Origin of the sequence: Rhizobium sullae (assembly GCF_025200715.1) — a bacterium.
GTDB lineage: Bacteria > Pseudomonadota > Alphaproteobacteria > Rhizobiales > Rhizobiaceae > Rhizobium > Rhizobium sullae.
The window spans coordinates 2707501-2763503 of record NZ_CP104143.1 but is presented as its reverse complement, the minus strand read 5'-3'; the positions used below and the strand labels follow the sequence as shown (position 1 = coordinate 2763503).

The window sequence follows — 56003 nt, the reverse complement described above, 5'->3', positions numbered from 1 at the left end:
GTAGAGACTGACATCGCCATCGACGGTCTACTGCCATTGGTTTGGCCATGGAAGTATGACGAAGATGAAGCAAAGAACTCCGAAACCGTCGCCAAGATTTTCAACTCCTCTCATCTGGCTGTAAGGGTCGGTGATGCTGCGAGGAAGCAGCCGAACAAGGAACAGCCGGTTGCTGAAAGTGCGGAGTAGAAAAGGGCGAGCTGCGTGTCTGGATGTGTGCTGGGGACCGGTTGCAGCGAACGCTGAGTATTTCTCAATTCATTGAAAAAGGCGCCGATTGCGATCAGAAGGAAGGTGGATTATTGTATGTTAGCGCGGCAGTGAAGCCCGGTGGCCTCGATGCCCAATGGAGGGAGCCCGGACAGGCCGGGAAGCGGTCCCTCCCTGCCGCGCCTCACTCCCCAAATGGCCAATCTTTTCCAAGCCGATCGAACTCGGCCTTCAACTCTTTGCGGTTCTTCTGGTGCAGAGAGTTGACGCGTAGATAGCCGTTCTCGGAGACACTGACGAAGGCGCGCCAGAAGACTTTCCCGATCATCCGGTAAAGCGTGCGGCCACGGTCACTGCCCTTCCGATCGGGCATAACAAGAGCCTGATCGAGGATCTCGGGCAGGAATGAAAAATCCTCGATGGACATTTTATGACGCTCGATACGATCGGCGATCGCCGCGCCGGTGATCGACACGACGGGCGATTTGGCGCCGAGATCTTCGGCAAGCTGATCAGAGACGCCGGCGGGAAGCCAAACCTTCGGCTCAAGGCGCGGTGCAAGCTGCAGATAAGGGTCCTTCCAAAGGTCAGTCAGGATCTCGGTGGCACTGGCGGCCGGCGTCGTGGCGAGGCGCTCTTCAAGGTTCTGGATCAGCGTAGTCGCTCGCGATAGGCCGGCATTGGTTTGCCAGCCCGGATCGATGCCAGGCGGCACCATCGTCAGCTCGCCGGTCCGGCGATTCCGATGCTGAACATCGGGGCCGAGATCGGGCGGCGAGCTGCGATAGATGATCCCGCCGTCTTTCGGCGCGCGGCCGAGGAGCCTTTCCGCCTCCCGTGCCGATATCTGCCGCACTTGGCATTTGCAGCCCCAGCCATTCGGCGGCCAGTGCGTCCGCCAGAACGGATCATCGACCGGAAGAATAATTCCGACCCACGCAAGGTGCTCCGGCCGGGGATCGCCAGAGGTGGTCCGGACATACAGAATATATGGCAGTACCTTCTTGGTACGCTGCGCCCTTTCCCATTGCCCGGCCGCACGCGCCGAGTTGATGTTTGACCAGAAGGTCGTCTTCAAACGCCGCGAGCTGGAGAAGTCCGCCATCCGGTCCGGCTGCTCGCCGGTCGGATCACCGACCATGCGGGGTCCCCACCAGCCGAGCTTTCGAAGTTCGACCTGGACATCTTCCTTCCAGCGCTCGAAGCCTTTGCCACTCCGGATCGCGTCGCCGATTGTCTGGTGAAAGACGGAAAGCACCTCCGCTTCCGTGGCCTTGGCAACGGTGAAGGCATAGGCGTGTTCCTCGCCCCAGACGTCGAGCCAGGAGAAGGCCGGCTTCAGCGTCTTACCCTCGAAATAGCCGGTGACTTCTTTCGGCGCCGTAAAGCCTCTGCGGATTTCGGCCATGCATCAATCCGCGATGTCGCCGATGCCGCGCGCGATCGCGGTCAGCCGCGAAAGCCGCTCCGCCATCTTCGATGCGTCCGGTCCAGCGGCTTCGATCAGTTTCAAAGCCTCTTCGAAGCTGCCTGCAGAGGCCAAGATATCGACGATCGGCTGCACGATCGGCCGAGCCATCGTCTCCCAATCGTCCGCAGCCGAGGCGAACAGGGCATCAACCTGGTCGAGCGCATCAGGCTGACCGGCCTCGGCGGCAAGCAATGCGGTGCAGGCGCCGCAACGGCAGGCGCGCTTGTGATCGAGGACGATCGCTGAAAGCGCGGCCGTTTTCGATTTGCGATCATCGTTGGCCGGAGCGGTTTTTGGACCGGCCTTTTTCGTCTCCGCTGGCGCCTCGTTGGTTGCGATCAGCAGCTCGTCACCGTCAACCGGATCCGACAGGCCGATTTTCTCGCGGATCTCGGCCTGCTTCACGCGAAGGCCGAACGGCATCATCTTGGCGACGGCGTCCGTGAGTGCCACGACATCTTCAGGATCCGGGACGAGCAGCTGAACTGTCGGGTAATGCTCCTGCGGTCCGAAGTTCAAGTCGACGAAGGGGCGGATAAGGTCGCGGTTAGCCGTCCGCGCAAGCTGCTTTCCATCGGCCCTCAGGATATCAAGACGTACCTCGTTGTGGATCTTCGCCTGGCCGAGCGAAGAGCCATCGTCGGACGTCATCGTCTGGCCAACGACAAGCTTCGAGATCTGCTTGTCGACATATTCGAGCAGACCACCGAAGACGGCGGCGCCATTGTTGCCGCTGACCTCGTGGAATTCGATGTCCATGCCCTGCGGGATGATCGCGGCGGCGTCATTGGCGATCGAGGCAACCGCCTTCAACAGCGTGCGCTTGTCGCCCGCGCTGGCATTGGCATTGTACTTGCCGACGCGCAGTGGCATGCCATAGACTTCGGAGAAGGCCGCCCAATCCTGCAAGGTGAATTGCTGGATTAGGTAAGCCCAGGCCGCCGGCCGTGCCATGCCTCGGCGAAGCGGCAGCCCCATCTTGGTGCGCGGCATATGCCGGAGGAACTTCGCTTGCGGCAGTTCCTCGCCATCAATAGAGCCGTCGACCGCGAGACGCAGTTCGCGAAGTGCCAGACGATCGAGTTGGAAGAAGCGCGGATCGCGCTCAATATAGGTGACCGGACGCAGAGCCTTGCGCTCATATTCCCACATCATTTCGACGACGGCGTAACCCTTCGAGATGCCATCCGTCAGATTGCCAAGCGCTTCATCAAAACCATCGTCCTGGATCAGCTCCGTAACAGCATCGACGATCCTTGCCGCAGCGCCATTCGCCTCGACCGTCACCTCGATGCCTTCCAGCGCCAGGCGACGGGTCTGCAGCTGCGAGGCGTAGTGCAGATAGCGCTCTTCCATCTCCTCAGCGAGGGTGAGGTAGTTTCGAGCATTGCCCTCGGCCGCCTCGCGCAAGATGGCGCCGAGTCTCTCCGGCGTCAGACCGGATGCCACCCGCTCTTCATGCGTGCGGCGTACGCCGGCGACGGTCGGCGTGGCGACCTCCTCGGAAAGCGTTTGAATGGCGATCGGCCGGCCGTCCGGACCGAGGATGGACGAAGTGCGCGAACTTACCAATGCCGCCTCCCATATTCGCTTTCTGCGTCGTCATCGTCGCCTTTCCCGGCGAGGCTTGCGACAGACTGATAATCGTATTCCGTCCATTGTTGGCGGCTGGCGTAATGGGCGAGCGCGAGCGAGATGGCGAAGTCGCCGTGACGCTTTTTGGCACCTTCGCCGGTACGGACGTCCGGCACTTTTGGGATGCCGGCGACAACCTTCACGGCACGAAGGTCAGTCACGTGCTCATCGTCTTTCGTGATGGCGATCGCGTCATCTTCGAAGGCTGCCTTCAGCGGCGGCATTTGGAAGCGATACCAGTCCTGCGAGAATTTGATCGCCTCGATGAGGCCGCCGGGATAATCCGGTGTGCGGATGCCGAAGATGCGGCCCATGTCTTCGGCGACGGTCCAGCCCATGCCAGTCGCGTCGAAGGCCGCGCCGACCAGACGCGGCGCGTTCTCCAGGATCATTCGGGTGAGCAGCTTCTGCTCGTCACCCGGCACGTTGCGCATCTCCAGCGTCAACGCTTCCTCGCGCTTCAGAAGCCGGTCGATCGACAGCAGGGTGCCAACCGACAAGTCGGCGACACGGGCAAAGTCGAAACCAAAGGCATGGCGACGAGCGCGATCGAGCTGCTTGAGGGCACTTCCGAGATCGCTGATTGCCGAGGCCATATGAATGGCTCGTTCAAGTCGGGACAGATGCAAGTAGTCGCGCGGCAATTCCAGACGGATGATCGGAGACTGCGCTGACATGCGGGCTTCGATCAGCGGCGCGGCAAGCCATGCGCCGCTGCCGGCCGTCGGAATGCAGAACAATTCTTCGTCGGCGCCGTCACCGTAGAAGTCGATGATCTCCTGTCGCCAGCCCGCTTCGCCTTCGGGCGTCCACTCGATCCCATTGACCAGGCAGATGCGCTCGTAAAGGCCTTCCTTAAGCGCCTGGTCAAAGTCGATGCGTAGATGGCTGTATTTCGAGCGGCCGGAAAGGATCGCCTGGATCTGTTTGTTAAACTCGTTTTCGGTGCCGTCATGCGTCGAGCAGACGACGACCTGGCCGCCCCACATCAGGAAGGCGAGTGCCGCCTTCAGCAGCTCCGGCAAGCTGTCAACGAAGGCCGCCTCGTCGATCATGACAACGCCCTGCTTGCCGCGAAGCGTGCGTGGTGCCGAGGAAAGTGCCAGGATTTCGAAGCCGGACGCGAAGCGGATGCGGAACGCCTGGATTGAGCGGGCGCCATCCTTGTCGCTGTCGTCGAATAGGAACTCGCCGACCTCGATCGCAGCGTCGGAATAGGCGCGCGCCCACATGGCGCAGGCGTCGATGAATTCGCGGGTCATCTCCTGCGAATAGGAGATGTACATCACGTCCATGCCGCCGGCGCTCTTGGCGCGGCCGGCGCGCAGGGCGGCATAAGCCGCAAAGCCAAATGTCAGGCCGATACGGCGGGACTTTTCGATGAAGAGCACGCGGCAAGCTGTGCTTTCCAGCAGCGCGATCGCGCGCCCCTGATAAGGGAGAAGTGCCTTCGGAAGGCCGACCTCTTTGACGAGGCCCGGCAGAACCTCGGTGGCGGTTCGCCGGGCCTCGGCCCATTGCTCTTTTGTGATGGGCGCCGTCATTCTGCCTTCACCCCGAGGATTTTCGACAGGATTTCTTCGGCGGCATCAGCCGACAGCCCCTTACTCTTCTGCACCTGTGCCACGGCCTGCTTCGCATTCTCGGCGAACTCGGTTTCAATCTTCTGCCGGCGGGCCGTCGAAATGCCCTGCGCCTGCGCGGCCGAGCGCAGCGCATTGGCAAGCGACATGGCACCTTTCGGATCGATACCGGCCTCGCCTTTGGAGGTCAGCAATTCGAAGACGAGGGTCTTGATCGCCTCGGCGGCGATCAGCGTCAGGTTGTCGGACGCCTCTATGTCCCAGCTCTTCGCCAGGGTGGCGGCGATCTCGCGGGTTTGCTGCATGCGCAACGTGACGGTTGCGAGCTTGATGCTGTAGCGGTTGAAGGCCGAGAAGCTCGGAATACGGAAGTCCAGTTCGCCGCGATACTCCTTCTGCAGCGCCTCCATCCTGGCATGGAATTCCTGATAGATGTCCGTCTGCGTCCGGTCGCGGTCCTGCAACGCCTCGGCCGCCCAGGCGACGATTTCGCCGCACTCTTCAGGCAGTAGCTCGATACCGGAAAGGCGGCTCCGCATATCAGGCTCCAATCGACGGGCGCTTCACGCCTTCGAGCTGAGTGCGGCGCTCGACGTGATCGGCACCCAGACGGGTGATCGCGGCCACCATGACCGGCCCGATGTCGGTGTTTTTCACGGCGCCGAGATCTGCGAGGAAACGGAGCTGCTGCCGGATCCAGTCGCGAGAGCGATGATGGCCGTAAGTGTCGAGGACGTCGGCGAGCAGGCTGTCATTCAGCCGCCCATCGGACTGGTCGTTGAGCGCGCGGAGGATAACCAGCCGAGCATCGAGAGTGAGAAATTCGTTGAAGTCGCTCATGCTACCGCACCCTTCATCAGAAAGTCCTGCACCTGCAGGACAGTCCGAGACATTCCCTTCTGGTTTTCCTCCATCCGGCCGAGTTGACCGGAGAGCTGCTCGATCTTGATCTGAAGCTCCATGACCGCTTTCGCGTCCGGCAGGTGCTTCATGTCGCTCTCAAGCGATTGCGTTCGCTTCTCCAGCGCCTGCAGCACGGAGAGGATCGCGCTCTTCTCGTCCTTGTCCTGCTTCTTGAATTCGCTCAGATCGCTGGCGGTCTTCTTCGAGCCGGACGAGATGATGTGCCAGGCCGATGTCGCGACAGAGATCAGGAGGGCGAAGAAGCCGAACCAAGATTTCAGGGTTTCGAGTTCCATCAGCGGCTCCTTCGCATGCGCTGCTCGAAACGCTGCTGGCAATCAAAACAACGGACGGTCGAGGGCATCGCCCGCCGGCGTTCAGGTGAAATCTCGGCGGGGCAATCCTCGCAATCGACCGATCCGGCCTGCTTGAGCGAGCGGGAGGCCGCAGCGATCTGTGCCTCGCGCTCTTCCTCGGCGCGGATCTCCGCAAGGTCGAAGAGAGCGTTTCCGTTCATGGCTTGCCCGCCGCATCGACGGCGGCGACACATGCGGCCCGGCGCCATTCACCGGTATTGCGCGCGGTGCGGTCAGCGGACCAATTGTCCAGGACCTCCTGCTGCGGCATGTCGCGGTCAGGCTTCGGCGCAAGCGCGGGCGTCGGCTTGCGCGCTTCGGGCGGCAGCGCGACGGCCACGGTTTTGGTAATGACCACCGGCGGCGCAGGATCAGTCTGGGAGCAGCCGGACCCGCTCAGCGCTGAGACCAATATCGTCGCCATGTGGCAGAGCCGCATTTCGTTTCCTCACTTCTTCAAGCTGCTGGGAGGCGGCGTTGACGCGATCGGCCGCGTCCGCCTGGATCTGAATGACCGCCTTGGCCTGGTCGGCGATCTTCTGGTTTGCTTCGGCGTTGGCCTTCTCGATCTTGGCCGTCCAGGTGGCATCCGACAGCTGCTTCGCGGCGCTCGCCGCGTCCTCTGTTATGGCGCCGATTTCACGGACGGTCAGGTAGCCGACGCCTGCAGCTGCGAGCAGCAGTGCGCCGGCGGCAAGCGCGATCGCGAGGGGTTTGGAAAGCAGCTCCATCAGCGCTCCTCGCTTTCGGCCGCCGTCCCCGTTGACATCGCGGATTGATAGTCCATCGCGCCGGTGTAGCGGTGGATGCCGATTAGGGCGGCGATCATCACGCAGAGGCTGGGAACGAAGACCGGCGCCAGAGCGACGGCCTCCTGGGAGCCCTGGATGGCGGCAATGACGATGGTGAGGAGGATCGCCCAGGACAGCACGAAGCTGATCCAGTTCCAGCGCCTGGTCATGCGATAGCTCGGCTTGAAGCCGTTCCGGACGCTAGGCTTCATTACGCGAAACCCCGCCCGCATTGGCGCGCAAACGCCCGCCGATCGGCGCCGGTGCTGTCTTCGGCCATCGGATGCCCACGCAGCGCTCTTTCTCGATCATGGAGAGCTTGACGGTGTTCGATTGGTTGGCGCCGAGGACGCAGTAGAAATCGCCGTCCTCTCCGGCATAGTGACCAACATGCCCTCCACCCGGCCGTTTGAAAACGAGAATGGCGCCAAGGACAGGCGTCGCTAGCGGAATGCCAAACTTGTTCCATTCGAGCGCGCCAAGGGGATTAGCGGGCAGCTTCTCTTCCGGCAGCGTCATGGAGATGCAGTGAGCGAGGAAGAGACCGCACCACGGCGTGTCATCGTTGCGATAAAAGTCTGCTACCCAGCCGCCGAGACGCCGCGCCCAACCGATGATGGTTGGGTTCGAAGCCGAGCCGGGAATTTCCTTGACGCCCATGAGGCGGCGAGCTTCGCGCATCCATACTGGTTCTTCAGGAGTTCTCGGAGCAGGAAGGACATGGAAGGCACGGCCCTGCGGATCGAGGCGCAGTGCGTTGACGGTTGCTTCATCGGCCATGCCGCTTGGGGTCAGCCCGTCGGCTTTCTGAAACCTCTTGAGCGCTGCGATCGTTGCACGACCATGAACATTGTCGACAACGCCGTCATACGCACCGTGAGCACGGAGGCGAGTGTTAAGCCATAGGTCGAATTGCATATGCGAGCGCCCCAAACAGAAGCGGCGGTGTGGCCGCTGATGACGCTCGGACTATGCAATGGGAGGGGTACTTAGGCGGGCTGACACCTGTCAGCCTGCAGGATCAAGGGCTAGAAAAGCTCGCCTTGGTCACTATCAGATGCCTTCATGCGAAATATCGTGCGCTCATGCAAGCCCGATATTTGCGCCGCGTCGCGGGCGCTCTTGCCGGCGCTGAGAGCGTCGGCGGCACGACGGCGGGCCGCTTTCAGGACCGAGGCCGGGCCGAGTGGGATAACTTCCCGCTGTACGCCTTTTAGTTTGCCGTCCGCGTCGAGGATCGCAAGCCCTCTGCAAATGCGATCGGCCAGCTCGATGCCGAGCAGCTCCGTCAGCCAATGATCGGGCTCGGCACGCGGCGGGATCGATACGCGGATACCGCCGTGGCTTTGCGCGATCAACAGGGCGGTTTCCGCGTCGGCGATGTCCGCGATATCAGCAAGGATGCCGGGAAGCGAGCTACTCACTGCTTGCTCCCGCGACCGGCGCGAATACGTTTGCCCAGCGCGTTCATAACCGGGATCCAGTCGTGATCCGTCATGTCCTGCGGAAAAATGCCGGTGATCGATTGGACCGTGGTCACGAAGGCGGAGAACGGACGGCGAAGCTCTTCGCCGCCGAGCTTCTCCCATTGGGCGAGGGCGATCTTAAAGCCCTCCCTTGCCTGCCAGCTAGAACCAATTTCGACGTTGCTCCAGTTCACGCCGGCTTCGCGAGCAATCCACCCTTTGAGGGCTTCGATTGCTCGCCGCGCGTCATCTTGGTAGCTCAGGAACCGCGTATGGTCGATGTTGGTTTGCCGCTTGACGAAGGCGAGCAGGGCATCGTCGTCGCGGTTGCGAACGATCCCGAGATTCCAAGCCGCAATCCAGAGTGCCTGCAGCTTGGGCGCATATTTGCCGCTCAATTTCTGGCGGCCGTTGGATCGTCTTGCGACGACGCTTTGGGAGAAACCTTCATTGCGGAAGACCGTCAAGACCTTCTGCCGCTCGCTCTCGCTCATCTCCTTGGCAGACTGCTTGCCAGTAATGAGTGAGAGCTTGGCGCGGTATGTTTCGTCGTCCAGACCGAGTTGTTTCTTGGCGACGTGAATAGCGGCGATCGATGATGTCACGATCGGCACCTCATGCCTTAGCGAGATCGATGGTGATCGCCTGCATGCGATCGGTAGGCTTTTCGCGCTTGTAGAAGCGGACGTATTCCTTAGAGCCGGTGATGCGCATGGCTTCGCGGATCGCGCGCATCGCATCCTGCCAACGAGGATCGTCGATATCGAGCCGCAACAGCATGAAGATTTCCGAGCGGTTCACCTGACCTTCTTTCTCGGTGTTGAAGGCCTTGGTGATGACGGCACGAATCTCCGGTCGGCTATCTGCCGACCATTCCATCAAGCATTCGTCGAGTAGCTTCTTGGCGATCTGCAGCTGCGGTCCGAAGTCGATGAAATCCGACACCTGCACCTGGACCTTCATCAGGCCGTCGACGGTCTGATATGTGCGGTTGCCTTTGGCGCCGCCGATCTTCGCGTTGTATTCCTGGGCAATCAATGCATCGAACTCGCCGAGATCGGTCATCGTGTGACCGCGAAACCGTCCGATCTGTGCCGAAAGGTCTTCGGCGTAGGCGATGATCTTGCGGACCATTTCATCTTCGAGCTTGTCGGCAGGCTTAACCTGTTCGAGCGGCACGAAGCCGCCCTTGGCGTCAGTCATATAGTCCTTGCCGTTGATGACCGTCACGCCTACGGCCAGGCGCTCTTCAAGAATTACAGCATTCATTTCAAAGTCCTCTTAATGTGGTTCGAAGGCGCTTCGCGGCCTCCTGGCGTGTCATCATTTCCGCCCGAAATCCGGGCGGATGATCTTGCCTTCGGGATCCTTGACCATCTCGACCAAGCTTTCGGTCGACAGTTGTTCGATCGCTTCGCGGCCGAGGCGGCCATTCTCCATCAGCCGGAAGTAGGCCAACTCCATTTCCATGGCGTTGGCGAGTTTGCTGAGCAGTCGCAGGCGCTGGCGCAATTGCTGGACCGTCTCCGGTTCGAGGTAGCCGCCGCGCCGGGCGAAAGGCGAGAACTCGCCCCTGAGTAGTTGGAGTTCGTCACTCAGTTTGAGGACAGCTTTCATGCCATGTCCTCGACGTCGCGGTTTTTCCAGGCGGCCTCGATATGTTGTTTTGCCAAGGGTTCTTGGGCACCCATGGCGAGCATCGAAGCAAGCTTCAGTGTCTTATCGATCTGACGAAGAGCGCCGCCCTTCATGCCGATACCGGTCAGGAGTTTGACGCAATCGAGGTCGGCAACGCCCCAGGCGGCAATGAATGCCTGCAGATCCTCGACCCTCGGCTTGTCGCGCTTCAAACGCTTGCCGAGACGGCTCTTGAGCTGATCGTAGGACGGGCCATCGGAGCGCTTCGTGAAGCGGGTGTAAACCTCGTTGTTCCCTACCAGCGCAACACCGCACTGATAGACATCGACGAAATGCCGGAGCTGGTTAATCGCGTCATCAACAAGGTTCTGGGCCTCGTCGATGATGAGCAGCGACCCGCTGCCGATCCGCTGCAATTTCATGCCGATCTTGCGGGTGAGCTTTGCCGGATTATGCTCCTGGACGTCCAGTTCGGCGGCCAGTTCGACGAGCATGCCGTGGACGGTCTTGGTGTGCGGAGAGATCGTCGCGAGATAGGCATGCGGGCGGGTCGCGCAATAATGACGGCAAGCCGCCGTCTTGCCGTTGCCGGCCGCCAACGTGATCATGACCATGTCGGCGGTCATCTGTGCCCAAGCCAGCGTCTCGGTAATTTCCGCGGATATTCGGGTTTTGATGAAGCCCGGCGATGTCGGAATGGAAGCTGCAAGGCCGGCTTGCTCCTCCATCGCCAACAACCACTGTTCGACCTGTTTGTTGGTGGTATCGAGACGGCCAGCGTACTTGCCGGAGAACCATTGGCTGAAGGTACCTTCCGGCATTTGCATGCGTCGAGCGACTTCTGACTTCGTGAAGCCATTGACCGTCGCGATCTCAATCACGCGATCGACAAGCGACCACCAGGTGGTAACGTCGTCCTTAGTGCGGTTCGCCGACAGTTCGGGCGCCTTGAATGGGCGCTCCCATGTCGGGCTGGCGTTCTTGATTTGGCTTGTGCCAATTCTTTCATTCATGATAGTGGGTTCCTGCTTTTGTAGGCCATTGGCCGATTATCGGGCGGGGTTTTCCCCGCCCTTCTTTTTTCTGGAACCGTACGCTGCACGTTTCGGCTCATTGGCCCCGGACGCAGTACCTGTCGGGGTATTTCCTTGCGGAAATTCGATGATCGAGGCGCCGCCGGAGATCCGTGCGAGTGCCTTCGAGAATGTGTCCTCCACCTCGTCTTCGGAGATCGCCGCTGCTGGTTTGAGCGCGACCGCTGCGGCGGTCGCAAGCCGCGTGACGCGCGGGCGGATTGGTTCGGGTTTCGGGGCCGGTTCGGCAACGTCGCCCTTGTAATAGAGGTCAGACAACTGGCTGGCTGATAGGGCAGCGTGAGCGTCGCGCTCGGCTGTGACGGCCTTCGCATAGTCGCGTCGCTTTCGCGCGTGATGACGTGCTGCCTCTTGATCGTTGAAGCCGGCATCCTCAATGCAATCGGCGTCGCATATCAGGACGTTGCTTAGGTCGTAGACTTTGACGACCTGGTGAAGGTTGTCGGGATCAAAGCGGATCGTCACCTTCTGGCCGGCAAACTGGTTCAGTTCGCGGCTCCAATATCGATTGCCTTGGAAGTGGATCTCGCCGCTGCCCTTCTTGGCTCGAATAACCTCCGAGGCGAGAAGCCAGAGCGATTTTTGTGCAGCGGTCGGCCAGCGGACAATGGTGCTGTCGAGGCCCATGCTGTCAGCAAAGGTTTGGTCGAAGCTTCGACCTTTGCAGTCGCCACCGGTGCGGCCAAGCTGAGCATTGTGGGCCGCAATCTGCGCGGAGACGTGAGCGCGGAAGCCATCGAGTGGAATGGCGCGCGATCCATAGTTCTCCGGTTTCGCGTCCGGCTTGTTGCCGACATAGGCGCCAGCACAAAAGGGATGCTTCGCAATCTTCTCGGCGAGATCGCGCCAGGCGCGTTCGATCGGCTTCGACTGGCCAGAATAGGGCGTTGTCCAATGCAGCTCGACCCCGAGGGTAACCAGCAAGCCCTGCGGATCCTCGTCGCGGACCTTGAAACGGAAGCGGTTGGCAACGCCACCGGAAATCCACTTCGAAGCGAAGGCGCGGCCATTGTCGAGAAACATGGCATCAGGAACGCCGAAGTTCTCGACCATGTCGCCGATCACCAGGCGCACGGTTTCCTTGTTTTCGCTGTCGGAGAGGCGCCAGCCGACAATCTTGCCGGAATAGAGATCCTGAATACCGAGCAGGAACATGCGGACCGGCTTTTCTGACCAGGGCACCTTCACAAAGACGTCCAGCTTGTGCCCGTCCATGTTGACCATCTGCATGGCGTGGAGGTGCTGGCGCAGTCGTCGCTGCGCAGGGTAAAGCTTCTTGGCAGTTTCCCTGCCTTTGCGGGCGAGCGTCTGGACTGCTTTCGAGACCGTTGCGTTCAGGCGGCGGCGCAGGGTGCGCTCGGCGGCGATGGGCGCCCAACCGTGCTTTGCCGCGGTGGCGGCCATGCGGCGGTAGCACTCCGAAAAGGCCGGCGCCTCGGGGCGCAAATAATCCGATTTGAGATAGTCCCAGGCTCGTTCGTCGCAGTCGGCACGAGCGCCCTCGGTGCGGAAGGAAGGCGCCAGCGCAGCGAGCCAATCTTCGCGATTGGTGCCGAGCAACATTTCCCGCCACTCGTAATATGCAGACTTGCTGCAACCAGCCTTCTTCGTAGCGATCGCTATGGCGGCTGACGAAGTGACGCCCACACGCTCAAGGCTCTCGACCTCAACAATGGTATTCAAGCGCCATTCACAAATGGCCTTATGCTCGTGTGAAAGCCCTTCATAGCGCGCCCACAGGGCGGCTTTTCGCACGGCGCTGGCATCATCTCGATCATTGGCTGGCGTGTCATGCACGATCACCAGCCGGGTTTGGGCGGATGGCGGCAACAACGAATAGTGATATTCCCAAACCGGCTTCGTCTTGCCGGGCGCCTTGCGGGCGAGCTGATCATCACCGCGCCATCTGGCACGTGCAAAATTGTCCAAGCTCTTCTCCGCCCTCGGAAGATCGGGCAGATTTGCTGCGGCCAGCTCGGCGACGGTGAAGAACTCTTTCATGATCTGCCCCTGCGCTTGATGTTGACGGGAAGGGAACGCAGTATCTTTAGCTCCGCCGCCACTTTCGCCTGCTCTTGCTGAAGGCGGGCAATTTCGGCGAGGCGCGCTTCATCGCCTTCGAGAACGATGAGACCATCTTCGGAGACGACCATGTCCCAAAGCCAGTTGGCGCCTGTGGCGCGAACGAAGGCCTTGAAGCGGACCAGGCTGACGTCGTGGGTTTCCTTGCTCTCGGCCGTGTATGCGTCGAGCGTCGCGCGCGAGAGGTTTGGCAGGCCGAGATATTGGGCCATGCGGGCGGCAATCACCTCCCGGCCATGTGGGCATTCTCGAATTGCCTGAGCCATCGCCCGTTTCAGCTTTGAACGGAACCGTGAAAGGTCGAGCGTTGCAGATGGCGCGCGGACAGGAAACAGTGGTTCCAGCCAGAAGTCGAGTTGACCAGGGTGCTTGCTCACGCAGCGGCCTCCTCTGCGATCTCGGTCATGAGCGGGTCGCCGGCCAGACCAATGTGCTGCAGGAATTGATCGCGGGTGTCTTCGCTTGCGTCTTCCCAGGCGGCGACAAGCTTGGAGAGCAGCGCCGCCTGCTGGGCCGCCGCGTTCGACGCAGGGCGCGGTGCGGGTTCGACAAGATTAAGCGCCTTCTTAAGGTCACCCTCGGCCTTAAATGCGATCGCCACCTGGCGCTGCTTCTTCGGTTCCATCTTGGCGAGGCCAAGCAGGGCAGATTGGTTATCGGCGACGGAAGTGCCGCGAACTGCGATGCGTAGGTCCGTGTGCAGGTTCTGTGCGATCTTGTTGAGGTATTCGACGGACCTGCGCGACAGGCCGAGGCGATCGGCTACATGGCTCGTAAAACCTGTGCCTCGCTCGCCCTCAAACAATTGCGCAAGGTTTGCGCGATTTCCCGGTCTGCCAGCCTCGATCTTGCCGTGGGCCTTTTCCCAAACATCCCTGTATGTGGCCACGAAGATGGCGCGGTCGATGACGGACAGCTCATTGCGGAAGAGGTTTTCAGTGATCTCGATCAACTGGCCTTCAGCCTGGTCGGCATCGACGACGATTGTATCGATCTCGGCGTCGTCATTGATCTCTGCGGCACGAAGGCGATGAGCGCCTGCGACGACGGTGTATGGCGTGGCGCCCTTACCTTTCGCAGGTGTCCTGCGCACGGTGATGGGATTGATCTGGCCGTGCTCCACCATCGACTGAGCGATGGCAAGCGCATGTTCTTCTTCGACGGCCCGTAGGCGTTCAGGGACAAAGATGTCTGAAATTTTGAGACGCTTAAACTCGGCCATTATGCTGCCGCCCTCTTAATTTCCTGCATGAGCATGTCTTTGGCGCGCGCAGCCATCTGATCGTACGCGCGCTTGAATGGAGGGTCCTGAAGCCGTTCATCGACCGTGCGGACCGCCATGAGGATCTGGGTTCGGCCGCGCATTTGCATCATTGCGACGCGGCGCCTGGGGATATCGAACTCGACGACAAGAATGTAGGTCGCGATCTGACGGGCGAGGGCGGCATCGAACCAGCGGTGAGGCGGGTCGATGACGTCGCGGACTGCCAGATGGGAGAAATGCTGCCGGACAGAGCCAAAAACGGCTGCCATCATGGCTTGGAGGCGTTCTTCTTCGGAGTAGGGATTTACCATGTACTAGACCCTATGAGCTGCTGAGCTACGCGTGCCGAGACCGCGACCAGTGTCATCGAGAGCACGACGAGAACCAGGAGAAGATCGGCAGCAATAGTGAGGCGGGAGTGTGAGGGAATGAACGGATTGCGCGTGTCGATTTTGCCGGCGCGTTTCGTCATTGCGAGACTCGGAAAGTTCGGCGATTGTGGAAAGGTGGAGCGGGCGGGATCGGTCGCTGCCAGCCGGAGCGGACCATCGTCGAAGGGTGTGTTGCCGCTTTGCTGAGCACCTCGTATGAGGTGGCGCAGATGGCAAAGGCTAGAGCAGCTATTCCCGCCCGTCCGCATCTATGCAGCACTCCTAGTTGGAGTGCCGTTGCTGGACGGGGACAGATAATCCGAGGCGAGTATGTGGGAGCGGCGCTTCGGATAACGGTCGGGAAAGAGCTTCTCGACTTCCACACCAAGGAAGTCTGAAATAGCTTGTTCAACGCGAGAATTGGGGCGGGTCCAGATGTTACGGAAGCCGCTCTTACTTAGCTCCTTCATCTCGGCGAGCCCCGCCAGGGTCATTCCCCTGCGACGAAGCTCGGCGAGAATGGAATGACGGTCCCACGTCGGGGCTTTTGTCATTTCTTACTCCTCAAGGAGCGGATGTTGGCGCATCCGCTTTTTGTGTGTCGTTCATGTGCAAATGTCGTCGATCAAATCAGGCGACTTAGATAGGGTTAAATTACGTTTGGATTTTTGTAAAGGCCAGATGTGATTTTATGTGTGACTAATTGGCTAGGCCGGAAGTTGAACCAAAAACGCCAATGGGCCGCCGCTTAAGAGAGCTGCGGAACACGCTGAAAATAGAGGATCGTGATGTCTTGGCCTCGGCCATCGGCGTTAGTAAAAGCGCGCTTGCGCACTATGAGCGCGGTGAAAGAACACCGGACGGCGACGTCCTGGCACTTTATCGTCAGCGCTACGGGGTAAACGTGAACTGGATCGTCACGGGCGAGGGCGAAATGTTCGATGACCCGTCGGCCGCGCCGGCGCCAACCGCATCATTCGATACGAAATTGCTGGACCGTTTGGCGGGTATTGTCACAGCGGTTCATCGTGCCACCGGTATTCGCATAGCGGCGGAAAAGGTCGCGGTGGAGGCCGGAAATCTCTACAACGATCTGATCAAAAAGGCTGATGACATTCGCGATCAGGATGAGGTGTCATCCCTCCTTCCATGGGTCGAAAACAAACTACGAAAGCGGCTCGAAGAGGCAACGAGCAAGCCCGGCACCGGCAAACGCTCGGCTTCATGATTGTCTAGCTGTAGCGCGCAAAGAACCGCTCGCGCTGGAAGCACGGCGACGATTCTTGAGATGTCATTGATCGGCGGCCGCGGAGCCAACCTCCGGAACCGAAAAGCGCCGCTAAAGAGGCGGCGCTTGAGATATTACTAAACTATAGATTACATTATATGCGTCCGTCCCTAACCTTAAGATTGAACTTAAGGCCACACGCACTTTAATTCAACGCGATTTTCGGCTTTCACCAGTAGTTATTGCCGATGCGTTGACGAAATTCACGAACGGCTTGCAGTGTGGGTGCCGCGCTCGCTTTGCTTCCGCCCAACATACCTGCTTTGAAGAAGGGATCCGTGTCCGTGAGACCGTCGATCCGCTTCAACTCAGTTTCAAATGCCTCACCGCTCCTCCTCCAAATAAACCGGCCCGTGGGCGTCCAGAAGTGAATGCCCGACGTCTTCATTGCTTCATTCCGGTCATGGGCGAATCCCAAGCAGATTGAGATTTCGGTTCGGTCAAATAATTCTTCAGCTCGGGATTCCGCGAGGGCAATGTCTCTTGCTTCCACAACGAATTGCCTGGCGAGATAAGCGCTGACGGGTGTCCGGTTTTGTTCCACGCCTGGCAGGATTTTCCAGTCCATGCTGTTGGATAGGAATGGCAAGACGCTCACGAGCTTCGCATTGCGCCCGTCGGCTTTAATTTCAGCGCTTTGCAAGCCGTTAATTGCTTTCCAATCCTCTCGGTCAATGAGACCAGCTAAGTTCCAATAGAAGACGATGCTCGCGCCGAATTCGCGTAGGTTGATGTACCATGTGTATCCGCCCTGAGATTCTGCAGCGAAGCTCAGGGACTGAATTGATCGGACCACCGCTCTGTTAGCTTCAGTGGTTCCCCACCGTCCACAGATCAAACACGCGCGTCGCAACACCTCTGTACGCACCATGAATGTAGCGACGATACTGTTTAGCGTCTCGCTTGTCGGATTGGCGGTCGGATAATCTGGGCCAGAAACGTATTTTCGTACGCTCTCGACCTCGGCATGAAGGAACTCCGCCCATTCCATTGCGAATTGATCGTCTCGGCAGTAGCGCTTAGCCAAGGCGACAGCCATTTCGACACTCTGCGGGTGCGGGCGAGATGCCGCCTTGAGGGCCTCAAGCGTCTCGTTCAGCTTTACGAAGAAGCTATCAGCGTCAGCGATCGGGAAGCTCCGGCCGCCACGCTGATTTAGCATGTCCTGCGCGAGCCCGCGCACATCGCCGCGCGCCGCCCAGTAGAACGGATATCGCCGTGAAGGCGCGCGTAGGATGGCTGATCGCAACGCCGTGTCCCATTCGCCCGACCATCCGACTGCAAGCAGACCGAACTGGTCGAAAACTTGGTCTAAAAGGGCATTCATCGCCGGCGAATAGCCCGCCAACTCCGCGTCCGTATTCTTAATTCGCGCATCGAGATAGTCGCCATGGACCTTGATCACTGTGCATTCCGCGTGGACCAAGGGCGTCGCACCAGCGATCGCGTCATCGCTGGCGATCACTGTGGGCTCGATTCCAGCTTCGCGGAGGGCATTCTCAATCAACCTGTCGAAGTTTGTCGTGACAATCACCCGCACTGCGCCGGAAACTACCAGTTGGGCGATCGCATGATGTGCCTTCGTCGGCCTGCGCGTATCATCTCCTTCCGGAGCATTGATGTAACTATGGAGGATCGCACGGCGCTCAGCAGGTGTTGAAGCCAACGCATCGAGAATCTCCGAATAATTCGGTTCTCTGGTGTATTTGTCGCGATACCACTTCGCCCATTCATCATGCTTGGTTATGCCATCGAGCGCCGCCAAACGCCGGATTAGGTCGAGGGTGATTTCCCAGCCGGTTGGGATTCCAGCTGCGCGCGAAAGTCCAGAGCCGACCAAAATCGCATGAACGCCTGGGCTGTGGTGGAGGGAGAGGGCAAGAGCATCGTATGGAGGCAAGTCGATCACGTGGCACCTAAAAAATGACTTTGACCCACGGTATCATGATTCTTCCTACGTCTTCAGCGTGTGCCGTCCTCGCCTCATAATAACATTATGGAAATCTCAATCGCGGAAAGCGCCAGTCGCCCATCCTCAGGCAACCAACGACCGCGACGGAAACCCATTCTGGAGCCTATTTTGCTGGCTTGTTGTGCGCAATCGCTAGAATATAGCTCGCAGGCCAGAACGAACAAAACGCTAGTAACGACAGCAAGATCGTCAGCCGGATTCCCGCACCAACGTAATTGATCGAAATATAATAAGCCGTGACGGAGATGGCCGAAATGACAGCGCACGTTATAATCAGGTAAGATTGTTGAGAATGCTGGAAATCTCTTCCAAAAACATAGCCGGAAGCCATTGCAACGGCACTCACCAAGTGAAGTGCTTCGTATCCCTCGGGCACATTTAGCCCAAGATAAGACATAGTAGCCGCCGCGAGCGATAGGCATGCTGTGATGCCAAAATCTTTAGTCGTCATGGAGCGAACTTGGTAACTGGCAGTGCAACAAAGGTTGATGCAATAGGCTGTTTTTGGTCGTCGAAAATAACCATTTCTGTAAGACCTGTCGTTCCACTTGATTTGCCAGCACCAAATTCTTGGATAGAGCCTTTGACGATAATCGCTTCAGAACCGATTTTTTCCCAGTCGGCGAAAAATGATCCGGCGTCCCCTTTATCGGCAGCAAATGCAGGCAGTGTCTGAAAGTTGACCTCTCCCTTTTGCTGTTTAGCGGCTCCAGCCAGGCTATCGATGGTTAATTCCGACCAATAGTCGCCGACATTGGCTATAGCTACATATAAATCTTCTGGGGCAGCTAGGCCCATCTTGGTCACCGACGCGCCGTCGGAATCGAAGAAAAATGAAACTTCGAAATGTCTCTTCACCCCGCTCTCGTCGCTATACGATGATGAAATTTTGCTAGTGTATCGCTGCTGCCCCGCAGCTATTCCAGCATCGTTCTTCCCGTAAATCGAAGCTCGCTGCACGGTATTATTGTTTCCGTAGGTGATTGGCGCATCATCGTCGATGTTGTTGAGCTCAGCTACGGGATATTGGGTGCATGCAGTTTCCCCAGGTGGAAGCGGTTTGACAAATTGATGCCTTAAGCCGGCCTTTTTCCAGTTGAAGTTCAACGGGGATGATTGCGGACTATTCTTGATATAATGCCAGACATAGTTCGCTCCGTCCTTCCGGTCGACGTCTGACGCCCATTCGAAATTTAGGTCAGTGTAGGTTACAGTGCCGCGAATTGCCCGAGGTAGCGTCCGATCAAATTCGGATGTTCCACAGTCAGACTGAGCGGCGCTCGTACCCGCAAGAAGCGCCAAAAGCAGCGTACCGCAAGACGTTCGAAGCACTTTATCCCCCATTCGTGCTGAGCGATGTTTATCACTTTTTTCCTAGATACGACGCTTGATATCACTACAACTCAGAAGGGCGCAAGTTCCGACCGCGCCCACTATGTCTGCCTGGTACGCGAATGACGCGCAGCTAACGTGACGGATAGTGGCGCGGGGCATATGGAAATCTCGGACCCTGCGGGTCGCACGCGACGCTGTCAAAACTCGATGTTTTCCGGGCTTTCAGTTTGGTTGCTGAGAATTTCCATGCGGATGTGGAAATCTAAATTGGCTTTTTGTCTCAATCGATCAGATGCTGTGCGCGGTCGATAGCTGCCGACAACCAAGCAGATCGTTATTTTTCAATTATTTAAAGACAGTAAAAGTCGGATGGAGAGTCTTCATGGTTGAATTGAGCCAAGCCGCTCGGATCTGCCGTTGGGCCGGTAGCACATCCGCTCCGTCGCGCGGCGCTGACAAGGATGTGGTAGCTCAAAGTCCCAGTGACCATTCCTCAAAACCACCGCGTTCTAAGGCTTTTCCGCCAGTTCCCGCTTCTTCCCGGTAATTCCCACAAATTCCGGTGTGCGGTGACAAACTACACCTGTTCGATGACACGTGTAATCTGCCCCTGCACGTCCGATAGCACGTTTTCCTTCGCGCCGCGGCTGTTGCGTCGCTCCATGGCGATTCGCTTGCTCTCGGCTTTGTATTCCTCGACGTAGGCGTCAATAATCGAGGTGTCGGCGAACACCTCCCGCAAGCGATCGACGACGTCGCGTTCGATCTTTTCCACATAGTACCGGCCGCCGTTCGAGCAGCTGCCCGATTCCTTGTGAGTGCTGCAACCACGCGCGGCCCGCTGCGATCAGAACCGAAGATCGACAGGCCGCCGCCGCATTGGCCGCACTTCAGCAGGCCGGACAGCAGACGCTTGTTCTTCGGCGCCTGTCGAGCATGGGGACCGCCCGTCGCTTCCTTGCGCTCCTTCGCGGCCTGAAACAATTCTTCGTCAATGCTGCGAAGGTGAGGGGCGTCGACAGTCTCGATCTTGTCGTCGCTGTTGATCCGCGACACTCGGCGGCCGGTCGAGGGGTCTTTGACCATATAGACGCGATTCCAGACGATCTGGCCGGCATAGATCGGGTTGCGCAGGATGCCATTGCCGCGCTGACCGTTGCCGTTGATGGTGGATGCATTCCATTGCTTGCCGCGCGGTGCGGCGATCCCTTCAGCATTGAGCGCAGCTGCGATCGAGCGCGGCGCAATGCCGGTGATATACATTTCGAAGATCCGGTGAATAACGTCAGCTTCCTGCTCGACGATTGCCAACTCTCCCTTTTTTCCCGCAACTGGCGCATAGCCGTAAGCCTTGCCACCTGCATTGCGTCCAGACCGTACGACGCCGGTCATTCCCCGCCTTACTTTCTTCGCGCCTTCTTCGCGCTGCATCTGGCCGACGATGCCGTACATGCCAATCTGGACGGTATCCATATGGCCACCGTTGACGCAGTTCATTTCGATGTCGCGAAATTTCAGTGGTCTTGTGGACGTGGGCGAGGTCAGCGATATCGCGCGAAATGCGATCGGGCGATTCCGATATGACGGCGTCGAACTCCTGACGCTCGGCAGCCTGCATCAGATTGGCGAGGCCGGGGCGCCCGAACATCGATGCGCCCGACTTCGCACGGTCGAAGAATTCATTAACAACCTCGAAACCGTGTCGCGTGGCATAGTCCCGGCAAAGGCTGATCTGATCCTCGACCGACTTGTCGTTCTGCAAATCGGTCGAGTACCGAGCGTAAATCACCGCGCGTTTCATTGCTTTGTCGCCTGCTTGTCCTCTGGAAGGTTTTCATTAGCTGGCGTTGGCGGGATCGCGTCAAGACGTGCCGAGGACGATCCTGGCGTACTGCGCGCGGTTCTTGCCCAAGGACAAAAGTGCGATCGCTTCAAAAATATTGGATAAGGTTTGGGACGATAAGCCGGAATTTGATTTTCGAGCAGCTTCCGAGAGCATTGTGAAGGTGACGCCTTGCGATGGGCGGTACAGGCGTCGACGATAGGCGAAGCCGACGCTGATTGTCGATATGCTTCCGGTTCATCGATCCTGCTGATCGACCTCGGCGTTTCAACAACTACCACTGGGTTCTCCCGCTTCGTTATCATGCGCGTGGCGCTTTGCGGCCGGCATGAACATCGCCAATCGTCAAGTTAATTTCGGGTACTGAGCGTTTAACTGTGTTAGATTACTTCAGGGGCGAAATATTGCCGATCTCTAAAGATCAACCTTCGAGATACGTGGATTTGTCGCCTATGGTCCATAGGCCCGTTGAGCGGATTCGCGATAACACAAATGAGGAGGAAAATAATGGCCGATTTTAGAGACCGCAAAAAGGCAATGGAAGACCAATACTTCCAGGACGCCGAGAGGACCCTCAAGCTCAAATCTCGTCATGACAGGCTTTTGGCGAAGTGGATCGCAGGCCTCATTGGTCGGGATGACGTTGCAGGTTACGCTGATGAAATCACTGATGCCCGCTTCAAAGGTGGTGGGGACGCTGGAGTTCTCTCGAAAGCTCTAGCTGATCTTCAAGCGGCAGGTCACAGTATCAGCGAGCAGGACGTCGCAGCGAAGATGCGCGAATTTATGGTCGAGGCCGCTGAACAGCTTTGAGCACGGCCATACGTCATCCTCTCCTCGTTTGAGGTCAAACGCCCTGCAATGATTATGGAAAGCTCCCGCCCGAGCCACATATGACATGGCGCAACTGCAGCGCAGGGTCAAGCCGGTCCATGTCCAAGCCTCCCCAGTCAAAGCCTCTCCTTAGCGATGCCGATGCGCCGGTTCGATCCCGGCCGCGCAAGCGCCGTGATCCAGCGCAGCCGAACCTGCCCCTTGATCCCATGCCTGTACGCATCGAGCCTTGTCTGGCGCTCACAAAAGCGAAGCCGCCAAAGGGACCTGACTGGGTCTTCGAAATTAAATGGGACGGGTATCGCCTCGCGGTGCACATAGAACCGAAGCGCGTCCGGATCATGACCAGGGGCGGGCATGACTGGACACATCGCTTTCCTGCGATCGCTGAGGCCGCCAAGCAGCTCGGCGTGGCGACGGCAATCCTTGATGGCGAGGCAGTCGTTCTCGATGAACAGGGAAGGCCGAATTTTGGACTGCTGCAGCAAGCACTCGGTGGCCGGGGCGGCAAGCGCAACTCAGGTGAAGCACTCTTCATGGCGTTCGATCTGCTTTATTTCGATGGTCGTGACCTGACCGAAATGGAGCTGTCGGCGCGACGCCATCTGCTCGAAGGGCTGATCACCGGCCAGGAGCGCGATGTTCGACTTTCCGAACAGGTCGAGGCCGACGGCGCGCAGCTGCTCGCCGCTGCCTGCGAGCATGGCCTGGAAGGCATCATTGCGAAGAATCGGCACAGCACCTATCGCTCCGGGCGCCTCGGCGACTGGGTGAAGGTGAAATGCCTCCAGAGCGACAGCTTTGTGATCGTCGGCTATGAGCTCTCCACGGTTGCACGCGCCGGCATTCGCTCGCTCATGCTGGGGGCGCGAAAAGGTAACGACCTAGTCTATGTCGGCTCGGTCGGGACCGGCTTCAACGAGCGCACCGCGCGAGAGCTGCGCGAAAAGCTGGATCGCATAAAGGTGAAAAGACCGACGGTCGAATACGAAGGCCGGCGGAAGGATATCGTTTGGGTGAGGCCGACGCTGATTGCCGAGATCGAGTACCGGGCGTGGACGCACGATGGAAACCTGCGGCATTCGTCATACAAGGGCCTGCGCGAGGTGCAGGACAATGCGGCAATTTACGAGATTGAATGATCGTCCTCCCACTCGTGATAGACAATTCAGGGCCGTGCCTTGTGACTAACTGGCATGTGATTTGCGGCCGCCACCCGGAAAAGCCACAGGAAACACTGTGGGGCTACAAGACGTCGCCAACCCATATTCAGCTTCATCTAACAAAAAAAGGCAATGACTTGCACTTCATGCCAGGTGAGTATTTGCCGCTCTATGATCGAGAAGGGCAACCGGTTTGGCTAGAGAGTCCGCTAAAATCTAAACTGGTAGATATTGCCGTAATCCCGATTATTTTTCCGGATGATTCTCTGATTCACCCCGCGAATGAGATCGCGCCATCTACCGGAACCGCACTTGAGCCGGGGATACCGGCACCGGCTCCAGGCAAACCATCGCGGTGAAGCAGATTGAGGCTTTAATCAATCGGCGCGGCCCAAAGGTTGCTCGTGAGATACTGGATGTTCTGGCAAATGCCGAACGTGGGCCGCTGACAGCAACTCAGATCAAGGCCGTCGAACTGCTGATGACCGACCCGGAATATGCCAATCTCATAACGCCAGATGATCTGACGAACGCCATTGTGGATCTGCTCTTCACGGCAGAAGACGAAGCAAAGATTTTCGCGGCTAGCCATAAGCTCACGTTCTGGAGAGCGCTGGCGATTACCTGGTTCAGGAAGTGCAGGAAGCGGAAGCATCCAATCGCTAAGGCGGCGTGAGCTTTTTGGCTGCCATCTTCGGGCCGTTGTTGTCCGCGGCCCGATTTTCCTTCCGTTTGTTTCGGTAGCGGTCTATCGCTTGTTTAAGCGCAATCTGCCATGTTCCCAGGCTGATCTCGGTCCGTTCATGCTGTCGGCTGTCGTGACCATTACGGTCCTCCGCTACCACACGTCCTTTGTCCGACCCGGAGACATCGGTAACAGGTCGTAGCCTGTAGCCGGTCGCGAAATTCCGGAAATCTGACACTGGGTTCTGGAATTTTCGAAAAGCATTTCCCGCCAGCGGTACAAGGCAGGCGCTTAATCTAGGGGCCGGTTGTACTGCTCGATCCGCATACAACGGCCAAGAGCCTCCGACAGCGCTTCAGGCGAGCGTTCGCCTGAGATCACCAGACCCACTGCTGTCGTCATGGCTACGCGGCCGCGGCCGCTCTCTATCAGGACACGATGATCTTCGCACCACTGGCGAACCACTGTTGTGACCAGCTCGATTTCATTTTCATTGAGCGGAAGAAGGTCTAGAAGAGACATCTATAGCCCCTCCAATAATGGCAAGAGCGCAACGAGTCTCTCAACCGGTCTCAGCCGTTAAACTCGGGGCCGGCAAGGCAGCATACGCCCGCCATGTCGTGATGCAATACGTTCATAGCGCACAGGAACCTTTTGATGCGCTTTGCATTTACCATGTGTCGCGCGACGAGCTCGCCCGTTAATCGCGGCTGGCGTGCGTCCCCGTTCGCCCAGCGAAGTCGCGTGATGCCTGTACTGTAGGATCCAGACAACCGCAGCCAGGATGCGGCAGGGCTCGTCTCAAACCCCTCAATGGCGAGCCCGGTCGTTGTCCCGCGGCAGACAAATTCGTCATCTTTGTGAATGCCCTGGCAGAGCGGTCAGCTCTCCATCACATAACTCGTGGCGTCGTCCTGCTTATCGCGCAGTCCCTTCTAAGAGGGACGCCGTCCGATGCGCGGGAAGCCTTCAGTTCGCATGCGCAAATAACGAACGGAATGCCGCAGAGGTGTCGAGCGCGGGCTACAATGGTGAGGCGATCTTTGCATCGTGGCTTTCGTGTCGGTTGATGAAATTAAGTCATCGGACGACTGGGAACTTTCAACCGCCTCAAATGTTGAGCAGAATGGATCGTGCGGCCAAGCTCTCCTGTAACCGTGCTTCCCTCTTGCACGTGGCTGTGCGGTCCGCCTCAATCTCCGAGCATCGGTATGATAGGGTACGGAAACCGTGGTCCGTATGATGCGTTGATCTTGTGAACGTCTCCCGGCGTTCCTCTTTGTCAACAAATAGCCCCGATGCGTTGGGGCTCTTTGTGGTGAAGGAGCGAAGTGATTACGCTCACCGAGACTCACGCGAGATATAAACTTCTGGCTCGATGGACACTACTCGGATGGCATCACCTATCGAGTTGAGCAGGATTGCCCCAGTGGTAGATGAGCTCGCATCGATCTCTGCCAACATGAGTAATTTTCAATCGGTTGCCATCATGATTGATGACGTCCGGTGCTTCCTTCCTGAGAACTGGGAAACCTATCGTTATCCCGATATTTCACAGTTGATCGACTGGGCGAAGCAAAGGGAATTCTATTGGCGAATAGAGCACGATATTTTCATTATGAAAAATCGTGTTTGACCCCTTTCGCGCGTCGCGCGGGCGCCAGGGAGCTCTCTTCTTCTCCCGCGCCGCCCGCGCTTGATGAGCGCCATTGTCACCCGTTATCATCAGTTCTCTTGTTATTTCTTGCTTCCCCGGGTTGGTAGGTGCTGGAACCAAGCGGGTGGCATTTTCGTTTTCCTTTCGGCGTTCAAAGAAAGGAAATCCAATGCAGGTCGTCGGAACACAGGTTATCCCCCTTGGGGGCGGGAAGGCTGGCTTTACGGTCGAATTCGTCGGCGACGGCGGCGAGGTCGTTTCCGTCCAGTTGAGGAACGATGCTGAACGCTCGCTCAATCGCCAGAATGCCATAGAAAAGGCGAAAGCACTGATGAGCCAGATCGCATCAGTCAAGACGCCGGAGGGCGGGACGATGAGCGTCAAGCTGAGCGCGCGCGCGTCTCACGATCGTTTGACGCTCGAGGAGCAGCTTGACGAGGGGCTCGAGGATACGTTTCCGGCCAGCGATCCAGTGTCGGTGACGGGCACGACTATCAAGCACTAAAATGAATGTCCTGGTAGTTCTGAATTCCCGTTCGATAGAGATTTAAAGAAAAGGCGAGCAGTTTGACGACTGCTCGCCTTTTTTGCCTATGTCATCAGCAACGGAACGCTGATGACAAGGCCGACGAGAATAACGGCGGTCGCGATCCGCAAAAGACGCATGCGCCGTGTACGCTCCCCGCTCCAATCATAGGTCATGGCCTGTCTCCTCGGGGCAAGGACTTAGCGCCCGGTAAACCGGGTTCAATAGCTATGACGCAACTTGCTTGCGTAAGGCTGATCTAATTTAATGCTTGAAAAATTAGCGAAATAACGACTTCAGCCGCCGAAGCGAAGTGCCCAGCGGCTGCCATTATGGGTCATGCGGATGACGGATAAGGGTTCGATATCCACAAGCCAGAAAGAGGAGAGCGGGGCCCGCAGCACGTTCAGGATAGCAGTGCGTATGAGCGCGGCATGACTGACGGCGACGACATGGCCGCCGAGCGTTGCTTGCATTTCCATCCATTCGGCCGGCCGCTCTGCGAGTTTTCTGATGCTTTCGCCGCCATGCGGTGCCGATTCCGGGTCGCTCATCCAGGCGAGCAGGTTGTCGGGCTCCTGCGTCTGCAGGTCGGCGATTGCCACTCCCCTCCACCGGCCGTAATCGCAGTCGGCAAGCAGCGAATCGGGAAGAGAGCTGAGCGAGAGCGCTTCTGCGGTTTGGCGCGTGCGCAGCGCCGGACTTGTGAGGACGCGATCGGCCCGCTGTAGCTGACCGGCAATCGCCCGCGTCTTCGCGACGGCGTTTTCCTCAAGCGGTTCGTCTAGCGGAAAGCGGCCGCTACGGCCGGCGCTCGTCAGGTCGTGGCAGATCCAGGTGAGCCGGGTATGCACGTTCCTTCGTTCTCCGGAAATGCGATGGGGAGCCAGATGAAGTCTCGTTGACAGTTCTCCGCGCGTAGATATAACGGTCATGTTGCGGGTTTGGAAGCCGGTGAAAATCCGGCGCGGTCGCGCCACTGTGACCAGTCTGCGAAAGCAGGCTGGAAGTCAGACCCTACCGTACAACGCTCTTTCTACTGAACGCGTCTTCCAGGAGGAAAACATGTCTGACACCACTTTCGCGCCCGTCGCAGCACCAGCGCCGATCCCGGTAGGGGAAATCCTGCCTTGGGCGATCTTCGGCGGTCTGCTGATGATCATCGCCATCTATTTCGTCGGCACGGAAGAGGGCGCCATGGCGCTGTTTTCCGGCGGCTACGTCCACGAGTTCGTGCATGACGGCCGCCACCTTCTCGGCTTCCCCTGCCACTAAAGGACGACAGACATGGTTGGAACTCTTTTGCTCCGTGGCATGCTCGCGGGGGCGGTCGCTGGCATTCTGGTGTTTGCCTTTGCCTATACATTCGGCGAGCCGCTGGTCGATCAGGCAATTGCCTTCGAGGAAGCCGCTGCCCAGGCCGCCGGCGAAGGAGCCGAGCCTGAACTCGTCAGCCGTGCCACACAGGCCGGTCTCGGCCTCTTCACCGGCGTGATGACTTATGCGATTGCTGTCGGCGGCCTCTTCTCGCTCGCCTTCGCCTTCGTTCACGGCCGTTTCAGCCAGCTCAGCGCCCGTGGCACAGCCGCGGTGATCGCGCTTGCCGCTTTCGTTGCAATCGTCCTCGTTCCTGCGGTCAAATACCCGGCCAACCCGCCGGCGGTCGGCAGTCCGGATACGATCGGCGTGCGCACCGAGCTTTTCTTCCTGATGATCGTCGTTTCCGTTGCCTCGCTCATCGCCGCGGTGGCGCTGGCGCGCAATCTTTCGGCACGTTTCGGCATTTGGAACGCTGCGATCCTCGCGGGTGCCGTCTATCTCGTCTTCATTGGCTTCGTTCAGTACATGCTGCCGCCGATCAACGAGATACCGGAGTATTATTCGGCGATGGTGCTCTGGCGCTTCCGCACGACATCGCTCGGCATGCACGTCATCCTGTGGGCGGCTCTCGGGATCGTCTTCGGAGCGCTAGCCGAACGCCGTCTGGCGCTGCGGGCGGGTATGCGTCCGGCGTTCCGGTGATCCGGACTTAGTGCGTTGCCTCTTAGTGGGCTCGTCAAAAGAGAACTCCTCATTCCTGTGACGAACACAGGGATGAGGAAACAATTGGCAACATTGCCGCGATCTCGTCAACCGATGAGGGCGAAGCGATGGGTGGCAAGACTAAGCCTGGCGGCACTTTTTTTGTCCGCCACCGGCAGCGCAATCGCTCACAGCAGCAACTCCGCTGGCAGCCATACCGGCATCCCGATCCCGGAAATCTCGCATGGCGAGATGGCGGTGATGGCGGAATACCGGGATCGGATCATCGATCTTGCCTCGCAGGCGACCGATACCAACGAGCCGTTCCGGCGGGTGCTGAACTATGCGCGGATCCAGTATTCTTACTGCTTCTGGGGCCGAATGCCCGGAAGTGTGACGGACGAGCGCAGCCCATTCAACGAATGCGCCCATGCTTATCTCGCGGCAACCAAGGCCGTTCTGATCGCCATGGGCGACATGCCGCGGGAAGCCGATGCCGCATCGGCGATCATCACAGATGCCGATGCCGAGATGGTACGGCGCGGACTTTCGCTGATCACCTGCCGCTTCAGTGGCGAGACATTCAACACGGCGAATGTCGTGCGCCCGCGCTGGAGCGAGATTCCGATGCACGCGGCAAGCATGGCGTCGCTATCGGCGCTTATGGGCATTCTCTTAGGCGTGTTCATTGCGGCCAAGCGCCTGCTTAGCGGTCAGTCGTCCGAATAGCGCTGCTCGCGCCACGGGTCGCCATACATGTGGTAGCCGTTCTTTTCCCAGAAGCCGGCGTGGTCGGCGGGGATGAGGTCGATGCGGCGAAGCCACTTGGCGCTTTTCCAGAAGTAGAGATGCGGCACGACCAAGCGCATTGGGCCGCCGTGATCGCGCGTCAGCGGCCGGCCTTCCCACGACGTTGCAAGGATCGCGTCTTCGGCTGCGAAATCGGCGAGCGGCAGATTGGTCGTATGGCCGTCATGGCTCGTCAGCATCACGTAATTGGCTTCCGGCTTCGGCATTGCGAGATCGAGAAGGTCGCGTGTCGAGACGCCCTTCCATTCGTTGTCATAGCGCGACCATGTGGTGACGCAATGAATGTCGCTGACCTTCGTGCTTTGTTCGAGCGTCTGAAAGGCGGTCCAGCTGAAGTCGAGCGGCGTTTCGACGAGCCCGCGCACCTCCAGCCGCCATGTGTCCAGTGAAATAACCGGCTGCTGGCCGAGGTCGAGAACCGGCCAGTTCTTGACGAGATGCTGGCCGGGCGGCAGACGCTCGGTTTCCGGACGGCTGATGCGGCCGGTGAGAAACTTGCCTTCGGCGGCCCAGCGGCGCTTCGAGGTGGTGAGTTTGCTGTCGGCGGGGTTCTGCTCGTCGCTCATGCAGGGTATCCTCATCGCGTTGGCGCAATAGGATATCCAGGCCCCGTGCGAGTCAAGACAATCCGCCTCTTGGAAATCCGGTATCCGGTCATTAGACTTGAAGTGTCGGGTATGCCTCTCGGGGGAGGAGGCGCAAAGGGGAGGAGCCGGACCTGTCGTCCAGACTCAGGCTGATATTCGCGCTGTTTTCGGTGCCGTTTGTCGTCTTCGCGTTCTTCTATTATGGCGGGGCGGTGGCGACGCGCGCCTATATGGGCGAGGCGTCATCCCAAGGCGGAACGGCGCTCAGGTTGGCGGTTTCCGCGCTCAGCGGCCACCTCAACCGCTATGAGGCGCTGCCAGCGTTGATTGCCGATCACGACAACATCAAGGAACTGGTCAGCCGCCCGGACGACCAAGCGTTGCGCGATGCGGCGAATCTCTATCTCAAGGAGATCAACGGGCTTCTGAAATCCTCCGATATCTATGTGATCAAGCCGGATGGCGAGACGATCGCGGCAAGCAACTTCGACCTGCCGGGCAGCTTCATCGGCGAGAATTTCAGCTACCGGCCCTATTTCCAGGATGCGCTTGCCGGGCGCCAGTCCCGGTTCTATGCGTTGGGAACCACCTCACTGAAACGCGGATATTACTTCGCCTCGCCGATCCATGCGGATGCCGAAATCCGCGGCGTTATCGTCTTCAAGGTCGATATCGACATGATCGAGGCTTCGTGGGGCGACGGCGAATACCGCATCTTCGTGTCGGATCCCGAAGGCATCATCTTCATGTCGGGCAAGCCGGGTTGGCTCTATAACGGCATTTTGCCGCTGACGGCAGACCGCATCGCGCGCACCGGAGCGTCCCGCCGCTACGCGAACGCGCGGTTGACGGCGTTGCCGATCACGCGCAGCCATTTCGAAGAGCATGAGCTGATGTCGCTTGTCGAAGAAGGCGTGCAAAAGGAATACCTCGTGCTCTCGCACTATATGCCGGCCGAGGACTGGACCGTGAACGTACTGATGGATACCGGTTCCATCCGCACGCAGGCGCGTACCGCGCTTGGCGCCGTCTTCCTCATTCTCTGCATCGCCGGGCTGGCGATCGCAATCTTCCGGCAGCGGCGGATGCGGCTCAACGAGCGCATGCATCTGCAGGCGGAAGCGCGCAACGAGCTGGAGCGGCGCGTCGAGGAGCGCACGGCCGACCTTGCCCGCGTCAACAGCCGTATCGAAGAGGAGATCGCCGAGCGGCGGCTGACCGAGCAGCAGCTTCGCCAGACTCAGGCCGATCTCATCCAGGCAGGCAAGCTCGCCGGGCTTGGCCAGATGTCGGCGGCGCTCTCGCACGAGTTCAACCAGCCGCTTGCCGCAGCAAAGACCTATACGGACAGCGCGGCCGTGCTCCTGGATCGCGGGCGGACGGCGGAGGCACAGGACAATATCCAGCGTATCGGCGGGCTCATTGACCGCATGGCATCCATCAGCAAGCATCTGCGCAACTTCGCCCGTAAGCCGAACGAGAAGCTCGGCCCGGTGCCGCTTGATGAAGCGATCCGCGATACGCTGGAGATCATCGCCTGGCGGCTGAAGGCGGCAGATGCCGACTTGCGGGTCGATCTCGGCCCCCGTCCGCCCGTCGTCCGTGCCGGGTCCGTGCGCCTGCAACAGGTTCTGGTGAATGTGATTTCGAACGCGGCCGATGCCGTTGAAGGTCTCGAAGACCGGCGGATCGAGGTGACGGCCCTGGAGGAGAAGGGCAAAGTGGTGCTGACGGTACGCGATCATGGACCGGGCGTGCCGGCGGCGATCGCCGAGCGCATCTTCGATCCCTTCTTTACAACCAAGGGCGTTGGCAAGGGACTGGGGCTCGGGCTTTCGATTTCCTACAATATCATCAAGGATTTCGGCGGCAGCCTGATGGCTGCCAGTCATCCGGAAGGAGGTGCCGTGTTCCGCATCGATCTGCAATCGGCGGCCGGTATGATGCCAGAGGCGGCGGAATGAGCGAGCAGAAGATCTTGCTGGTGGACGACGAGGAGGAGCTGCGCCGGTCGACGGCGCAGGCACTGGAGCTTTCGGGCTTCAGCGTCGAGACGTTTTCCACCGCCGACCATGTGCTGGAGCTGATCGGCTATAGTTTTGCAGGGGTCGTCGTCAGTGATATCCGGATGCCCGGCACCGACGGCATGACGCTGATGCAGAAGATCCGCGAGATCGACGTGGAAGTGCCGGTTATCCTCGTCACGGGCCATGGCGATGTGCAGCTGGCGGTAAAGGCGATGCGCGAGGGCGCCTATGATTTCATCGAAAAGCCGTTCACGCCGCAGATGCTGGCGGGAGTGATAAGGCGGGCCATGGAGCGCCGCAGCCTCGTGCTGGAAAACCGCGTGCTCAGGGCCGTTGCCGGGAAACGCGACGATATCGAAGCGCGTCTGCCGGGCCGCACGCAGGTGATGGTGGATTTGCGCTATCGCATCCGCGCGATCGGGGCGAGTGATGCCGATACGTTGATTGTCGGCGAGACGGGAGCGGGTAAGGAGGTCGTCGCGCGGGCGCTGCATGACATCAGTGCCCGGGCGAGCCGGCCGTTCATAGCCATCAACTGCGCGGCGCTGCCCGCAAACCTGATCGAGAGCGAACTTTTCGGCCACGAAGCCGGTGCGTTTCCCGGTGCAGTGCGGCCTCGCTATGGCAAGTTCGAGCACGGGCGCGGGGGCACGATCCTGCTCGATGAAATCGGGTCGATGCCGTTTGATTTGCAAGCGAAATTCCTGCGGGTGCTGCAGGAGCGGGTCATCTCCCGCCTCGGCTCGAACGACATCGTGCCGCTCGACGTGCGCTTCATCGCGACCAGCAAGGTCGATCTCGAAGTCGAAGTCGCTGCGGGACGCTTCCGCGCCGACCTTCTCTACAGACTGAATGTCGCGACGCTGCACGTACCGGCACTGGCGCAACGGCGGCCGGATATCCCGCTGCTGTTCCTCCAACTCGTCCGCGAGGCGGCCGCACGCTACGGCCGTGACGAGATGGCGGTACCACCCGAGGTGATTTCCGACATCGCCCAGCGGGATTGGCCTGGCAATGTGCGCGAGTTGCGCAATGCCGCGGACCGCTTCGTGCTCGGCCTCGACGGAGAGCGGCAGTTGGGCGAGGTCAGCGGCCTTGCCGATCGAGTCGCGGAGTTCGAGCGCAGCGTCATCGCCAGTGCGCTTGTAGCGCATGGCGGCAGCCTCAAACCGGTCTACGAGTCGCTGCAGATCTCCCGGAAGACACTGTACGAAAAGATGCAGAAATACGGGCTGGACAAGAAGCTACTCGTCTCCGAGTAGGCGAATGGGTGGATTTCCACACATCATCAAACCCGTTTGTTTCCGAATCGACCCATGCTGCGCCGCACACGTGAGGAATTCGCGCGAAGGGGAGGGCAGGGCTGATTGCGGTAGCAGGTTCAGGACGTGCTAATGGCCCTATTCGCATTGGCGCGTGGGAAGCGTCGGTGGTATTTTGTTTTCATCAGGGAGGAAAAAGATGAAAATCCTGAAAGCCATGCTTGGCATGACGGCGGCCGTTGCCGTCTCGCTTCTCGCAAACGGCGCATCCGCGCAGACCTATCCAGAGCGCACTATCACGATGGTCGTGCCCTTCTCGGCCGGCGGCCCGACCGATACGGTTGCCCGCCTCGTTGCCGAATCCATGTCCAAGGATCTCGGCCAGCAGATCGTCGTCGAGAACGTCGGCGGCGCGGGCGGTACGCTCGGCGCGGGACGGGTGGCCGCAGCCAGCCCGGATGGTTACACCATCCTCCTGCACCACATCGGCATGGCGACCAGCGCCACGCTCTACCGCAAGCTTGCCTATGACACGCTCGGCTCCTTCGATTATGTCGGCCTCGTCACCGAGGTTCCGATGACGATCGTTGCCCGCAAGGATCTGGAGCCGAAGGACCTGAAAAGTCTGATCGATTATGTGAAGGCGAACAAGGACACGGTGACCTACGCCAATGCCGGCATCGGTGCCGCCTCGCATCTTTGCGGCATGATGTTCATGAGCGCGATCCAGACGCCGTTGACGACTGTCCCTTACAAGGGCACTGGCCCGGCGATGACCGATCTTCTCGGCGGCCAGGTCGACTTCATGTGCGACCAGACGACCAACACGACGAAGCAGATCAAGGGCGGCACGATCAAGGCTTACGCCGTCACCTCGCCGAAGCGTCTCGACGTCCTGAAGGATATCCCGACGGCCGTCGAAGCCGGTCTGCCCGGTTTTGAAGTCGGCATCTGGCACGGCATCTACACACCGAAGGGTACGCCGGCAGAGGTCAACGAGCGTCTGTCGAAGTCGCTGCAAGTGGCGTTGAAGGACCAGAACGTTGCAGCTCGCTTCGCGGAACTAGGCACTGCGCCGTCGGCGGAAGCCGACGCTACGCCTGCCGCCCTGAAGGCGAAGCTTGAAGGCGAAATCGCTCGCTGGAAGCCGGTGATCGACGCTGCCGGCGAGTATGCCGACTGAGGCGTAGTGCCATTTGGCCCCCTCACCCTAACCCTCTCCCCGCTGGGGAGAGGAGACTCTGGTAAGCATTCGGCATGACTTCCGTGAGCGGGAACAGTGCCACACGTCCCTTCTCCCCGGCGGGGAGAAGGTGGCGGCAGCCGGATGAGTGAGAACCACTTGCGCTGAGGGAAACCATCTCCAACCTACGGAGACACCATGAAATCGGTTAGTTTCGATGCCACCAATGTCATCTGCGGCGCACTACTCGTCGCGACGGGCGCATTTTTTGCGATCCAATCCTACAGTCTCGATTTGGGGACGACGCTCCGCATGGGCCCGGGCTACTTCCCGCTGCTGCTTTCAGCGGTGCTGATCATTCTCGGCGCGGCCGTCTTTGTTCAAGCGATCCGCGCGCAGGGCGAGCCGATGGGGCCGCTTGCCTGGCGCGGCATGCTGTTCATCCTGCCTGCGCCGATCTTTTTCGGGCTGACGGTCCGGGGGCTGGGATTCGTGCCTTCGATCTTCCTGACCGCTTTCATTGCCTGCTTCGCCTCGCATCGGATGACGGTGCTCCGCGCGATTTTGCTCTCGGCTCTGCTGACGGCCTTTTCCGTCGGTGTTTTCAGTTACGGTCTCGGATTGCCGTTCGAGCGTTTTGGCCCCTGGGTCCGGTTCTAGGAGGCCGCGATGGAACTTTTCAGCAATCTGGCACTCGGTTTCGCGACGGCGGCAACGCCGGCCAATCTTCTTTTCTGTCTGATTGGCGTTCTGCTCGGTACGCTGATCGGCGTGCTGCCCGGCATCGGCGCCACGGCGACGATCGCCATGCTTCTGCCGATCACTTTCCAGCTTGAGCCGGTGTCTTCGCTCATCATGCTCGCCGGCATTTATTATGGCGCACAGTATGGCGGTTCGACGACGGCGATCCTGATCAACATGCCAGGCGAATCCTCCTCCGCGGTGACCGCCATCGACGGCTACCAGATGGCGCGGCGCGGCAGGGCGGGGGCGGCGCTTGCGATCGCAGCACTCGGTTCCTTCTTCGCCGGCACGGTTTCGACCTTCCTTGTCGCGATCTTCGCGCCGCCGCTGACCGATATCGCCTTGCGCTTCGGCGCTGCGGAATATTTCTCGCTGATGGTTGTCGGCCTGGTGTCGTCGATCGCGCTCGCCCACGGTTCTGTCATCAAGGCACTGGCGATGGTGGTGCTCGGGCTGCTGCTGGGCCTCGTTGGCACGGATATCTATACCGGCACACCACGCTTCACGCTCGGCATCCGCGAATATGCGGACGGCTTGAATTTCGTGGCACTTGCTGTCGGTGTCTTCGGCATCGCCGAAATTCTGCGCAACCTGGAAGGGGAGAAGAGCCGAACGGTTCTGATAGCAAAGGTCTCCAGCCTGCTGCCTTCACGCGAAGAATTCAAGGAGATGATCGCGCCAGTGCTTCGTGGCACAGCGATCGGCTCGGCTCTCGGCATCCTGCCAGGCGGCGGCGCGATCCTCGCGTCCTTTGCCTCCTATACGGTCGAAAAGCGGATCTCGGACAAGCCGAAGGAATTCGGCCAGGGTGCAGTTGCCGGCGTCGCAGGCCCAGAGTCGGCCAACAATGCCGGCGCGCAGACCTCGTTCATTCCGCTTCTCACACTCGGCATCCCGGCCAATCCGGTGATGGCGCTGATGATTGGTGCGATGATCATTCAGGGGATCGTGCCGGGACCGAACGTCGCGACCGAGCAGCCGGCGCTCTTCTGGGGCATCATCGCCTCGATGTGGATCGGCAATCTGATGCTCGTCGTCCTCAACCTCCCGCTGATCGGGCTCTGGGTGAAGCTCTTGACGGTGCCTTACTACGTGCTCTTCCCGATCATCATGGCCTTCTGCTCGATCGGGGTCTACAGCGTCAATTCCAACGTCTACGACCTCTATGCCGTCGCCTTCTTCGGGTTCATCGGCTACCTCCTCGCCAAGCTCAGATGCGAGCCGGCGCCGTTGCTGCTCGGTTTCGTGCTGGGTCCGCTGCTCGAAGAAAACCTGCGGCGGGCGATGATCCTTTCGCGGGGCGATCCGATGACCTTCGTTTCGCGGCCGATTAGCGCGGTCCTTCTTGCGATCGCCGCGGCAGTCCTCATCGTCGTCTTCCTGCCGAGCGTGAAGAAGAAGCGCGAAGAGGTCTTCGTCGAGGAGGGTTGAAGTTCGCCGCTCTTTGTTGAACAAAGGATAACCCGACGCGGGCGCCGTTTTGGCGCCCGTTTCGCATGACAGGACATCCAGGCCCATGAACATCCCCGCACGGATCAAGGACGATCTGGCCTTTCTCACATCGCTGCGCCGCGATCTGCATGCCCATCCGGAGCTCGGCTTCGAGGAGGAGCGCACGAGTGGCATCGTGGCGAAGCTGCTGGAGGAAGCGGGCATCAAGGTGCATCGCGGGCTTGGCGGCACGGGGGTCGTTGGCACACTGCAAGTGGGAAACGGCACGCGAGTGATCGGCCTTCGCGCGGATATGGATGCGCTCGCGATGCCGGAGATCGCCGAGCGACCGTACAGATCGACCATGCCCGGCAAGATGCATGCCTGCGGACATGATGGACATACCGCGATGCTGCTCGGCGCGGCGCGTCATCTGGCAGCGAGCACGGGCTTTTCGGGCACCGTGCATTTCATTTTCCAGCCGGCAGAGGAAGGCAGAGGTGGTGCAAGGCGGATGGTGGAAGAGGGGCTTTTCGAACTCTTCCCTTGCGATGCCGTCTACGGTCTGCACAACCTGCCGGGGCTTGCCGTCGATGAGATTGCGGTGGTCGAAGGGCCGCAGCTTGCCTCTTCGGATAGCTGGCGCATCACCTTTCGCGGGACGGGCACGCACGGCGCAAAGCCACATCTTGGACGCGACCCGATTACCGCAGCAGGCACATTCCTTGCCTCGCTGCAGACGATCGTCGGCCGTGTCGTCGACCCGCTGCAGCCAGCCGTCGTCAGCGCATGTTCACTGCAGGCGGGTGACCCGAAGGCGCTCAACGTGATCCCGGACGTGGTCGAGATCGGCGGGACCGCGCGGGCCTATTCCGCCAACGTGCGCGACCAACTTGAGCAGGAGATCGGCCGCCTCGCTGAGGGTACGGCGGTGATGTACGGCATTGCCGCTGACTATCAATTCGAGCGGCGCATTCCGCCGGTCGTCAACGATGCCGACGCGACGCAGCGGGCGGTGGCTGCCGCACGGGCGGTGTTTGGAGAGAAGGTGCGCACCAGCTTTCCGCCTTCGACGGCTGGGGACGACTTCGCCTTCTTCGAACAGAATGCGCCGGGCTGTTACGTGTGGCTCGGAAACGGGCCTGCCATTGATGGCGCTCTGCACCACAATACCGCTTATGACTTCAACGATGATGCGCTTGGGTATGGTGCGGCTTATTGGGTGAAGCTGGTGGAGCAGGAACTGGTGGCGTAGACAGTTTTGCGGTAGCCCTTTCTTCTCCCCAGCGGGGTCTGAAGGACAGATCGAGACCGTTGGCCCGACCCTGGTCGGCCCAAAGGGCTGGATGAGGGGGAGCGGCAACTCCCGCGTCAGCTACAAAACTTCCAACACCGGTCCCTCGAGCAGCTTCCCGGTCAAAACATCTGCAATCCCCCGATCCGTCTGATGCGGACCGGCGTTGCAGGCGAGCGTTGCGCCGAAGCAGGCCTTGAAGACGAGGTAGGGTGGCTGCCAGTCGACGATCTTTTCCATTGCCTTGCGGATGTTGCGGAAGGCGGAGGCGGTGTCCTCCAGCGAAATTTCGGTGACGAGGCCGGAAAGCGGCAGGGGGAGCACTGCTTCGATCTGGCCATCCCTGGCGACGGCCATGCCGCCGCCGGCGGCGATGACGGCGTTAGCGGCAGCCGCCATATCCTGCGTATTGCCGCCAAAAACGGTGAGGTTGTGGCTGTCGTGCGAGACCGTGGTGCAGAAAGCGCCCCGCCATTCACCCCAGCCCGTCAGGAACCCAATACGCGGGCGGCCATCCGCCTTGCCATGGCGATGGGCGACCGCGATCATGGTGCTGCCCGTCGGCGGCACGACGAAGCCGTCTTTCACCTCGGCTTCGGCCTCGCCCCATTGCGTGAAGCGCGGTTGGTCGATCGTGGCGACGCGGACGCGGTGGCCTTTCGACGGCATTTTGAAATCGTCTTCGCTCAGCGGTGAGAGTTTCACAGAATTGACGAGCGGCGTCGCGTCGAGCGAATGGACCGGCGTAGTGAGCCTGCCGTTCTGTGCCATCACGCGGCCGTTGGCAATGACCGTGCGAGCCTTGAAATCCTGCAGGTCTTCGAAGAGGACGATATCCGCGCGGCGCCCGGCGGCGATCAGCCCGAGGTCCGTGCGCTTCAGCCGCTGGGCGGCATTGAAGGTCGCGGCACAAAGCGCCCATTCCGGCTTCAGACCGTAGCGCACCAGACGGCGGATGACGTCATCCAGGCCGCCATCCCTTTCGAGCTCATCCGGGAAGACATCGTCGGTGCAGAGCGTCACCGTCGGTGGCATGTGGCCGATGCCGTTCAGCGCTTCGACGAATTCCTCCAGGAGATGATCATGCGAACCGCGAAGCTCGATCGTCATCCCGGCGGCGAGCTTGGAAAGAAGGTCGGCGCCGGAGGTCAGCTCGTGATCGGAGGTGATGCCGGCCGCCATGAAGGCGTTGAGGTCGGCGCCTTCCAGGCCCCGGGCATGGCCGCAGACGAGCTTTCCGGAGGCGAGGCCGGCATTGACAATTGCGCTCATGCGCGGATCGCCATCGATGACGCCGCGCATGTTCATGACTTCGGCGACGCCGCCGAGCGCCGGCGAGCGCAGCATCCCGGCAATCACCGGAGCATCAAAGTCGGCGCCTGCCATTTCCAGATCGGGCACCGAAGGCACGCAAGATGGTGCGAGCAGGATCATGCGCAGCGGCAGAGCGCGGGACGCCTCGATCGCCCAACGTACGCCGTCAAGGCCTTGCACGTTGGCGAATTCGTGCGGATCCCAAAGGATCGTCGCCACACCGCGCGGCAGGACCGCCGCGGTATATTCGGCGGGCGTTACCATCGAGCTTTCGATATGCATATGCGTATCGATCAGGCCGGGTGTAACGAACGTGCCACTGGCATCGATGATTTCGGTCGCGTCGGTGCGGCTGCCCGGCGCATGCACGCTGGCGATCAGCGCACCGACGAGGCCGATGTCCGCATCGCGGAAGCGGCTGGTGACGACGTCGAGCAGTTTGCCGCCGGCGATCAGCACGTCGAATGGAGCCGCACCCCTCGCGGCCGCAACGGCGCGGGCGCGCAGCGAAGGATCATTGATATCTGCGGGTTCCCGGCCAAGTTCAGCGTTCATTTGCGGGCCTCATTGACCAGGGCTGCGAGGATGATGGTGCGCGCCCTATCGGCATCGATATTAGCAGCGAACTGGGTGTTGAACGTGGCATGCGTGGCGCGCGTTTCGACGACCGTGCGGCCGCGGGTCAAAGACCCTGCCAGCTCGACATCGATGCGGGCAGCGCGGAAGCTCACCGCATCCGGTGCCACGAAGGCGACGGCGGCACACGGATCATAAATCGCCATGGCCGGGCGGCCGCGGCTGGTGCCAATGCGGATGTAACCGGCAAGCATGTCGGCGAGCAAGTCGGCGTTGGCGCCACCGGCGGCACGTACAGGCTGGACGTATTCCGGCTCGGCGAGCACCTTTCGGCAGAGGTCGAGATCGACCATCCGCAGCGGCAGGCTGTGGGCAATGACGATCGCGAGTGCTTCGGGATCGGCAAAGGCGTTGAATTCCGCCGAGGCCGTATGATTGCCAGCGGTGACGCCGCCGCCCATCCAGGTGAGTTCGGTGATGCGGGCGGCAAGATCCGGACGTGCGAGTGCTACGGCCGCGATATTCGTCAGCGGGCCAAGGGCCAGTATGCGCCGCGGACCGTCAGCCTCAAGCCAGCGGCAGAGCGCGGTGAAGGCGTCGCTTTGCGGAAGTGCCGGGGCGTACGGCAGGCCTTTGCCAATGGTGGGTATACCGATATCGCCGAGGATTGCCTGTGCAGTTTCGAGCTTTCCAAGAACGGGCTGAGCGCGGCCGGTATGGATGGGGAACGTCCAGCCGAAGGCTTGCGCGGCGCCTGCGGCATTCGCCTGCACCTGCGGCAGCGGCGTATTGCCGAAGACGAGCGAGACGCCGTCGATCTTGAGTTCGGACTGACCGACCACCAGAATGGCGGCGATGTCGTCAAAACCTATGTCAGTATCGATCCAAACACCCATGATCGTCACCCGAAACGCGAGAGGGTTGCCGCCGCTGCAAGCGGCAGGTCGAAGGAAAGTGCTGCGCCCATTTCGTGAGGTGGCCAGCTGGCATCCACTTCGGCCTTGATTGGCCCGAGCGGCGTATCCAGCAGATATTCACGCGTGCCGCCGGCAAAGGAGGTGCCGCGCACGGTGCCCTGGAAAGGACCGGAACCAAGGGCGACCGCGCTCGGCCGCCAGGCGAGCCCTGCTGCCTGTGGGGCAGAAGCGGGGAGTTCAATGGCATCGTTCGGTGTGACAAGCCTGCCGTTTTCCAGCTTGAAGACATTCTCGAAGCCGACGAAATCGGCGACGAAGGCGGAGACCGGCTTGTTGTAGATTTCCTCCGGCGTGCCGATTTGCTCGACGCCGCCGTTCAGCATGACCACGATGCGGTCCGCAAGTGCCAAGGCCTCCACCTGGTCGTGGGTGACGAAGATCATGGTGACGCCGGTTTCCCTCTGCACGCGCTGCAGTTCGGCGCGCATTTCCAGACGCAGGCGGGCGTCGAGGTTGGAGAGCGGCTCGTCGAGCAGCAGCACCTTCGGCTCCATGACCATGGAACGGGCAAGCGCCACACGCTGCTGCTGGCCGCCGGAGAGTTCTGCAGGCTTGCGATCGGCGAACTTGGCAAGGCCGACAGACTTGATGCCGGCGCTGACCTTCGCATCGAGATCCTTGCCGCCGATGCCCTTCAAGCGCAGGCCAAACGCGACGTTCTCATACACCGTCAGATGCGGGAAGAGGGCATAGGACTGGAAGACGAGGCCGACGGCGCGCTTGTTGGCCGAAACGTGGGTGATGTCGACGCCATCGAGATTGATGCGACCGGAGGCAGGCGTGAGCAGACCTGCAATGGAGCGCATCGTCGTTGTCTTGCCGCAGCCCGACGGGCCGAGCAAGGCGACGAGTTCGCCTTTGCCGACCGAGAGGTCAAGGTCCTTCACCGCGATGGTATTGCCGTAGGCCAGCGTCAGCTTTTCTAGTCGAAGATAGGCATCATACATAGCGAGAGAATCCCAGGAAGCGTTCGGCGAGGAAGACGATGCCGATGGAAAGGAAGGCGAGCAGCGAGGAGAGTGCTGCAATTGACGGATCGTAGGTGGTTTCCATGTAACCCAGCATGTCGATCGGCAGGGTGCGGACGCCGGGGCCGGACAAAAAAAGCGAGACTGGCACCTGGTTAAAGCTGGTGACGAAGCCGAGGATGAAGGCAGCTAGGATGCCGCCGCGGATATTCGGCATCACGACGCGGAAGAAAGCGCCAAGACGCGAGGAGCCGAGCAATACGGCGGCCTCCTCGATGTCGGAGCGCAGATTATCAAGGCTCGCGGAGACGACGCGCACGGCATAGGGCAGGACGAGCGCCGTGTGAGCGAAGAAGAGCGCCAGCGTGATGTTGAAGCCGAAAGGCACGACGAGATAACGCAGCATGGCAAGGCCGACGATGATGCCCGGTACGATAATCGGTAGGGAGACGACGGTTCGGACCGTTTCACCGAAGGGCAGCGAATAGCGCGACAGAGCGTAGGCCGCGGGAATGCCGAGCACGAGGGCGGCGAGCGTTCCGAAGACGGCGAGCAACATCGACATCGAAAAGCTGTCGCGGAAGCTCTCAATGGTGAAGACCTTGAACACCCAGCGAAGCGAAAGGCCCTGCGGTGGAAAGGAGAGTGTATCCCCGGCCGAAAGCGACGCGGCGATGATGATCAGGAACGGCCCAATCAGGAATGTGAGCACGAGGAAAAGCACGATCGGCGGGAAAAGGCGAGCGGTCATCGCTTGTTCCTCGCGGTTGCCAGGCGCTTCAGCAGGATGTTGGCGGCAAAGCTCATAACGATCAGCATGAAGGCGATGACGCTTGCCGAAACGAAGTTGTTGGCGACCGAGACCTGCTGGTAGAGCAGCGTCTCGAGCATCAGCACCTTGGAACCGCCGAGCACGGCGGGCGTGATGTAGGCGGTGAGCGAGCCGGTGAAGACGAGGGTTCCGCCAACGACGAGGCCTTCACGGGTTAGCGGCAAGATGACCTTCCAGAAGACCTGGAACCAGTTGGCACCGAGCACGCGGGCCGCCGGGATCGCATCCTTCGGCATGTTTTCAAGCGCGCTGACCAGCGACAGGATCATCAACGGCAGGAAGAGTTGCAGCAGGCCGATGAAGACGGCGGTCTCGGTGAAGAGTAGGCGCAATGGTTCGCCGCTGAAACCCATGCCGGTCACGACCTTGTTGACGATACCGGTGCGGCCGAGGATGACGATCCAGGCATAGGTACGGGCAACGGGGGAAATCATCAGCGGCAGGGTGATGAGGCCGATCATCCGTCCCTTGCCTTTGGGCGGCAGGTTGACGATGACGAAAGCCGCGGCATAGCCGATGACCGCGGAGACTGCCGTCACCTCTAGACCAAGCTTGAAGGTGCGGATGAAGACGGTGCGGTTCAGCGTGCCGGAAAAGAAGTCGCCATAGGCGGAAAGCGTCCAGGCGCCTTCCAGCCGAAAACCTTCCGAAAGCAGGATGGCAACGGGCAGCAGAAAGACCATGGCGGCAAAGACTGCTGCGGGCAGGGCGAGCGCCAGAGCTTCTGCTCGGTTCTGAAACATGATGCGTCTTTCGGAATTGGCGGGAGACAGCGGGAGAATGGTCCCGGTAGACCGGGACCAGATGTCACGAGCGCGTTACTGGCCGACCTTGGCGTTCCACTCTTTGAGCCACGCGTCTCGATTGTCGAGCGCTGCGGCGGACGGAATGAGCTTGAGGCTCTTGGCGGTGTCCTCGCCATAAGTGAGGTTGTTTGCGGCGGCTTCGGAAACCTTCACGTCCTTGTTGGCCGGGCTATCGATCAGCTTTTCGGCAAGTTTCGTCTGGATGTCGGTCGAGAGCCAGAAATCCATGAACTGTAACGCCAGATCCTGGTTTTTCGCGCCCTTGGTGACGACCATTACGTTCATGCCACCCGTCTGGCCTTCCTTCGGCGTTGCCCAGGCGACCGGAACGTCGAGCTTGGTGAATCCCGCCCAGGAGAAACGGCCGATCGGGGCTGCCCAGATTTCCTCTTGCTGCATCAGCTGTACAAGCTGCGAGGATTTTTCGTAGAAGGTGACGATATCGTCCTTCTTCTCGCCGACAGCTTCGATCGGACCCTTGAGGTCGGCCGTGTCCTTGCCGAGCGCCAGGCCGAGCATGTAGAGCGCCGGCGGTCCCTGATTGGTGGTCACGTTCGGGAAGGCGACGTGGCCGACATATTCCGGCTTCAGAAGATCGGCCCAGGACTCGATCTTCATCTTGTCCGAGCGGTAGGCGATCGACGTGGCGTAAAATGTATAGCCGACGCTCATGCCGTCGCTGTTCGGGTCCTTGGCGAGATCATAGAGCTTGTCGAAATTGGTGAGCTTGGCAGTGTCGATCTTGTCGATCAATCCCTTGCGGGAGGCCGAAAGCGCGTCTGCCATGGAGACGACCGCCATATCGACGACCGGGTTTGTCTTGTTCGCCTCCAGCTTGGCCAGGCGCTCGACGCTGTTGCCCGTCTCGACGACGAGCTTGCAGCCGCATTGCTGCTCGAAGGGGTCGTAGACCAGCGTCTTGAAGTCGTCCTGCGCAAAGGCATAGACGGAAACGGTAAGCGTCCGCTCCTGCGCCATGACGCCGAACGGGACAAGCGCGAGCAGCGCTGCCGATGCGATGAGGGATGTCTTCATGTCAGGAGTTCTCCATCTGCAGGTTTTCTTGAGCCGGGGCTCACCGGCCCGGATGATTGGCGGGCAATCAGTTGCATGGGCACGCGGTCATTCTCCGCGGTTACGAGTGCGCCCTCCCGGGTGCTGTTTGTTTTTATGCTGTCGAGCAAAGCCGAAACGGCGATCGCGGCGATTAGGTCCATGTCCATTTTTACCGTGGTGAGCGCGGGTGTTATCACCGGAGACCAGATGAGGTCGTCGAAACCGGTGACGCTGGCCTCGGCAGGCACATCGATGCCGTCGCGCTGCAGCTCCGTGAGTGCTCGCAGCGCCTGAAGATCGGACAAGGCGGCAAAGGCGGTGAACCCCTCCTCGACTTTTTTTGCCAGGCCGAGAGGACAGCCACTGCCGGCACGGTGCTCGAGCTTTTCGATCCAGAGCGTTTCGGCGCTCATGCCCGGGCGAAGGCCCGAACGGATGCCGCCCGACCGGTCGTTCTGCACGTTTGATTCCGGATTGTTGCCGATGATGAGGATCCGCTTATGGCCGAGATCGGCAAGGTGGGCGGCGATCAGCTGGCCGCCCTGCCAGTGATCGGCGGCAACCGTATTGCCGGGGGTTGATGGCGTGTCGATGACGGCCACAGGACAGCTTGCCGCGGATATGCGCGTTGCGCGGCGGGGCACGATGACCATGCCGTCGACGCCGCGCTCGACCAGCCGGTTGATCGCCTCCGTCTGCGCCGAGACATTGCCGCGCGAATCGGCGATCAGCACGCCGTAACCGGCAGAAGCGGCTGCAAATTCGATTGCCTGCGCAATCTTGGGAAAGAGGGGGTTTGCGATATCCGGAAGAACGAGACCGAGCACGCCGCTTCGGCCGGTGCGAAGCGCCCGCCCTGCCTGGCTTGGAACATATCCAAGTTCCGCGGCATGTTCCCTGATCTTTCCGGCTAGCTGTTCCGAGACGCGCCCCTTGCCGGAAAGCGCGTTCGACACCGTTGCGACCGACACGCCAAGCGACGTGGCAATCCTGCTGAGGTTTGGTGCCGGGCGCAACTGAGCCATGGTTTTCATAGTGCTTTGATTAATCGTTTAATCATACCTACCTGAGGCGTGGTGACTTGTCGAATCCATTTTATGGGATGGCGCGGTTGCACACGGGAATTTTCGAGAAGCAATAAAAAAGCCCCGCATTGCGGGGCTTTTTGTCACTCGTAGAAATGGCTTGCTCAGCTCTTTGTGGGTCCCTTTGCCACAGCGGCGGAGACGGCGTTGACCTTGCCGCCCGGGGCATAGCCGCCGCCGATGGCGACGTTGAGCGAGACGTAGTCCTTGGCCATCTGCTGCACCGAAGCGGCAAGACTTGCCTGGGCGAGCGACACCTGGCGCTGGGCGTCGAGCACGTCGAGCAGCGAGGAGGCGCCGTCCTTGTAGCTCGCCGTCGACAGTTCCAGCGATTCCTGCGTCGTCTTGACCTGGGCGCGCAGCGCTTCCACCGTCTGGGCGTCGCGGCGTACCGCCGACAGCGCGTTCTCCACCTCCTCGACGGCGTTGAGCACTGCCGCCTTCCAGGCGAGATAGGCGGTTTTGGCGTCCGACTTGGCGATGTCGACATTGGCGCGCAGGCGGCCGCCGTCGAAGATCGGCAGGCTGAGCGTCGGGCCGAACGACCAGGTGGTCAGGCCGCCGCCGCTGCCGCCGGCCGGGTTGACCCAGGTCGGCGAGATCGCGCCGGAGAGCGAGATCGACGGATAAAGCTGCGATTGGGCGACGCCGATATTGGCGGTCGCCGCCGCCAGATTGCGCTCGGCCACGCGGATGTCGGGACGGTTGCGGATCAGGTCGGCCGGAATGCCGGAGATGATGCCGGCACGGTAGATCGGCTGGGAAGCACCCTTCTGCAGCTCGGCCATCAGCGCCGACGCCGGCAGACCGAGCAGCGTGGCGATGTGATGCGCCGAGACGCGGAAGTTGGTTTCGAGATTAGGGATTTCGGCCTGCGTCGACTGCACCAGGCCCTCGGCCTGGACGACGTCGAGCCTGGAGGCTGCCCCGGCTTCCAGCTGGAACTTGGTGAGGTCATAGGTCTCCCGGCGCGATTGCAGGTTGGCCTTCGACAGCGCGATGCGCTCCTGGAAGAAGCGGGCGTCGATATAGGTCGAGACGAGGTCCTGCAGGAAGGCCAGCCGCGCGACGTCGGCGCTGGCATAGGCCGAATCGAGCGAGGCAAGCGCGCTTTCCTTGGAGCGGCGGTACTGGCCGAAGAGGTCGAGCAGCCAGGAGACGTTGGCGTCGCCGCCGGTGGTGTTGGTGGCGCCCACCCGGGTGCGCTCCGAGCCCATCTGGCCCGACACCGTGTGCGAGGCGCCGACCACCAGGCTCGGCAGCGAGCCGGCGCCGGCAACCGTCACATTGGAGGACGCCGAATTGATGCGCTCCATCGCCTGCAGCACGTCGAGGTTCTGGTCGATGCCGCGCGCCACCAGGCTGTCGAGCTGCTTGTCGCGATAGGCCGACCACCAGGCCACCGTCGCAACATCGCCGATCTCCTTCTTCCCGCCCTCGCCGAACTTTGCCGGCAAAGGCATCTCAGGCGGCGTGTGATCCGGGCCACTCACGCAGCCTGCAAGCAAAAGCAAAAGTGCCGGTGTGGCAAAACGAAGAGATACCATTCATTTCTTCCTGTAACTCGACCAAGTCTCAATTCTTGCCAAAAGCATCATGCTTTGCCGTCGGCCACGCTTCGTCCCAACGAGGTACACCATGCCGAAGCAGTCCGCGGGCAATGTATCAACGAGTCTTTCATTCTGGCAGTGCATTTTTATCACACTCACGCCCCAATTTTCCGGCGGCGGGAGAAGAGGCGGCGGATGACGACGAAGAAGGACGGCACGAAGAAAATCCCGAGCGCAGTCGCCGCGAGCATGCCGCCGAGGACACCGATGCCGATAGCGTTCTGGGCTGCGGAACCCGCGCCAGTTGCGACGGCAAGAGGCACGACGCCCAGAATGAAGGCAAGCGAGGTCATGATGATCGGACGCAAACGCAGCCTTGCCGCCTCCAGCGTCGCCTCGAAGAGGCCCATTCCGGTCTCCATCCGGTCCTTGGCGAATTCGACGATCAGAATCGCGTTCTTTGCCGCCAGACCTATCGTCGTCAGAAGACCGACCTTGAAGTAGACGTCGTTCGCCTGCCCGAAGAGGGTCGCGGCGGTCAGCGCGCCGAGTACGCCGACAGGCACCGCCATGATGACCGAGAAGGGGATCGACCAGCTTTCATAGAGCGCTGCGAGGCAGAGGAACACGACGAGCACGGAGATGGCGTAGAGCATAGGCGCCTGCGAGCCCGAGAGCCGTTCCTGATAGGAAATGCCCTGCCAGGCGACCGTGTAGCCGCCGCCGAGCTGCGCCGTCAGGGTCTCCATCTCGTCCATCGCATCACCGGAGCTGACACCCGGCGCCGAAGCGCCTTCGAGCGGGATTGCGCTCACCGCGTTGAAGCGGGCAAGCGTCGGCGCACCCTTGACCCATTCCGTCGTCGTGAAGGCGGAGAAAGGTACCATTTCACCCGAACTGTTGCGGGCGTACCAGTGGTCGAGATCGGTCGGCTGCATCCGGAAGGGCGCGTCGCCCTGCACGTAGACCGGCTTGATCTCGCCGTTCAGCGTGAAGTCGTTGACGTCGCGGCCGGTAAAGATAACGGAAAGCATCGCATTGACCGCGGAGATATCGACGCCCATGGCACCAATCTTCTCCTGATCGATGACGATCTTCATCTGCGGCTCGACCTCCTTGTTGTTGCTGCGGAGAGCAACCACCCTGCCGCTGGCATTGGCCATCTGGATCAGCTGCTTGGAGGCGGTGTCGAGTGCAGCCGTGCCGTGTCCGCCGGTGTCGACGAGATACATCGAGAAGCCGCTGGATACACCGAGACCCTGGATCGCCGGCGGCAGCAGCGCAAAGACCTGTGCTTCGCGGAAGGTGAAGAAGGTCTTCAGAGCGCGCGTCACGATCGCCTGCGCGTGCTGATTGGGATCGCTACGAAGTGAAAAATCCTTGAGCTTGGTGAAGACGATCGCGCTGTTCTGGCCGGAGCCGTTGAAGCCGAAGCCGAGGGCGCCAAAGACCGATTCGACGGCGTCCTTCTCGTTTTCGCGATAGTATCTCTCGACCTTCTCTACGACCGCCTGCGTTTGCTGCGTGGTCGAGCCGGGTGGTGTAGTGACGATCGTCAGCAGAACGCCCTGGTCTTCCTGCGGCAGGAACGAGCTCGGCAGGCGCGTGAAGAGATAGGCACAACCGGCGCCGACAAGCAGGAACACCAGCATGACCCGGATCGGACGCTTCAGCAGATAGCCGATAGTGCGGACATAGCCGTTGGTCGACCGCGTGAAGTTGCGGTTGAACCAGTCGCCGATGCGGTGTTTCTTGTGTTCGCCGACGGGTTTCAGCATGCTCGCGCAGAGCGCCGGCGTCAGCACGACGGCGACGAGGGCCGAAAGCAGCATGGCCGAAACGATGGTGACCGAGAACTGACGGTAGATGATGCCGGTGGAGCCGCCGAAAAAGGCCATCGGAATGAAGACGGCGGTCAGAACCAGCGCGATGCCGACGATGGCGCCGGTGATTTCGCCCATCGACTTCTCGGTCGCCTCAAGCGGCGACAGCTTTTCCTCCGACATGATGCGCTCGACGTTCTCGACAACGACGATAGCGTCGTCGACGAGAAGGCCGATCGCAAGAACCATGGCGAACATGGTCAGAGTGTTGATTGAGTATCCCGTTGCCGCAAGAATGCCGAAGGTACCAAGCAGGACCACCGGCACGGCGATGGTCGGGATCAGCGTCGCGCGCAGGTTCTGCAGGAAGACAAGAAGAACCACGAAGACGAGAACGATCGCTTCGATGAGGGTGTGGACGACCTTCTCGATAGACAGTTCAACGAAGGGCGTCGTGTCGTAAGGATAGGTGATCTCGACGCCTTCCGGTAGGCCGCGGCCGATCGTGTCGAGCGCCGAACGAACGCGCTCTGCGGTGTCAATGGCGTTGGCGCCTATCGCGAGATTGACGGCGAAGCCGCTCGACGGCTGGCCGTTGTAGCGCGATGAACCGCCGTAGCTTTCCTGGCCGATTTCGACGCGCGAGACGTCGCTGAGGCGGACGGTGGAGCCGTCCTTTTCCACTTTCAGAATGATCCGCTCGAAATCTGCGACCGTCGTCAGCTGGCTCTGCGCCGTGATCGTCACGTTCAGCTGCTGGCCTTCGACGAGCGGCTGCGCGCCGAGGGAGCCGACAGAGACCTGCGTGTTCTGCGCCTCGATGGCGGAGGTCACGTCGCTCGGCGTCAGCTGGTACTTCTGCAGCTTGAAGGGATCGAGCCAGACGCGCATGGCGTAGCCTGAACCGAAGATATTGATGCTGCCCACGCCTTCGAGGCGCTGGATCTGATCTTCGATCTGATTCGACAGGATGTTGCCGAGATCGACGGAATTCCGCTTTCCATCGGTCGAAACCAGCGAACCGACCAGCAGGATACTGGACGTCGAGCGCGTGACGCTGATGCCGGCATCGATGACGTCGTCGGGAAGCTGCGATTGAACGAGCTGCAGCTTGTTCTGAACCTGAACCTGCGCGATGTCCGGGTCGGCGCTTGTTCCGAAAGTCAGCGAGATGCTGGCCGAACCGGTCGACGAGGTCGACGTCATGTATGTGAGATCGTCGAGGCCGGTCATACCGTCTTCGATGATCGTCGTCACCGATTTCTCGACGGTTTCGGCACTCGCACCGCGATAGGTGGCGTTGATGCGCACCGTGGTGGGCGCGATGTCCGGATATTGCGAGATCGACAGCGTAAAGATGCCGAGCAAGCCCGCGAGCATGATGGTGATCGCAATAACCCAGGCAAAAATCGGGCGTCGGATGAAAAACTTGGCCATCAAATTATTCCTGTGCGGCTTGGGTCAACGTTCGAGGCGGGCGCGCCTTACTGCGCGGCCGGCTTCTGGGCGTCACCGGCCGCTGCCTGCTCGGCAGCCACGACCACACCGTTTTCATTGATCTTCATCGGGACGGGCGTGACCGGCATGCCGGGCGCAATCGACTGCAGACCGCTTATGATCAGCTGATCGCCATCCTTCACGCCGTCGGTCACAAGCCAGGAATTATTGGAGGGCGAGGCGTTTTCGAAGACACGGGTCTCGACCTTGCCGTCAGCGGAGATGAACTGCGCCGTCAGGCGTCCGGTTGCGTCACGGCTGGTGGCGAGTTGCGGCAGGGCATAGCCGACTTCGGCGCCGAGTTCGACGGTTGCGCGGACGTACATGCCCGGCAGAATGACGAGATCCGGATTTGGGAAGAGCACGCGGATGATGAAGGTGCCGGTCGTCTCGCTGACGATCTGCTTCGACATATCCAGCTTGCCCGTTTGGGCGTATTCCTTGCCGTTTTCCAGGATGAGCCGGAAGGCGACATTTCCGCCTCCGTCCCGAACTGTGCCGGATGCCATGGCATCGCGCAGCCTGAGGAGATTGGTGCTCGATTCCGTCAGCGAAACGTAGATCGGGTCAAGCTGGCGGATCGTCGTCAGCGCCGTCGTCTGGTTGGCGGCAACGACGTTACCCACGTTATAGATCGTCTGGTCGATGACGCCGTCGAACGGGGCCATGATCTTCGTGTGGTCGAGATCGATCTGCGCAGCGGCAAGGGCGGCCTTGGCCGATTCAACCTCGGCATGCGCCTGGAGAAGAGTGGTCTTTGCCGTTTCGAATTCGATCTGCGTTGCGCCGCTGCCGACGAGACGCTGGTAGCGGTCGAAATTGCTCTGCGCGCTCGGCACGCTGGCTTCGGCCTTGGCGATTGCCGCCCTGGCCTGTTCGACGGCTGCAACATAAGGCGCGTCTTCGATCTGGTAGAGAAGGTCGCCTTTCTTGACTTCGCTACCTTCCCTGAAGGCGATTTCGCGAATGATACCACTGACCTGCGGGCGGATATCAGCCGTCTGATAGGCCTCGGCCCGACCCGGAAGGATCGTCGTGACCGGGAAAGTGTCCTTCTCCAGCGCCAAGACGCCGACGGGGGCTGCCTGCTGTGCCGCCGCTCCAGGCGCACCGGTGCCGCCGGCCTGGTTGTTGCCGTTGTCGCTGCAGGCCGTGAGTAATGCGCCCAGCAACAAAGCTGAAGAAATGATGAAGCCACGCCGTATCATGCTGAAGTCCCTTGCGGTTGGCATTTGCGGATCGGATCATCGGCTCCATCGAGGAGCGCTGCCCCCATATAAGGAGCGTGATTACCGGGATTCAAATACCCTTCGATCCGAACTTAAGAAAAGATTTCCGAAGTGACGTAATTCAATGATCGTCACTTAGCAAGCGCTATTTTGCAGTGCAGTATCCACAAAACAGACGATCTCCTCAGCCCTGCGTACGAGTGCATCCTTATCGTCACGGGCGATCAGCACGGGGTGCAGCACCGATGCAAGGACATCGGCAACGGTATGGGCGGCGCGACGGGGATCAGCACATTTATAACGGCCTGAGCTAACCCCGTCGCGGATGATTTCTTGGAGTTTCTGCTCGATTCGCTCGCGGTAGCGATTACCCGCTTCAAGCTTCGCCTGAACTGTCGTCAGCACCATTTCGAAGATGTAGGGGTTTTCCTGAATGTCCTTAAGGTGGCTGTCGAGAAGCCGAAGCACGAAACGCAGCAGTTGCTCTTTCGGCGGCAGATTTCGGTCGAAAGAGCCGAAGCGCTCGGTAGCGCTGCCGAGATGCCGCTCGGCGATGGCATCGACGAGCGCCACTTTCGAATGAAAATGCTTGAAGACATTTGCCGGCGACATGCCGAGGGAGGAGGCGATGTCGGCGATCGATACGGCGACGAAACCGCGCTGGCGGAACAGCAATTCGGCCATCGACAGAATGTCTTCCCGCGTTTCCTCGGCCTTGCGCCGCGGCCTTCGTGCCATTCGTTCCCCCGCTGGCCTTTCCGGCCGGCACCTCTTATTTGCCGATGTTAGCGCCTTCAGGCGAAAACCCGCAAGCGTAGAGGCTGCTTTCGGGCGGTTCGTCCCGGACTTTTAAGGGAAATAGCGCGCAAGGTTGCGCCGGACACGGGCAACCGGGGTTTCGCCGCTGTCATCCGGCACGAAAGACCGGGCGGTAATCGCCTCATAGGCCTTGATGTAAACCTTCGAGGTCTGCTCAATCAGTTCGACCGGGATCTCGGGGATCTCATCTTTATAGGGGTCGCAACGTTCGGCGACCCAGGCGCGGACGAAATCCTTGTCGAAGCTTGCAGGGCGCGTGCCCGCTTCGAAGGACTGCTGAAAGCTGTCCGCGAGCCAGTAGCGGCTGCTGTCCGGCGTGTGGATTTCGTCGGCGAGGATGATATTGCCGTCCTTGTCCGTTCCGAATTCGTATTTGGTGTCGACAAGGATGAGGCCGCGCTTCGCAGCCATTTCCTGGCCGCGGGCGAAAAGCGCCAGCGCGTATCTGGAAAGCATTTCCCACTGTTCCACCGTCAGCAGCCCGCGGCTGACGATCTCGCCAGGCGTCAGCGGCTCGTCATGGCCGCCGTCGAATTCCTTGCTGGTGGGAGTGATTACCGGCTCGGGCAGGCGCTGGTTGTCACGCATACCGTCCGGCAGGCGCATGCCGTACATTTCGCGCTCGCCCTTCTTATAAAGAGTGAGGATCGACGTGCCGGTGGTGCCGGCGAGATAACCGCGCACGACGACCTCGACGGGCAGGATGTCGAGCCGCTTGCCGATGACGACATTCGGGTCCGGATAAGCGATGACATGGTTCGGGCAGATATCCTTCGTCGCCTCAAACCAGTAGCGCGCCGTCTGCGTCAGTACCTGGCCCTTATAAGGGACACAGGTCAGGATTCGGTCGAAAGCGCTGAGGCGGTCGGTGCTGATGATGATGCGGCTGCCATCCGGAAGGTCGTAATTCTCGCGCACCTTGCCGCGGTAATAGTTCGGCAGTTCGGGGAAATGGGCTTCGGAGAGAATTCGCACTGCAGGGCGGTCCTTTATCGCTCGGGTTCATCCTTGCTCTAGTTTCATTCCGGGGGATGTCAAGCAAATGGCGTTCAAAGCCAGATCAGGGCAACAAGAAGAACGGTGAGAAGATAGGAAGCAACAGCCAGGGGACTGCCGGCGCGCAGGAAGTCTGAAACGCGGTAGCTGCCGATGCTCATCGCCAGCGTATTGTTGTGGTGGCCGAAGGGCGTCAGGAAATCGAGCGATGCGCCGGCGGCAACAGCAATCAGATACGCCGCCGGGGCATGATGCGCCACCTCCGCGAATTCCAGCGCCACGGGGCTGAGCACGATCGCCACCGTCGCGTTGTTGACGAAAGGAGTGAGTGCCATGGCGATGAAAAGCAGGAGTGCGATCCCGGCAAGCGGCATCGATATCGGCACGAATAGGCTCAGCCAGTCGGCGATCATCTCGGCCGTGCCCGTCGTCGCGACGGCCGAGCCGATCGGGATCATCGCGGCCAGCATGATGACGATCGGCCAGTTAATGTCCGCCATGGCCTGACGGATGTTGAGATAGCCCATCAGCGCAAGAGCGAGCACGACAGCCGCAAATGCGATCTCCGGGCGGGCGGGACCGGCAGCGGAAAGCATCACTCCAGCAGCAAAGATCACGAAGGGCAGCCAAGCATTCGACATCGCCTCGCCTGCGGGCTGGGAGGCGAGCGGCAGGCACTCGCATTCTTCAAGCGCTTCGGCAACCGCCTCGGCCGGGCCTTCGAGCACAAGGATATCGCCGATCGAGAGCTGCAGATCCTCGAAGCGGCCCTCAATCCGTGGCGACCGCATGGAGAGTGCGGCAACCGCGACGTTCCGGCTTTTGAAGACCTCCAGTGAGCGGATGCGCGAGCCCACCAGCGTGCTCTCCGGCATGACAACGGCTTCAATCCGGGTGAAATCCGGCTGCAATCCATTCACATCGATTTCCGGAACGAGCGCCGCCGAGGCTGCCAGATCGGCAAAGACCGTGTCGGCGCCTTCGGCAAGCAAGGTATCGCCTGCCGCGATGGTCGACTGATCGAGCGGACCGAAGACGAACTGGCCGCTGCGGATCAATGCGTGCGGCTGGATTTCAAAGAGGCGGGGGCAATCGAGAAGCCGCACGCCGGCAAGCGGCGAACCCTCAGGAATGCGCCGTTCCGTCACGATGCGCCGCCGGGCTGGCGGCGCATCGGCAGGCTGGCCGTCCGCTTCCGGAAGCAGAAGCGGAACGAAGGCGGCCATCAGCAGAATTCCAGCGATCGCGACGGGGAGGCCTACATAGGCAAAGTCGAAGAAATGAAAGCCGGCGCCCGTTGCCTTGGCCAATGCATCGCTGACCAGCAGATTGGCCGGCGTTCCGATTAGCGATATGAGGCCGCCGAGAAGTGCTGCGAAGGAAAGCGGCATGATAAGCTGACGCTGCGGGATATTCATGGCGGCGCCGATGCGGATCGCGACGGGCAGCATGATCGCGAAGGCGCCGATGTTGTTCATGAAGATCGAGATGAAACCGGTGATCACCGAAAGGCTGGCGATGACCGCGAAGCCAGATAGTCCGATGGCGGCAAAACGCACAGAGAGGCTATCGAACAGTTTGGCGTGAGCGAGCACCTGAACAATCAACAGAATCTCGATGACTGTGATGACGACGGGGCTTGCGAAACCGGCGAAGACCTGATCGGCGCGGTAAAGCCCGAGCACATATCCGGCAAGCAGGCCGCCGATCGCCACGACCTCGATGCGGACACGGTCCAGCGAGAACAGAATGAGCATCGCCGAGAGAAGGATCAGCAGGGATGCTTGCTCGAACGTCATGTGTGGGCTCGCGTTTCAACCGTCAGCGGAATGTAGCCATTCGATGGGGGCTGTATAGGGAGGGCGCGAGGAAAGGTCGAACAATCCTCATGTTGCGCACGATCAGGCGGTGGGCGCGCGCCAGCGGCCCTCTGCCGTCCTTTCGAGCAACGGCGTCGCAAAGACGCCGACAGTGCGATCGGGCCATTGGGCGCCTGTAGCGGCAAGCTTCTCCCGCCAGCGTCCGGATTGCAGCATCGCTGCGGCAATGACGGCGGGCTCGATGCCGCAGGCCTCCACCAGTTGCAGACCGGAGACGATCGAGCTGCCGCTGGAGATGACATCGTCGATCAGCGCGACACGGCGGCCCTGAAGCAGCGGCAGCATACGCGGGTCTATATAAAGACGCTTCTGCTGCTCCGGCGTGGTGATCGACGACAGGGAGACCGAAAGGTCGTCGCGATACCAGAATTTCCGGGAGGTTCCGAAGGGCACGTAACGCGCGTGTCCGAGCTTTTGCGCAACGGCGGCAGCAAGGGTCAACCCGAGCGTCGGCAGGCCCGCGACGATGTCGATGTCGAAGTGATCGATCTTTGCCGCCAGTTGCCCGGCCAGCGCATCGAGTACGGCGAAGCTCGCCTGGTTGACGATGAGCGAGGCGAGCGCGTGTTCGCCGTCGGCAAGCGCCCGGATCGGCAGACGGAGCTGGCGGCCGTCCTCCAGTTCCGCAACATAGAATGAGGTGAAATCGCCATCCGTCGGGAAGCTGCCCGGCGGATGGAGCTCCTGCCAGAAATCATGCGGCGTGATGTCATCCATCTGCATCAATTCCGCCCTGTTCTTTCCATGCCCGCCCGCCGCTTCAGGTCGCGCAGTTCCGCCTCGGTCAATGTGCGGACCGAGCCCTTCGGCAGTTCTCCGAGATCAAGCCCGCCGATCGCAACCCGCACCAGCCGCAGGCACTCGGCGCCCGTGGCTTCGAGCATGCGGCGAATCTGCCGGTTGCGGCCCTCGTCGAGTTCCACCTCAATCCAGGAGTTCCTATCGCCGCTCCGCAGGAGCCGTGCCGCCGTCGCCGTCAGCACTTCGCCGTCGTTCCGGATGCCGTATGTCATTTCGGCGAGCGATTCCGCATCCATGATGCGGTCGACCTGTACATGGTAGGTCTTG

The 56003-nt window shown here is 60.3% G+C and carries 61 protein-coding genes and 1 pseudogene (2 of these 62 only partly in view); 17 read left to right on the top strand and 45 right to left on the bottom strand.

Annotated elements, in window-relative coordinates; genetic code table 11:
- Positions 1-189 carry the final stretch of a hypothetical protein gene (locus N2599_RS14035; protein WP_027508164.1) on the top strand. Its footprint begins 1944 nt before the window's first position, so only the last 189 of its 2133 coding nucleotides appear in the window; its start codon lies off the left edge, out of view; it ends in the stop codon at positions 187-189.
- 205 nt (positions 190-394) lie between these two features.
- On the opposite strand, the gene N2599_RS14030 is transcribed toward N2599_RS14035, so the two are convergent.
- From N2599_RS14030 to N2599_RS13925, 22 genes are all read right to left on the bottom strand, one after another.
- The gene (locus N2599_RS14030) at positions 395-1618 is read right to left on the bottom strand and encodes a phage head morphogenesis protein (RefSeq protein WP_027508165.1); all 1224 of its coding nucleotides are present in this window, start codon (positions 1616-1618) and stop codon (positions 395-397) included.
- A 3-nt stretch (positions 1619-1621) separates the two neighbouring features.
- Positions 1622-3253 (bottom strand): DUF935 domain-containing protein, encoded by a 1632-nt coding sequence (locus tag N2599_RS14025; RefSeq protein WP_051336444.1) that lies wholly within the window; start codon positions 3251-3253, stop codon positions 1622-1624.
- The gene (locus N2599_RS14020) at positions 3247-4860 is read right to left on the bottom strand and encodes a hypothetical protein (protein ID WP_027508167.1); all 1614 of its coding nucleotides are present in this window, start codon (positions 4858-4860) and stop codon (positions 3247-3249) included. The genes N2599_RS14025 and N2599_RS14020 overlap by 7 nt, the downstream gene beginning before the upstream one ends.
- Complete coding sequence (locus N2599_RS14015; RefSeq protein WP_027508168.1) at positions 4857-5438, bottom strand: DUF3486 family protein; 582 nt, start codon at positions 5436-5438, stop codon at positions 4857-4859. Before N2599_RS14015 ends, N2599_RS14020 begins: the two co-directional genes overlap by 4 nt.
- 1 nt (position 5439) lies before the next feature.
- On the bottom strand, positions 5440-5739 hold the full coding sequence (locus N2599_RS14010) for a VpaChn25_0724 family phage protein (RefSeq protein ID WP_027508169.1): 300 nt from the start codon (positions 5737-5739) through the stop codon (positions 5440-5442).
- Entirely contained in the window at positions 5736-6098 is a 363-nt protein-coding gene (locus N2599_RS14005; RefSeq protein WP_027508170.1) for a DUF2730 family protein, read from the bottom strand. Before N2599_RS14005 ends, N2599_RS14010 begins: the two co-directional genes overlap by 4 nt.
- Positions 6098-6319, bottom strand: a complete 222-nt coding sequence (locus N2599_RS14000) for a TraR/DksA C4-type zinc finger protein (RefSeq protein WP_027508171.1) — start codon at positions 6317-6319, stop codon at positions 6098-6100. Before N2599_RS14000 ends, N2599_RS14005 begins: the two co-directional genes overlap by 1 nt.
- Positions 6316-6516: a hypothetical protein gene (locus N2599_RS13995; protein ID WP_027508172.1), complete on the bottom strand. Its 201-nt coding sequence runs from the start codon at positions 6514-6516 to the stop codon at positions 6316-6318. Before N2599_RS13995 ends, N2599_RS14000 begins: the two co-directional genes overlap by 4 nt.
- Positions 6517-6529: 13 nt before the next feature.
- Positions 6530-6889, bottom strand: coding sequence for a hypothetical protein (locus N2599_RS13990; RefSeq protein ID WP_027508173.1), 360 nt, complete (start codon positions 6887-6889; stop codon positions 6530-6532).
- Positions 6889-7161 carry a hypothetical protein gene (locus N2599_RS13985; RefSeq protein WP_027508174.1) on the bottom strand — a complete coding sequence of 91 codons (273 nt, stop codon included), beginning with the start codon at positions 7159-7161 and terminating at the stop codon, positions 6889-6891. The genes N2599_RS13990 and N2599_RS13985 overlap by 1 nt, the downstream gene beginning before the upstream one ends.
- Positions 7151-7867, bottom strand: a complete 717-nt coding sequence (locus N2599_RS13980) for an NlpC/P60 family protein (RefSeq protein ID WP_027508175.1) — start codon at positions 7865-7867, stop codon at positions 7151-7153. Before N2599_RS13980 ends, N2599_RS13985 begins: the two co-directional genes overlap by 11 nt.
- 110 nt (positions 7868-7977) lie before the next feature.
- Positions 7978-8373: a hypothetical protein gene (locus N2599_RS13975; RefSeq protein WP_037140895.1), complete on the bottom strand. Its 396-nt coding sequence runs from the start codon at positions 8371-8373 to the stop codon at positions 7978-7980.
- Positions 8370-9020: a gp16 family protein gene (locus N2599_RS13970; RefSeq protein ID WP_027508176.1), complete on the bottom strand. Its 651-nt coding sequence runs from the start codon at positions 9018-9020 to the stop codon at positions 8370-8372. Before N2599_RS13970 ends, N2599_RS13975 begins: the two co-directional genes overlap by 4 nt.
- A gap of 10 nt (positions 9021-9030) precedes the next feature.
- The gene (locus N2599_RS13965; RefSeq protein WP_027508177.1) at positions 9031-9684 is read right to left on the bottom strand and encodes a DUF3164 family protein; all 654 of its coding nucleotides are present in this window, start codon (positions 9682-9684) and stop codon (positions 9031-9033) included.
- 54 nt (positions 9685-9738) lie between these two features.
- Complete coding sequence (locus N2599_RS13960) at positions 9739-10032, bottom strand: hypothetical protein (protein ID WP_037140899.1); 294 nt, start codon at positions 10030-10032, stop codon at positions 9739-9741.
- Positions 10029-11066 (bottom strand): AAA family ATPase, encoded by a 1038-nt coding sequence (locus N2599_RS13955; RefSeq protein ID WP_027508178.1) that lies wholly within the window; start codon positions 11064-11066, stop codon positions 10029-10031. Before N2599_RS13955 ends, N2599_RS13960 begins: the two co-directional genes overlap by 4 nt.
- A 36-nt stretch (positions 11067-11102) precedes the next feature.
- Positions 11103-13148: a transposase domain-containing protein gene (locus N2599_RS13950; RefSeq protein WP_027508179.1), complete on the bottom strand. Its 2046-nt coding sequence runs from the start codon at positions 13146-13148 to the stop codon at positions 11103-11105.
- Entirely contained in the window at positions 13145-13606 is a 462-nt protein-coding gene (locus tag N2599_RS13945; RefSeq protein WP_027508180.1) for a hypothetical protein, read from the bottom strand. The genes N2599_RS13950 and N2599_RS13945 overlap by 4 nt, the downstream gene beginning before the upstream one ends.
- Complete coding sequence (locus tag N2599_RS13940; RefSeq protein ID WP_027508181.1) at positions 13603-14451, bottom strand: ParB N-terminal domain-containing protein; 849 nt, start codon at positions 14449-14451, stop codon at positions 13603-13605. The genes N2599_RS13945 and N2599_RS13940 overlap by 4 nt, the downstream gene beginning before the upstream one ends.
- Positions 14451-14804, bottom strand: coding sequence for a hypothetical protein (locus N2599_RS13935; RefSeq protein ID WP_027508182.1), 354 nt, complete (start codon positions 14802-14804; stop codon positions 14451-14453). Before N2599_RS13935 ends, N2599_RS13940 begins: the two co-directional genes overlap by 1 nt.
- Entirely contained in the window at positions 14798-14965 is a 168-nt protein-coding gene (locus tag N2599_RS13930) for a hypothetical protein (protein ID WP_156915197.1), read from the bottom strand. Before N2599_RS13930 ends, N2599_RS13935 begins: the two co-directional genes overlap by 7 nt.
- A 168-nt stretch (positions 14966-15133) precedes the next feature.
- A complete protein-coding gene (locus tag N2599_RS13925; RefSeq protein ID WP_027508183.1) occupies positions 15134-15418 on the bottom strand; it encodes a helix-turn-helix domain-containing protein in 285 nt (94 codons plus the stop codon).
- A gap of 239 nt (positions 15419-15657) precedes the next feature.
- Between N2599_RS13925 and N2599_RS13920 the strand changes: the two genes are divergently transcribed.
- Positions 15658-16092 (top strand): helix-turn-helix domain-containing protein, encoded by a 435-nt coding sequence (locus tag N2599_RS13920; protein WP_245209203.1) that lies wholly within the window; start codon positions 15658-15660, stop codon positions 16090-16092.
- A gap of 229 nt (positions 16093-16321) precedes the next feature.
- On the opposite strand, the gene N2599_RS13915 is transcribed toward N2599_RS13920, so the two are convergent.
- From N2599_RS13915 to N2599_RS13895, 5 genes and pseudogenes are all read right to left on the bottom strand, one after another.
- Positions 16322-18061 carry an SIR2 family protein gene (locus N2599_RS13915; RefSeq protein ID WP_084606375.1) on the bottom strand — a complete coding sequence of 580 codons (1740 nt, stop codon included), beginning with the start codon at positions 18059-18061 and terminating at the stop codon, positions 16322-16324.
- A 166-nt stretch (positions 18062-18227) separates the two neighbouring features.
- Positions 18228-18575 carry a hypothetical protein gene (locus N2599_RS13910; protein WP_156915198.1) on the bottom strand — a complete coding sequence of 116 codons (348 nt, stop codon included), beginning with the start codon at positions 18573-18575 and terminating at the stop codon, positions 18228-18230.
- Positions 18572-19231: a hypothetical protein gene (locus tag N2599_RS13905; RefSeq protein WP_156915199.1), complete on the bottom strand. Its 660-nt coding sequence runs from the start codon at positions 19229-19231 to the stop codon at positions 18572-18574. The genes N2599_RS13910 and N2599_RS13905 overlap by 4 nt, the downstream gene beginning before the upstream one ends.
- A 699-nt stretch (positions 19232-19930) precedes the next feature.
- Positions 19931-20932 (bottom strand): recombinase family protein, encoded by a 1002-nt coding sequence (locus N2599_RS13900; protein WP_245209204.1) that lies wholly within the window; start codon positions 20930-20932, stop codon positions 19931-19933.
- 109 nt (positions 20933-21041) lie between these two features.
- A pseudogene (locus tag N2599_RS13895) lies at positions 21042-21260 on the bottom strand (recombinase family protein); the annotation flags it as partial.
- 549 nt (positions 21261-21809) lie between these two features.
- Between N2599_RS13895 and N2599_RS13890 the strand changes: the two are divergent.
- The 4 genes from N2599_RS13890 (at position 21810) to N2599_RS13875 (ending at position 23975) form a co-directional block, all read left to right on the top strand.
- Positions 21810-22115, top strand: a complete 306-nt coding sequence (locus N2599_RS13890; RefSeq protein ID WP_027508189.1) for an ATPase inhibitor subunit zeta — start codon at positions 21810-21812, stop codon at positions 22113-22115.
- Between the two features lie 119 nt (positions 22116-22234).
- Positions 22235-23278: a non-homologous end-joining DNA ligase gene (ligD, locus tag N2599_RS13885; RefSeq protein WP_027508190.1), complete on the top strand. Its 1044-nt coding sequence runs from the start codon at positions 22235-22237 to the stop codon at positions 23276-23278.
- On the top strand, positions 23275-23658 hold the full coding sequence (locus N2599_RS13880) for a hypothetical protein (RefSeq protein WP_156915200.1): 384 nt from the start codon (positions 23275-23277) through the stop codon (positions 23656-23658). Before ligD ends, N2599_RS13880 begins: the two co-directional genes overlap by 4 nt.
- Complete coding sequence (locus N2599_RS13875) at positions 23655-23975, top strand: hypothetical protein (protein WP_027508191.1); 321 nt, start codon at positions 23655-23657, stop codon at positions 23973-23975. Before N2599_RS13880 ends, N2599_RS13875 begins: the two co-directional genes overlap by 4 nt.
- A gap of 300 nt (positions 23976-24275) precedes the next feature.
- On the opposite strand, the gene N2599_RS13870 is transcribed toward N2599_RS13875, so the two are convergent.
- Positions 24276-24506, bottom strand: coding sequence for a hypothetical protein (locus tag N2599_RS13870; protein WP_027508193.1), 231 nt, complete (start codon positions 24504-24506; stop codon positions 24276-24278).
- An 871-nt stretch (positions 24507-25377) separates the two neighbouring features.
- Here N2599_RS13870 and N2599_RS13865 point away from each other — a divergent pair.
- Entirely contained in the window at positions 25378-25620 is a 243-nt protein-coding gene (locus N2599_RS13865) for a hypothetical protein (RefSeq protein ID WP_156915201.1), read from the top strand.
- A 190-nt stretch (positions 25621-25810) separates the two neighbouring features.
- On the top strand, positions 25811-26146 hold the full coding sequence (locus N2599_RS13860; RefSeq protein ID WP_027508195.1) for a hypothetical protein: 336 nt from the start codon (positions 25811-25813) through the stop codon (positions 26144-26146).
- A 317-nt stretch (positions 26147-26463) separates the two neighbouring features.
- On the opposite strand, the gene N2599_RS13855 is transcribed toward N2599_RS13860, so the two are convergent.
- On the bottom strand, positions 26464-27021 hold the full coding sequence (locus tag N2599_RS13855) for a histidine phosphatase family protein (protein ID WP_027508196.1): 558 nt from the start codon (positions 27019-27021) through the stop codon (positions 26464-26466).
- A gap of 211 nt (positions 27022-27232) precedes the next feature.
- On the opposite strand from N2599_RS13855, the gene N2599_RS13850 reads away from it, so the two are divergent.
- The 3 genes from N2599_RS13850 (at position 27233) to N2599_RS13840 (ending at position 28918) form a co-directional block, all read left to right on the top strand.
- Positions 27233-27442: a CbtB domain-containing protein gene (locus N2599_RS13850; protein WP_027508197.1), complete on the top strand. Its 210-nt coding sequence runs from the start codon at positions 27233-27235 to the stop codon at positions 27440-27442.
- Between the two features lie 12 nt (positions 27443-27454).
- The gene (locus tag N2599_RS13845) at positions 27455-28189 is read left to right on the top strand and encodes a CbtA family protein (RefSeq protein ID WP_027508198.1); all 735 of its coding nucleotides are present in this window, start codon (positions 27455-27457) and stop codon (positions 28187-28189) included.
- Between the two features lie 114 nt (positions 28190-28303).
- On the top strand, positions 28304-28918 hold the full coding sequence (locus tag N2599_RS13840) for a hypothetical protein (protein WP_027508199.1): 615 nt from the start codon (positions 28304-28306) through the stop codon (positions 28916-28918).
- Here N2599_RS13840 and N2599_RS13835 read toward each other — a convergent pair.
- Complete coding sequence (locus tag N2599_RS13835) at positions 28903-29565, bottom strand: sulfite oxidase-like oxidoreductase (protein WP_027508200.1); 663 nt, start codon at positions 29563-29565, stop codon at positions 28903-28905. The genes N2599_RS13840 and N2599_RS13835 overlap by 16 nt on opposite strands.
- A 152-nt stretch (positions 29566-29717) precedes the next feature.
- Between N2599_RS13835 and N2599_RS13830 the strand changes: the two genes are divergently transcribed.
- The 6 genes from N2599_RS13830 to N2599_RS13805 all read left to right on the top strand — a co-directional run bounded on the left by N2599_RS13830 (position 29718) and on the right by N2599_RS13805 (position 37488).
- Positions 29718-31550: a sensor histidine kinase gene (locus N2599_RS13830; protein ID WP_375714127.1), complete on the top strand. Its 1833-nt coding sequence runs from the start codon at positions 29718-29720 to the stop codon at positions 31548-31550.
- Positions 31547-32875, top strand: coding sequence for a sigma-54-dependent transcriptional regulator (locus tag N2599_RS13825; protein ID WP_027508202.1), 1329 nt, complete (start codon positions 31547-31549; stop codon positions 32873-32875). Before N2599_RS13830 ends, N2599_RS13825 begins: the two co-directional genes overlap by 4 nt.
- A 199-nt stretch (positions 32876-33074) precedes the next feature.
- On the top strand, positions 33075-34058 hold the full coding sequence (locus N2599_RS13820; protein ID WP_027508203.1) for a tripartite tricarboxylate transporter substrate-binding protein: 984 nt from the start codon (positions 33075-33077) through the stop codon (positions 34056-34058).
- Positions 34059-34256: 198 nt separating this feature from the next.
- Positions 34257-34718, top strand: a complete 462-nt coding sequence (locus N2599_RS13815; protein ID WP_027508204.1) for a tripartite tricarboxylate transporter TctB family protein — start codon at positions 34257-34259, stop codon at positions 34716-34718.
- 9 nt (positions 34719-34727) lie between these two features.
- Positions 34728-36233 carry a tripartite tricarboxylate transporter permease gene (locus N2599_RS13810; protein ID WP_027508205.1) on the top strand — a complete coding sequence of 502 codons (1506 nt, stop codon included), beginning with the start codon at positions 34728-34730 and terminating at the stop codon, positions 36231-36233.
- Positions 36234-36318: 85 nt separating this feature from the next.
- Positions 36319-37488 (top strand): M20 aminoacylase family protein, encoded by a 1170-nt coding sequence (locus tag N2599_RS13805; RefSeq protein ID WP_027508206.1) that lies wholly within the window; start codon positions 36319-36321, stop codon positions 37486-37488.
- Positions 37489-37608: 120 nt separating this feature from the next.
- Here the strand turns inward: N2599_RS13805 and N2599_RS13800 are convergent, their stop codons facing one another.
- The 15 genes from N2599_RS13800 to N2599_RS13730 form a co-directional block, all read right to left on the bottom strand.
- Positions 37609-39396 (bottom strand): adenine deaminase, encoded by a 1788-nt coding sequence (locus tag N2599_RS13800; protein WP_027508207.1) that lies wholly within the window; start codon positions 39394-39396, stop codon positions 37609-37611.
- Positions 39393-40313 carry a nucleoside hydrolase gene (locus N2599_RS13795; RefSeq protein ID WP_027508208.1) on the bottom strand — a complete coding sequence of 307 codons (921 nt, stop codon included), beginning with the start codon at positions 40311-40313 and terminating at the stop codon, positions 39393-39395. The genes N2599_RS13800 and N2599_RS13795 overlap by 4 nt, the downstream gene beginning before the upstream one ends.
- Positions 40314-40318: 5 nt before the next feature.
- A complete protein-coding gene (locus N2599_RS13790) occupies positions 40319-41341 on the bottom strand; it encodes an ABC transporter ATP-binding protein (RefSeq protein WP_027508209.1) in 1023 nt (340 codons plus the stop codon).
- Positions 41334-42113 carry an ABC transporter permease gene (locus tag N2599_RS13785; RefSeq protein ID WP_027508210.1) on the bottom strand — a complete coding sequence of 260 codons (780 nt, stop codon included), beginning with the start codon at positions 42111-42113 and terminating at the stop codon, positions 41334-41336. The genes N2599_RS13790 and N2599_RS13785 overlap by 8 nt, the downstream gene beginning before the upstream one ends.
- Positions 42110-42937, bottom strand: a complete 828-nt coding sequence (locus tag N2599_RS13780) for an ABC transporter permease (RefSeq protein ID WP_027508211.1) — start codon at positions 42935-42937, stop codon at positions 42110-42112. The genes N2599_RS13785 and N2599_RS13780 overlap by 4 nt, the downstream gene beginning before the upstream one ends.
- Positions 42938-43012: 75 nt before the next feature.
- Entirely contained in the window at positions 43013-44035 is a 1023-nt protein-coding gene (locus tag N2599_RS13775; protein WP_027508212.1) for an ABC transporter substrate-binding protein, read from the bottom strand.
- On the bottom strand, positions 44032-45081 hold the full coding sequence (locus N2599_RS13770) for a LacI family DNA-binding transcriptional regulator (RefSeq protein WP_027508213.1): 1050 nt from the start codon (positions 45079-45081) through the stop codon (positions 44032-44034). The genes N2599_RS13775 and N2599_RS13770 overlap by 4 nt, the downstream gene beginning before the upstream one ends.
- A gap of 164 nt (positions 45082-45245) precedes the next feature.
- On the bottom strand, positions 45246-46688 hold the full coding sequence (locus N2599_RS13765) for an efflux transporter outer membrane subunit (protein ID WP_027513762.1): 1443 nt from the start codon (positions 46686-46688) through the stop codon (positions 45246-45248).
- A 158-nt stretch (positions 46689-46846) separates the two neighbouring features.
- The gene (locus tag N2599_RS13760) at positions 46847-49951 is read right to left on the bottom strand and encodes an efflux RND transporter permease subunit (protein WP_027513761.1); all 3105 of its coding nucleotides are present in this window, start codon (positions 49949-49951) and stop codon (positions 46847-46849) included.
- A gap of 47 nt (positions 49952-49998) precedes the next feature.
- Complete coding sequence (locus N2599_RS13755; protein ID WP_027513760.1) at positions 49999-51219, bottom strand: efflux RND transporter periplasmic adaptor subunit; 1221 nt, start codon at positions 51217-51219, stop codon at positions 49999-50001.
- A 156-nt stretch (positions 51220-51375) separates the two neighbouring features.
- Complete coding sequence (locus N2599_RS13750) at positions 51376-51978, bottom strand: TetR family transcriptional regulator (RefSeq protein WP_027513759.1); 603 nt, start codon at positions 51976-51978, stop codon at positions 51376-51378.
- 111 nt (positions 51979-52089) lie between these two features.
- Entirely contained in the window at positions 52090-53034 is a 945-nt protein-coding gene (locus tag N2599_RS13745) for a phosphoribosylaminoimidazolesuccinocarboxamide synthase (RefSeq protein WP_027513758.1), read from the bottom strand.
- Positions 53035-53108: 74 nt separating this feature from the next.
- Positions 53109-54854: an SLC13 family permease gene (locus N2599_RS13740; RefSeq protein ID WP_027513757.1), complete on the bottom strand. Its 1746-nt coding sequence runs from the start codon at positions 54852-54854 to the stop codon at positions 53109-53111.
- A 102-nt stretch (positions 54855-54956) separates the two neighbouring features.
- A complete protein-coding gene (locus N2599_RS13735) occupies positions 54957-55643 on the bottom strand; it encodes a phosphoribosyltransferase (RefSeq protein ID WP_027513756.1) in 687 nt (228 codons plus the stop codon).
- A gap of 14 nt (positions 55644-55657) precedes the next feature.
- Positions 55658-56003: the 3' portion of a pseudouridine synthase gene (locus N2599_RS13730; protein ID WP_027513755.1), read on the bottom strand. Its footprint extends 461 nt past the window's final position; 346 of the gene's 807 nt are visible here — the last part of the coding sequence; its start codon lies beyond the right edge, outside the window — the gene reads right to left on this strand; its stop codon occupies positions 55658-55660.

Excerpts from the sequence above, each read along its gene's own strand:
- N2599_RS13740 (WP_027513757.1), bottom strand. The coding sequence starts at position 54,854 with ATGACGTTCGAGCAAGCATCCCTGCTGATCCTTCTCTCGGCGATGCTC.
- N2599_RS13930 (WP_156915197.1), bottom strand. The coding sequence starts at position 14,965 with ATGACGAAACGCGCCGGCAAAATCGACACGCGCAATCCGTTCATTCCC.
- N2599_RS13845 (WP_027508198.1), top strand. The coding sequence starts at position 27,455 with ATGGTTGGAACTCTTTTGCTCCGTGGCATGCTCGCGGGGGCGGTCGCT.
- N2599_RS13825 (WP_027508202.1), top strand. The coding sequence starts at position 31,547 with ATGAGCGAGCAGAAGATCTTGCTGGTGGACGACGAGGAGGAGCTGCGC.
- N2599_RS13755 (WP_027513760.1), bottom strand. The coding sequence starts at position 51,219 with ATGATACGGCGTGGCTTCATCATTTCTTCAGCTTTGTTGCTGGGCGCA.
- N2599_RS13850 (WP_027508197.1), top strand. The coding sequence starts at position 27,233 with ATGTCTGACACCACTTTCGCGCCCGTCGCAGCACCAGCGCCGATCCCG.
- N2599_RS13790 (WP_027508209.1), bottom strand. The coding sequence starts at position 41,341 with ATGTATGATGCCTATCTTCGACTAGAAAAGCTGACGCTGGCCTACGGC.
- N2599_RS13810 (WP_027508205.1), top strand. The coding sequence starts at position 34,728 with ATGGAACTTTTCAGCAATCTGGCACTCGGTTTCGCGACGGCGGCAACG.
- N2599_RS13985 (WP_027508174.1), bottom strand. The coding sequence starts at position 7,161 with ATGAAGCCTAGCGTCCGGAACGGCTTCAAGCCGAGCTATCGCATGACC.
- N2599_RS13820 (WP_027508203.1), top strand. The coding sequence starts at position 33,075 with ATGAAAATCCTGAAAGCCATGCTTGGCATGACGGCGGCCGTTGCCGTC.
- N2599_RS14015 (WP_027508168.1), bottom strand. The coding sequence starts at position 5,438 with ATGCGGAGCCGCCTTTCCGGTATCGAGCTACTGCCTGAAGAGTGCGGC.
- N2599_RS14020 (WP_027508167.1), bottom strand. The coding sequence starts at position 4,860 with ATGACGGCGCCCATCACAAAAGAGCAATGGGCCGAGGCCCGGCGAACC.
- N2599_RS14010 (WP_027508169.1), bottom strand. The coding sequence starts at position 5,739 with ATGAGCGACTTCAACGAATTTCTCACTCTCGATGCTCGGCTGGTTATC.
- N2599_RS14030 (WP_027508165.1), bottom strand. The coding sequence starts at position 1,618 with ATGGCCGAAATCCGCAGAGGCTTTACGGCGCCGAAAGAAGTCACCGGC.
- N2599_RS13950 (WP_027508179.1), bottom strand. The coding sequence starts at position 13,148 with ATGAAAGAGTTCTTCACCGTCGCCGAGCTGGCCGCAGCAAATCTGCCC.
- N2599_RS13910 (WP_156915198.1), bottom strand. The coding sequence starts at position 18,575 with ATGACGACTAAAGATTTTGGCATCACAGCATGCCTATCGCTCGCGGCG.
- N2599_RS13940 (WP_027508181.1), bottom strand. The coding sequence starts at position 14,451 with ATGGCCGAGTTTAAGCGTCTCAAAATTTCAGACATCTTTGTCCCTGAA.
- ligD (WP_027508190.1), top strand. The coding sequence starts at position 22,235 with ATGTCCAAGCCTCCCCAGTCAAAGCCTCTCCTTAGCGATGCCGATGCG.
- N2599_RS13765 (WP_027513762.1), bottom strand. The coding sequence starts at position 46,688 with ATGGTATCTCTTCGTTTTGCCACACCGGCACTTTTGCTTTTGCTTGCA.
- N2599_RS13900 (WP_245209204.1), bottom strand. The coding sequence starts at position 20,932 with ATGGATACCGTCCAGATTGGCATGTACGGCATCGTCGGCCAGATGCAG.
- N2599_RS13785 (WP_027508210.1), bottom strand. The coding sequence starts at position 42,113 with ATGACCGCTCGCCTTTTCCCGCCGATCGTGCTTTTCCTCGTGCTCACA.
- N2599_RS14000 (WP_027508171.1), bottom strand. The coding sequence starts at position 6,319 with ATGAACGGAAACGCTCTCTTCGACCTTGCGGAGATCCGCGCCGAGGAA.
- N2599_RS13890 (WP_027508189.1), top strand. The coding sequence starts at position 21,810 with ATGGCCGATTTTAGAGACCGCAAAAAGGCAATGGAAGACCAATACTTC.
- N2599_RS13860 (WP_027508195.1), top strand. The coding sequence starts at position 25,811 with ATGCAGGTCGTCGGAACACAGGTTATCCCCCTTGGGGGCGGGAAGGCT.
- N2599_RS13960 (WP_037140899.1), bottom strand. The coding sequence starts at position 10,032 with ATGAAAGCTGTCCTCAAACTGAGTGACGAACTCCAACTACTCAGGGGC.
- N2599_RS13795 (WP_027508208.1), bottom strand. The coding sequence starts at position 40,313 with ATGGGTGTTTGGATCGATACTGACATAGGTTTTGACGACATCGCCGCC.
- N2599_RS13815 (WP_027508204.1), top strand. The coding sequence starts at position 34,257 with ATGAAATCGGTTAGTTTCGATGCCACCAATGTCATCTGCGGCGCACTA.
- N2599_RS13770 (WP_027508213.1), bottom strand. The coding sequence starts at position 45,081 with ATGGCTCAGTTGCGCCCGGCACCAAACCTCAGCAGGATTGCCACGTCG.
- N2599_RS13865 (WP_156915201.1), top strand. The coding sequence starts at position 25,378 with ATGGCATCACCTATCGAGTTGAGCAGGATTGCCCCAGTGGTAGATGAG.
- N2599_RS14005 (WP_027508170.1), bottom strand. The coding sequence starts at position 6,098 with ATGGAACTCGAAACCCTGAAATCTTGGTTCGGCTTCTTCGCCCTCCTG.
- N2599_RS13990 (WP_027508173.1), bottom strand. The coding sequence starts at position 6,889 with ATGGAGCTGCTTTCCAAACCCCTCGCGATCGCGCTTGCCGCCGGCGCA.
- N2599_RS13840 (WP_027508199.1), top strand. The coding sequence starts at position 28,304 with ATGAGGGCGAAGCGATGGGTGGCAAGACTAAGCCTGGCGGCACTTTTT.
- N2599_RS13965 (WP_027508177.1), bottom strand. The coding sequence starts at position 9,684 with ATGAATGCTGTAATTCTTGAAGAGCGCCTGGCCGTAGGCGTGACGGTC.
- N2599_RS13780 (WP_027508211.1), bottom strand. The coding sequence starts at position 42,937 with ATGTTTCAGAACCGAGCAGAAGCTCTGGCGCTCGCCCTGCCCGCAGCA.
- N2599_RS13775 (WP_027508212.1), bottom strand. The coding sequence starts at position 44,035 with ATGAAGACATCCCTCATCGCATCGGCAGCGCTGCTCGCGCTTGTCCCG.
- N2599_RS13870 (WP_027508193.1), bottom strand. The coding sequence starts at position 24,506 with ATGTCTCTTCTAGACCTTCTTCCGCTCAATGAAAATGAAATCGAGCTG.
- N2599_RS13805 (WP_027508206.1), top strand. The coding sequence starts at position 36,319 with ATGAACATCCCCGCACGGATCAAGGACGATCTGGCCTTTCTCACATCG.
- N2599_RS13760 (WP_027513761.1), bottom strand. The coding sequence starts at position 49,951 with ATGGCCAAGTTTTTCATCCGACGCCCGATTTTTGCCTGGGTTATTGCG.
- N2599_RS13980 (WP_027508175.1), bottom strand. The coding sequence starts at position 7,867 with ATGCAATTCGACCTATGGCTTAACACTCGCCTCCGTGCTCACGGTGCG.
- N2599_RS13880 (WP_156915200.1), top strand. The coding sequence starts at position 23,275 with ATGATCGTCCTCCCACTCGTGATAGACAATTCAGGGCCGTGCCTTGTG.
- N2599_RS13750 (WP_027513759.1), bottom strand. The coding sequence starts at position 51,978 with ATGGCACGAAGGCCGCGGCGCAAGGCCGAGGAAACGCGGGAAGACATT.
- N2599_RS13925 (WP_027508183.1), bottom strand. The coding sequence starts at position 15,418 with ATGACAAAAGCCCCGACGTGGGACCGTCATTCCATTCTCGCCGAGCTT.
- N2599_RS13935 (WP_027508182.1), bottom strand. The coding sequence starts at position 14,804 with ATGGTAAATCCCTACTCCGAAGAAGAACGCCTCCAAGCCATGATGGCA.
- N2599_RS13955 (WP_027508178.1), bottom strand. The coding sequence starts at position 11,066 with ATGAATGAAAGAATTGGCACAAGCCAAATCAAGAACGCCAGCCCGACA.
- N2599_RS13800 (WP_027508207.1), bottom strand. The coding sequence starts at position 39,396 with ATGAACGCTGAACTTGGCCGGGAACCCGCAGATATCAATGATCCTTCG.
- N2599_RS13835 (WP_027508200.1), bottom strand. The coding sequence starts at position 29,565 with ATGAGCGACGAGCAGAACCCCGCCGACAGCAAACTCACCACCTCGAAG.